Here is a 56857-nt window from a genome sequence, read left to right on the forward strand (position 1 = left end):
GCGTGAGCGCGAAGCCGAGGCCGCGGACGAGACAGACCGTCACGATCCACGCCATGCCGTCGGAGGCGGTCAGGACCAGCGCGGGAGCGCCGAGCAGGGTGAGCCCGGCGATCAGCGCGACCCGGTAGCCGTAGCGGGCGACCAGGCGGGGAGCGGCCAGTTCACCCAGGACCGTGGAGAGCATCAGGGCGCCGGTGGCCAGGCCCGCGCCCGACGCCGTGGCGTAGCGGGGCACGACCGACAGGAGCAGGAAGAAGCTCGTCGAGGCGCCGACCATGCTCACGAAACGGAGCAGCAGGGGGCGGGTGAGAAGAGGGGGCCTTGAAGCTGCCGCCGGGACGCGGGGCCTGGTCGTTGTCATGGGAACGACGGTAGGCAGCCGCCGGACCCCCGGTAAGCTCCAATTCCATGCCGTTGCAGTGGGCCGGTCTGTCACCCGAACTGCTCCTGTGCGTCGACCGGGAGAGCGGCGAGCAGCTGCGCGCCCAGCTGGAGCGGCAGCTGCGGGACGCGATCCGCACGGGCCGCCTCGGCGCCGGCGAGCGGCTGCCCTCCTCGCGTGAACTCGCCCGCGAGATGGGGCTGTCGAGGGGTCTCGTCCAGGACTGCTACGCCCAACTCCAGTCCGAGGGCTACCTCGTGACGCGCGTCGGCTCGGCCACCCGGGTCGCGGCGTGCGCCCACGTACCGCCCGCGCCCGCGCCGGACCGGAGCGCGCCCGAGCGGCTGATCGCCGACTTCCGGCACGGCGTGCCGGACCTGACCGGCTTCCCGCTCTCCGACTGGCTCTGGGCGCTGCGCGAGGCGGGCCGCGCCCTGCCGACCGCGGACCTCGACTACGGGGATCCGCGCGGGAGTCGCGTGCTGCGCGAGGTCGTCGCCGGATATCTGCGCCGGGTGCGTGCCGCCGCGGCCGACCCGGAGCGGATCGTCGTCTGCTCCGGCTACGCGCAGGGCCTGGGCCTCGCCCTGGAGAGCCTGGCCGGGGCGGGGGTGCGAGTCGTGGCGTACGAGGACCCGGGCGCCCCCGGCACGGTGACGGCGGCCGCGGCCGCGGCGGGTCTGACGGCGGTGCCCGTCCCGGTCGACGAGCAGGGCATCGACGTACGGGCCCTGGAGGCGACCGGGGCACGGGCCGTCGTCGTCACCCCCGCCCACCAGTGGCCCACCGGCGTCGTCCTCGCGCCCGAACGCCGGCTCGCGCTGATCGAGTGGGCGACGCGGCGGGACGCGTACGTCGTCGAGGACGACTACGACGCGGAGTTCCGCTACGACCGTGAACCCGTCGGAGCCCTGCACGGACTGGCCGCCGACCGGGTCGTCTCCATCGGCACCGTCAGCAAGTCCCTCGCCCCGGCGCTGCGCATCGGCTGGCTGCTCTGTCCGCCCGCGCTCGCCGCCCCGATCACGGCGACCAAGCTGCGCACCGACCGCGGCTCCCCGACCCTCGACCAGCTCGCCCTCGCCCGCCTCGTCGAGTCCGGCCGCTACGACCGCCATCTGCGGCGCATGCGCACGACCTACGCGGCCCGGCGTACGGCCCTGGTCACGGCCCTCGCCGCACACGCCCCGGAGGTCCGGCTGACGGGTCTCGCGGCCGGGTTCCACGCCGTCGCGCACCTGCCCGGCACGGACGCGGCCGCCGAACGGGCCGTCGTCGACGGGGCGCGCGCACGGTCCGTCGGCCTGTACGGGATGAGCGCCTGCCGCTCGAACCGGGCGACGGCGCCGCCCCAACTCGTCCTGGGCTTCGGTGACGTGGGGGAACGCGCGATCCCGGAGGGCATCGCGACGATCGGCGACCTGCTCTCCGGCGCTTGTCGGCCCGGACGGCTCGTGGCCGGCCCGGACCGGTCCTAGCACCGAGGACCTGGACCGAGGACCTGGACCGAGGATCTGTCCTAGGACCGGCGCAGGGCCGCGCGCCAGGGTTCGGGTACCGTCTCGCCGTACTCGACGTCGGTGGCCCCCACGAGGGTTGCCAGGTCGGCGAGTTGCCCGGTGACGGCCTTGCGCAGAGCCACCGTCGGTCTGATATCGGGCTCCAGGTAGAGGCCCTCGACCAGCAGGGTGCCCCGGTTCCGGTCGCGACGGGGCGAGATACGGCCGACCAGGCGGTCCTCGTGCAGGATCGGCAGCAGGTAGTAGCCGTACTCCCGTTTGGCCTTGGGCACGTACATCTCGTTGCGGAAGGCGAAGCCCCACAAACGTTCGGTCAGGCGCCGGTCGCCCACGAGGTTGTCGAAGGGGGAGAGCAGCGCGGTGCGCCCGTGCCAGTCACCGGCGCGGATCGCCTCCAGCTCGGCCATCGCGTCGACGTGCACGTACCACGTCTCGGTGGCCGAGGTCGCCCCCTCCACCCGTACGGGTATGACGCGACCCTCCCTCGTGAGAGTACGCAGCACCTCGGCCAGGCCGTCGTACTTGCCCCGCAGGAAGTACTGCTTGATGTCCAGGGGACGGGCGACGCCGAGGGCGCGCAGGGTGTGCTCGGCGGCCGTGGTCACCATCTCCCGCGCCGACACCGCGACCCGGTCGGCGCCGGGCGGCAGACAGGCGTCCGGGAGGCCCCACAACCGCCGGCCCGCCTCGCGCCCCGCGACCATGATCCGGCCCTGAAGCCACAGGAACGTCAGCATCCGCTCGACGTTGCGGCCCGCGGTCCAGCCGCTGGAGGGCCACTCCATGACCGAGCGGTCCTCGAAGGCGTCGGTGGGCAGCGGGGTGCCTTCGGCGAGCCGGGTGAGGATGTGCGCCAGGAGCCCTTCGTTGGCCTCCATCCAGACCTTGGTCAACGACAGGTTCTTCGGGGGATAGCCGTCCATCGACACCCGGTGGATCGGGTAGTCCTCGGTGAGCACCAGGGCCGCTGCGTGCGCCCAGTACTCGAACAGCCACCGCTCCTCCCACCACAACGCCCCGAGGTGCGAACCGGCCCCCGCCCCGAGGCGGCTCCACACCACGAGCTCATGACTCGGCGCCACGACGCTGATGGGGTCCAACTGCAGATAGCGCAACGACCGCAGAACGGCCCGCAGCCCCTCCCCGTCACCCGACGGACGCACCCCGCCGAGCCACTGCCGCGACAGCGCGAGCCGCCGCGCCTCCACCTGACTGATGATCAACTTCTGCTGAGACGTGAGCATTCCCGGCTCCCCCTACTCCCTGCGCGGCGCACCGTCGCCCGAGTCCGTGGCGAGCGTTTCGACGGCACACCCTAGGGCCGATCACCGCGCGCGGGCATCACAGTCGCGCCCCCTTCAACGCCATGTGCAGCAGCAGGCGGTCCTCGCCGTCGTCCAGGTCGAGGCCGGTCAGCTGCTCGACGCGGGACAGGCGGTAGTAGAGGGTCTGCCGGTGGATGCCCAACTCGGCCGCCGTACGCCCCGCCTGGCCCGCGCAGTCGAGGAACACCTCGGCGGTGCGGGCGAGTTCGCGGTGCGCGGGGGAGAGGAGGGTGCGGACGGCGGGGTCGTGGGCCGCCTCCGGGGGCAGAGCCGTCAGGAGGCGGAACGGGCCGATGGAGGCCCACTCGGCGACCGGACCGAGGCGGGGCTCCGCGAGGACCGCGCGGGCGGCGGCGGACGCCTCCTGCCAGGCCGCCCCCAGCTCGGCGAGACCCACCCGGGCCCCGGCGACTCCGGCGGCCACGGCCGTCCCGGCGCCCTTCGCCGTTCCCTGCCCGCCCCCGCGCTCCCCGTCCGCCTCCCGTACGAAGCGTGTCGCGGCCGTGAGTGCCGGGGTCAGTACGTCCGCCGAGCGCAGCCGTACGAGAAGGGCAAGGCTCTGGCCGGTGGCCCCCCACGGCACCGTGCACAGCGCGGTCGCGCCCGGCACCGTACGGACCGAAGGGGCGTCGTCCGGGTCGGCGGAGGGCCAGGGGGCGACGCACACCACCGCGTGCAGGCCGTCGCCGCGCGGGCCGAGGGCGGTGCGCAGCTCGGCCACCGCCATCTCCCGCTGCCAGCCGCGCTCGGCGGTGAGGACCGCCCGCAGCTCGCGGGTGAGGTCCGCGCCCGCCTGTGCCTCGTCCGCGAGCAGGTCGCCGATGCGGGCGGCGACCTCCATCGCCGCGGAGAGCTGCGCCTCGGACGGGCCGGGGTCGTCCTCCAGCAGCCAGACATAGCCGAGGACGACACCCCGATGGCGTACCGGCAGACAGATCCGGCCCCGGTACACGCCCGCCTCCGGGGTGGGCGGGATGTGCACGGGGGCCGTCGCGCGCGTGATGCCGAAGCCCTCGAACCAGGTGCGGACCGCCGCCGTGGAGCGACGGGTGAGGATCGAGCGGGTCCGTACGGGGTCCAGGGCCGACGGGTCGAGCTCGCCCTCGCTGTCGTAGGCGCCGAAGGCGATCAGCTCGAAGTCCCGGTTCTCCAGCGTCGCGGGCACGCCGAGGAGCGCCGAGATCTCGTCGACCAGCTCCTGATAGCCGCCGTGGTCGCCACGGTGATCTCGGTGCTCCCGGTGTTCCCGGGGCTCTTTGTGATCCCTGTGTTCGTCGCTCACCCGGGCATTCTCCCGCAATTCCGCAGCCCTTCATACATCTGTCTGAGATCCAGGGCACGGATGCGTGACAGCTGTCGATGGCTCAGGATCGGAGGGATCCTTAGGTTTCACGGTGGTTCTCCGTGCCGTACCCGAATGGTCGGGATACGGCCTTCTGCTCGCCTTGTTGTGGAGGTGCCCCGTGCTGGGTCCCGTGATTCTCGCCGCGTCGCGCAGCGACCGCATGCGCCGCTTCGTGTCGGCGGCCCCCGGCACCAAGCAGGTGGTCGCCCGCTTCATCGCCGGTGAGAGCGTCGACCAGGTCGTTCCGGTCGTCCAGGACGCCGTCGCCAAGGGCCTGGAAGTCACCCTCGACGTCGTCGGCGAGGACATCACCACCCGCGAGCAGGCCTTCGCCGCCCGGGACGCGTACCTGGAGCTCATCGAGCACCTGAAGGAGCTGGACCTCGGCACCAAGGCCGAGATGTCGATCAAGCTGTCGATGTTCGGGCAAGCCCTGGAGGGCGGCCACGAACTGGCCCTCGCCAACGTGCGCCCCGTCGTCGAGGCCGCCGCCGCCATCGGCACCACCGTCACTCTGGACGCCGAGGACCACACCACCCTCGACTCGATGTTCGCCATCCACGAGGAGCTGCGGACGGACTTCCCCCAGACCGGCTGCGTCATCCAGGCCTACCTGTACCGCACCGAGGCCGACGCCCGCCGCCTCGCCGCGAGCGGCAGCCGCGTCCGCCTGGTGAAGGGCGCCTACAAGGAGCCCGCCGAGGTCGCGTACCAGGACAAGGCCGAGACCGACAAGGCGTACGTCCGCGTCCTGCGCGTCCTGATGGAGGGCGACGGGTACCCGATGATCGGGTCCCACGACCCGCGCCTCATCTCCATCGCGCAGGAGCTGGCGCGCAAGGCCGGGCGCAAGCTGGACGAGTACGAGTTCCAGATGCTGTACGGCATCCGCGGCGAGGAGCACCTGCGGCTCGCCGCCGAGGGCCACCGCATGCGGGTGTACACCGCGTACGGCACCGACTGGTACGGCTACTTCATGCGCCGCCTCGCCGAGAAGCCGGCCAACCTGCTGTTTTTCGCCCGCTCGATCCTCACCAAGGGCTGAGTCCGAACCACCGCTCACTAAGGAGTTACGGAACCCATGGACGCTGTGACCCAGGTCCCCACCCCCGTCAACGAGCCGGTGCACGGCTACGCCCCCGGTTCGCCCGAGCGCGCCCGTCTGGAGGTCAAGCTCAAGGAACTGGCCGAGAACCCGATCGAGCTGTCGATGACCATCGGCGGCGAGAAGCGGCTCGGCGGCGGTGAGCGCTTCGAGGTCGTGCAGCCGCACAACCACAAGGCCGTCATCGGCACCGGCGCGCACGCCACCCAGCAGGACGCGCAGGACGCCATCGACGCGGCCCTCGCCGCCGCGCCCGCCTGGCGCGCGATGTCCTTCGACGACCGCGCCGCGATCATCCTGCGCGCCGCCGAGCTGCTGGCCGGCCCCTGGCGCGAGACGCTGGCCGCCTCCACCATGCTCGGCCAGTCGAAGACCGCCCAGCAGGCCGAGATCGACTGCCCCTGCGAGCTCGTCGACTTCTGGCGCTTCAACGTCGCCTACGCCCGTCAGATCCTCGCCGAGCAGCCCCCGGCCAACTCGCCGGGCGTCTGGAACCGCCTCGACCACCGCCCGCTCGAAGGCTTCGTCTACGCGATCACGCCGTTCAACTTCACGGCGATCGCGGGCAACCTGCCGACCGCGCCCGCGCTGATGGGCAACGTCGTGGTCTGGAAGCCGTCCCCGACGCAGACCCACGCCGCCGTGCTGCTCATGCGGCTCCTGGAGGAGGCCGGTCTCCCCAAGGGCGTCATCAACCTCGTCACGGGAGACGGCATCGAGGTCTCCAAGGTCGCTCTGGAGCACCGCGACCTCGCGGGCATCCACTTCACCGGGTCGACCAAGACCTTCCAGTACCTGTGGAAGACGGTCGGCAACAACATCGAGAAGTACCGCTCGTACCCGCGTCTGGTCGGCGAGACCGGCGGCAAGGACTTCCTGGTCGCGCACCCCAGCGCCGACCGCGCGGTCCTGAAGACCGCCCTGACCCGTGGCGCCTTCGAGTACCAGGGCCAGAAGTGCTCGGCCACCTCCCGCGCGTACATCCCGGCGTCCATCTGGAACTCCGGGTTCAAGGAGGAGTTCGCGGCCGAGGTCGACTACCTGACCATGGGTGACGTCACCGACCTCGCGAACTTCGTCGGCGCGGTCATCGACGAGCGCGCGTTCGCCAAGAACAAGGCGGCGATCGACCGGGCGAAGACCGACCCGGCCTGCACGATCGTCGCGGGCGGTTCGTACGACGACTCGGTCGGCTACTTCGTGCGCCCGACGGTCGTGGAGTGCTCGGACCCGGAGAACGAGGTCTTCAAGACGGAGTACTTCGGCCCGTTCCTCGCCGTGCACGTCTATGAGGACGAGACCGATGAGGGCTACGAGGCGATGCTGACCCAGATGGAGTCGGCGTCCGACTACGCGCTGACCGGCTCGGTCGTCTCCGGCGACCGTGCGGCCGCCGCGTACACGATGGAGAAGCTCCGCTACGCCGCGGGCAACTTCTACATCAACGACAAGTCGACCGGCGCCGTCGTCGGCCAGCAGCCCTTCGGCGGCGGCCGTGCCTCCGGCACCAACGACAAGGCGGGCGCCCCGCAGAACCTGATGCGCTGGACGCTGACCCGCGCCATCAAGGAGACCCTGGTCCCGCCGACCGACTACACGTACCCGCACATGGGCTGATCAGCCCTTTTGAACCCGGGCCGGGAAGCCCGACCTCCGAGCAGGCTTCCCGGCCCGTCTCCATGTCCGGGCTGTCTCCATGTCCGGCCTGTCTCCATGTCCGGGCGTTCGCGGGCAGAATTTCCCCATGGCCCGGACGCGCAGTGAGACGGTCGAGACCGACGACGGAGTACGTCTGTGGGCGCAGCGGTCGGGTGAAGGCCCCCCACTCGTGCTGTGCCACGGCGGCCCCGGTCTGTGGGACATGTTCGAGGACGTGGCCGGATCACTGACGGACCGGGCCGCCGTGCACCGCTGGGACCAGCGAGGTTGCGGACGGTCGGGGCCGTGCGCCGGGCCCTGGACGAGCGAGCGGTTCGTCGCCGACCTGGAGGCCCTACGGCGGCACTTCGGGCTGGAGCGGATGACACTGCTCGGCCATTCGTGGGGCGCGCAGCTGGCGCTGAGCTATGCGCTGGCCCATCCCGAGCGGGTGAACGCGCTGGTCTATGTGAGCGGTACGGGGATCGGACCCGACTCCGACTGGTTCGACGGCTACACGGCGAACCTCGTCGCCCGGCTCGGCGAGCGCCCCGAACGCCTGGCCCGCTGGCGCGAGTTGACGGACCGTCCGGTGCGCTCCGAGGCGGCGGAACGGGAGCGTGCGGTGCTGCAGTGGTCCGCCGAGTTCGTGGACCGCGAGCGGGACCTGGAGCAGGCCGGGCGGATGGCCGAGCGCTGGTTCGACATCAACACCGAGTGCAACAAGGCCTTCAACGCCGAGCGGAGAAGGACCTGGGGCACCCCGGAGCTGTACGCCGCCTGCCAGCAGCTCGACCTGCCCGTGGTCGTCGTCGACGGGGCGCTCGACATCCGGCCGCGCTCGGCGGTCGACTCACTGGAGAGGGCGCTGCCCCGGGTGCGCCGGGTGATCCTGCCCGCGGCCGGGCACCTGCCGTGGGCCGAGGACCCGAGGGGCTTTCGGGAGGCGGTGACGGCGGCGTTGCGGTGATCCGCCGTCCCTCGCCGCGGCGGAGGTGGCGTTACCCGGCGAACTCCGTCCGCTCCCACCACTCGTACACGGGCAGTCTGCCCTCCGGCGTGTCCGCCTGCCGTGGGGTCGCCCTGAAGTGTTCGTATCCACCGCGCAACTCGATCTTCACGTCCGTTCCAGGAGGCGGGACCGGGACGATCCGCTCGGGCAGATCGTCCGGGCCGCCCTCGAGCAGTGCTTTGGTCGTGTCGCTCATGACGTCACCGTTCCCCCTGCCGGAGCCCGATGTCGCATGCCGCGCGGAGGATCAGTCGTGTGGGCGATCCGCTGCTCGGCCGTCGGCGGTCGCCGTGCACGGACGGCTCCCCCGACCCCGTTCGGGGCCAGGGGAGCGGCGGGTCGCTTCGGTGGGTCAGTTCTCGCAGGTCGTACGGCCTTCGCGCGCGTGACAGGCGAGCGCCGCGAAGCCGCCGTCCGCCACGACCGGCAGGGCCAGCGTGCCGCCGCCCCGGACGACGTGCGTCTCGCGCACCAGGCCCGACGGCCCGTCCGTCAGGGTCTCCACCAGCCAGCGGCCCGCGCCCAGCCGCAGCGGCACGTCGACCGTGCGGGCCGCGCCCGTGAACGTGCCGCCGATGAACCACCGGCCGTCGGCGGCGCGCCGGGCGAGGACCGCCGAGCGGCCCGGATCGCCGGTCAGCAGCCGGGTCTCCTCCCAGCGGGCGGGAAGCTGCTCCAGATAGCGGCGGGCCTCGGGCCGCGCGTCGTACGACTCCGGGGTGCCGGAGAGGTTCTGGATCCCGGACTCGTACAGGACGCTCAGGCCCAGCTCACCCGCGTCCGAGGCGACGTTCGGGCGGTACGGGCGATGGAAGGCGCCCGGGGTGAAGTCCATGGAGCCGATGACATTGCGGGTGAAGGGGAGCGAGGCCAGCTGCTCCGCCGTGTTGTTGCGCTTCTCCTCGCCGCCGACGCCCTCCATCGACATGACCTGCGGCCAGGTGCGCTGGATGCCCTTGGGGATCGTCGAGCCGTGGAAGTTCACCATGAGGTGGTGGCGGGCCGTGGACTCCAGCACGTCGTCGTACCAGCGCATCCGCTCCTGGGACTCCGAGTCCATGAAGTCGATCTTCACGCCCTTGACGCCCCAACGCGCCAGCGTGGAGAGCCACTTCTCGCGCTCGACGGGATCGGTCAGCAGGCTGTAGTGCAGCCAGACGTGGATGCCCACGCCCTTGGCCGCCGCGTGGCGCACCAGCTCCGGCATCCAGCTGTCCGTCTGCCACTGCGGATCGATCACCTCCCACTCGCCGGTCTTGTAGTACCAGCCCGCGTCCACCACTTCGTACGGCCAACCGCGCTCGGCCGCGTAGTCCACGTACTTCTCCTGCGCGGCCAGGCTCTGCCCCGCCTCCTTGCCGCCCGCCAGCCAGGTCCACAGCGCCGGGCCCGGCTTGATCCAGGAGGTGTCGCGGACCCGGGACGCCGGGGCGAGATCGTCGACGAAGGTCGACTCGGTGACGGTCGCGAGATCACCGGCGACGATCGTGCGCCAGGGGGTGGTGAGCGGGCCGGTCGTCAGGACCGGCTCGTCGTTCCAGAGGCTCAGCCCGTACGTCGACGAGTCCGCGGTGTGTGTCAGGTGGGCCCCCGCGTAGGTGCCGTTGACGTCCGACTCGGCGATCAGGGCGTAGTCGCCGTCACCGGCGGCGCCGCTGCCCCCGCCCGTCCTGAACAGGCCCTGCATCATGTACGCGCCCGCCGGCGCCGCCGCCGCGGAGTCGTAGCGGGTGAAGCGGAGCTCGTTGTCGGCGCGGTAGCCGCCGAGGAGGGCGTTCGCACCGGTGGGGAGGGTGAAGGCGGAGGCCTCGCGCAGTACGTTGCCGTGGTTTCGCGGCAGGACGTAGCGGTAGGCGACGCCGTCACGGGCGACCCGTGTCACCAGGTCGAGCCGGGCGCCGTCGGCGGTGCGGAAGCGGAAGCGGGCCTCGGTCATGCGGGCCACGCGGTCGCGGGACTTGCCGGTCGGGCTCGTGTAGTGCTCGGTGACCGTGCGCTCGGAGCGTCCGGTGAGGGTCAACCCCCGGGAGAAGTCGGTCTGTTCGGTGACCAGTCCGAGGGGAGAGGGCTCCAGGACCGTTCTGCCCTCGCGTCTCACGGCGAGCGTGGGATGTCCGTCGGTCCGATCGAGTGCGACGACCGCCGTCGGGGAGCCGTGCGGACCCTTCACCTCCCAGGCGGCCCGCGCCGTCCCCTCGGCGCGGGCGGGGAGCGCCGCCACCGCCGTGGCGAGCAGGGCGGAACAGAGCGTCAACACGATGGTGCGGGCCCGTAACTGGACCGACATCAGGAACCCTCCTTCTCGCAGTCATCACCTGTAGTCATCCGATGATTGTGAGAGTGAAGGGGCGCAATGGGCCTGTCAAGGCGTCCGACCGCATCAGAGATAGGATCAATTCTCGTCGGCGCCCCTGACCTCTTCCGCCACCCGCGCCAGCGCCCCCCGCAGCCACCGGTGCGCCGGATCCGTGTCCAGCCGTACGTGCCATGCCTGGCCCGACGAGAACCTAGGGAGGTCCAGCGGAACCTCCAGCACCGCCAGCGGCATCCAGCGCGCCGCCTCCCCCGCGACCTCGGCCGGGACGAGCGCCAGGGCGTCGGTGCGCAGGACGAAGAAGCAGGCCGCGCCGAAGGTGGGGGCCGTCGCCAGGACGTCGCGGCGCAGGCCGAGCCCGGCGAGGTGTTCGTCCACCACACTGTGCGCCCGGCCGCGCCGGGTCACCGTGATGTGCGGCAGCGCGGCGAACCGCTCCGGCGTCAGCGGCTCGCGCGTGAACTCCGCGCCGGCCCGCGCCACCGCCACCATCCGGTGTTCCCGCAGCGTCGAGGCGCGCACGTCGTGCGGCAGCGGATCCGGCAACTCGCCGACGTCCAGGTCGACATGGGTGCGCAGATCCGCCGGGTCCTCCTCGCCCTCGGGCAGCAGCCGCAGCCGTACGCCGGGTGCCTCCCGGGCCACCAGTTCCAGCAGCGGGGCGCCGAGGGACAGGGCGGCCCCGTCGTTGGCGCGGATTCTGAACTCCCTTCGCAGGGAGGAGAGTTCGACATCGGCCGGTGGTCGCAGCGCCGCCACCGCGCCCGCCAGCGCGGCCTGCACCCGAGGCTGCATCTCCCGCGCGCGGGGTGTCAGGGTCAGCCCCCGCCCCGACGGGACGAGGAGCGGGTCGCCGACCACCCGGCGCAGCCGGCCCAGGGTGCGGCTCATCGCCGAGGGGGAGACGTTCAGTTCGGCCGCCGCGCCCGCCACGCTGCCCGCGCGCAGCAGGGCGTCGAGGGCGGGCAGGAGGTTCATGTCGGGGAGGGGAGCGGTCAGCCCGGACCCGGACGACGCATGCGCTGATTGCTGCATGAGGCGCAAGGCTACGTGAAGCAATCGGACCTTGTGTGCAGCAATGGGTGCCCCGAACCTGGACCCATGACGGATTCTCAGCCGCGCGGCACCGCGACCGCGCTCCTCGTCGCGGGCTGCTTCTTCATGGAGATGCTGGACGGCACGATCGTGTCGACCGCGGCTCCGCAGATAGCCCGGGACCTGCACACCGCCCCCACTTCCGTGGGCCTGGTCATCACCGCCTACCTCGTCACCCTCGCCGTCCTCATCCCCCTCTCCGGCTGGCTCACCGCGCGCTTCGGGCCGCGCCGGGTCTTCCTCGCCGCGATCACGGTCTTCACCCTCGCCTCCCTGGCCTGCGCGTTCGCCCCGAACCTCGGCGTGCTCGTCGGCACCCGTGTGCTGCAGGGTGTCGGCGGCGCCATGATGGTGCCGGTCGGACGGCTCGTCGTCCTGACCGGCACCGCCAAGCGGGAACTGCCGCGCATGGTCGCGTACATCGTGTGGCCCGGCCTCGTCGCCCCGGTGCTCGCGCCCCTGCTCGGGGGCCTGATCACCACGTACGCCTCCTGGCACTGGATCTTCCTGCTGAACGTGCCCCTCGGCGTGGTCGCCCTGCTCGTCGCGCGCCGCCTCATCGCACCGGCCCCGCGGGACGAGACACCCCCGCTGGACCTCGTCGGCACCCTGCTCACCTGTACCGGTCTCGCCGCCCTGACCTGGACCGCGCACCTGCTCTCCGCCCCGACCGGAGGTGCTCCGGCGCGGACGGTGGCGGCCGGCGCGATCGCCGCCGTGGCGCTCACCGCGGCCGTACGGCATCTGCTGCGCACCCCGCAACCGCTGGTCAACCTGCGCACCCTGGACGTCCAGTCCTTCCGCGCGTCGGCGCTCGACGGCTCGCTCTACATGGCGGTCGTCGCCGCCCTGCCCTTCCTCCTTCCGCTGCTCTTCCAGGAGGTGTTCGGCTGGAGCGCGGTGAAGTCGGGCGCGGTGGTGCTGTTCGTCTTCGTCGGGAACATCGGGGTCAAGCCCGCGACGACGTATCTGATCAACCGCTTCGGCTTCCGTCCGCTGCTGATCGTCTCCACGCTCGGGCTCGCGGTCACCACCGCGGCCTGCGCGCTGTTCACGCGGGGGACACCGGTCGCGGTGATCGCGGTCGTCGCGGTGCTCTCCGGTGTCGCCCGTTCGGTCGGCCTCAGTGGCTACGCGACCATCGCCTTCAGCGAGACCCCGCCGGAGCGGCTGCGCGACGCCAACGCCCTCTTCGCGACCTCTCACCAACTGGCCGCGGGACTCGGCGTGGCCGTCACCGCCGTCGCGCTGCGCGGGGGCGCGGCGCTGACGGACGGCACGCGCTCGGCGTATGCCGTCGCGTTCGTGGTTCTCGGCGTGCTGTGTCTCGTTCCGACGGCGGGCGCCCTGCGGCTGCACCCGGCGGCGGGCGATGCCGCGCGCACTGTTGTCCCAGCTCAGGGCCGTGTGACCCAATCGACCGTCTCAGATAGTAGGAAGTCCGACTAACTGTGGAGACAGATGCCCCTTCCTCGCTTAGTTTTGTAGGAGCCGAACGTCTCGCTAGACCAAGCGAATGGCGGTCGTGAGCCGGAGCCCCTGGCAGGCAACCCCTGCGGCACCGCTCCCCGGCCAAGGCCCCGCCCACGCCCTTAAGGCAGTGGGGGAGTCTCGTATCCCTCCCTCATCGCACTTCCGGTGGTCCGTTCCGGGCCGCTTTCCGGAGGCAAGGAGTCGATCCATCATGGCCGAGACGATTGTCCGCCGAGTCCGCCACGTGTCCCGCACCAGCGAGTCCGACCGCAAGAACGCGGCCGCCGCCCTCCAGCGCGCCCTCGACCGCAGGGACAACGGCGGCGAGACGGGTCACTGACCCGCCCGCACCACACCACCCTCGTACCGGGAGCCGCACCCGCACGGGGTGCGGCGCGGGGTCCACGCCCCGCGCCGCACCCCGGAGTGCTCGGCCGTCGCCGTGTGCTCAGCGACCGCGCCGCACCTCGAAGTGGTCGATGCGCCTGCCGCTCTCCGCGAGTGCCGACACCTTGAGCCGGGGCGCCGTGCCCGCCTCCGCCTCCACCGAGAGGAAGGAGAAGCCGGCGTACCGCACCCGGGACCACTCCACCGTCTCCCGCTGCTGGTCCTGCGACTTGGTCCAGTGGAAGCTGCTCACGGACTCGTGGCGGCCGACGTGCCCCTCGTAGCTGTCCTTCACGCCCGACGGGAAGCCGTACAGATCCTTGCCGCCGCCGCCCGCGGTGACGTAGACGATCCCGTCCCGCGTCGGATCCGTCGAGCCGCCCACCGGCACCGCACGGCCCACCGCACCCTTCTTGACGGCGTCCGTCCGCTCGTACACGTGGTTGTGCCCGTTGATCACCAGGTCCACCTGGTGCTTGGCGAACAGCGGCAGCCACGCCGCGCGCACCCCGCCGTCGGAGGCGTGCGCGGACGTCGAATAGGCGCAGTGGTGGAAGAAGACCACGATGAAGTCCACCGCCGCCGAGGAGCGCAGCTCGCCCAGCTTCCTGTCCAGCCACTTCGTCTGCTTCCCGCCCGTGTAGCCCTGGTTGGCGGGAATCTCGTACGACACGTCGTTCGCGTCCAGCGCCACGACGCCGACGTTGCCGTAGGTGAAGGAGTAGACGCCCGGTGCCGTCCGCGGGTCGAAGCCGCTGTCCGGGAGGGAGAAGCGGGCCGCCTGGCCGCCGTAGCCGTCCGGCGAGTACCAGGCCTCCATGTCGTGGTTGCCGGTCGTCACCATCCACGGCACCGACTTCGCCACCGGCTCGGTCTGCTTGAGGAACAGATCCCAGTACCCGGGGTCGAACCCGTCCGACTTCTTGCCGCGCCCGGTCCCGTCCGCGTAGCAGATGTCACCCGCGTGGAGGTGGAAGGCGGGCTTCTGGCGCAGCAGCACCTTGTCGTTGGCGAGCGCGGCCGAGCTGACGCCCTGGTCGCCGAAGGCGGTGAACACGAACTTCTCCGGGTTCGCGGGCGCCGTACGGAAGGAGCCGACGGTCGACCTGTGCGCCGGTGAGGCCGGGTCGAAGCCGTCGTGGCCGACGCCGTAGTAGTACGTCGTGCCGGGCCGCAGACCGTCCAGGGCCGCGTGTACGTAGTACTGGTCCAGGGCCAGCCGCACGCCCGTGACCCCCGGCGTGTGCAGGGCGCGGACCTCGGCCGCGATCTTCCGGCTCAGCTGTCCGGGATGTGTGCCCACCCGCAGATACGGCCTCCGGACCGCGAGCGGCACCTGCCAGGAGACCCGCATCTGGGTCTTCGGGTCGGCGCCGAAGGCGAGGTGGCGGCCGAACGGGGTGACGACGGAACCGTGCACCCGCCCGGTGACGCCCGCGCTCGGGGCGGAGCCGGGCGTCACCGTCCCCGACGAGGACGAGCAGCCGGCCAGCAGCGCGCCGCCCGCGAACGCGCCCGCCGACACCAGGGCGCGGCGCCGTGTGAGCTTCGTACGCAGGTACTCGTACTGCTCCGCCATGCTCATCCGGCTCGCGAGCTGCTGCGGAATGCCGAAGTCGGGAAGGTCCATGCTGGTGAACTTCCCAGGAAGTCCCAACGCCCGCCGTACGTAGGGGTGAACGTACGTCGAAGAAACGTTCCGCTACACCTCGAACGCGTCCGTATGGCGGACAGCTCGTGTCATTCCATGGGACACGGAGTACGGTGCCTTCATGTCTCGCAGCATCAATCTCGCAGTGATCCCCGGTGACGGCATCGGCCAGGAGGTCGTGGCCCAGGGGCTGAAGGTGCTCTCCGCCGTCCTTCCGCAGGATGTGAAGCTGGAGACCAAGGAGTTCGACTTCGGGGCCAAGCGCTACCACGCCACCGGTGAGACCCTCACCGAGGCCGACCTCGACGCCCTCAAGCAGCACGACGCGATCCTGCTCGGCGCGATCGGCGACCCCTCGGTCCCGTCCGGCGTCCTGGAGCGCGGCTTCCTGCTCAAGCTCCGCTTCGCCTTCGACCACCACGTCAACCTGCGTCCGTCGAAGCTCCTTCCGGGTGTCGCCACCCCGCTGGCCGGCCAGCCGGAGATCGACTTCGTCGTGGTCCGCGAGGGCACCGAGGGCCCGTACACGGGCAACGGCGGCACGATCCGCAAGGGCACCGAGCACGAGGTCGCCACCGAGGTCTCCGTCAACACGGCCTTCGGTGTCGAGCGTGTCGTCCGTGACGCCTTCGCCCGCGCCCAGGCCCGCCCGCGCAAGAAGCTGACGCTGGTTCACAAGAACAACGTGCTGACCTTCGCCGGTCACCTCTGGACGAACGTCTTCAACAAGGTGGCCGAGGAGTTCCCCGAGGTCACCACGGACTACATCCACGTGGACGCCGCGACGATCTACCTCGTCACGGACCCCGCGCGCTTCGACGTGATCGTCACCGACAACCTCTTCGGCGACATCATCACCGACCTCGCCGCGGCCGTCTCCGGCGGCATCGGCGTCGCCGCGAGCGGGAACATCAACCCCTCCGGCGAGTTCCCCTCGATGTTCGAGCCCGTGCACGGCTCGGCGCCCGACATCGCGGGCCAGGGCAAGGCCGACCCCAGCGCCACCGTCCTGTCCGTCGCCCTCCTGCTGCGCCACCTCGGCTACGAGGCCGAGGCCGCCCGCATCGAGGACGCCGTCTCGGCCGACCTCGCCGAGCGCGTGGGCAAGCCCGCCCGCAGCACCGAGGAAATCGGCGACGCGCTCGCCGTACGAGTAGCCGGCTGACCCGCCGGGTTACTTACGTCTCGTAGGAGCCGCCGGGTCGCATCCGCACCCGGCGGCTTTTCCTATGCCCTCGCCGGGTGCCACCATCAACAACCCCTGGGTAACCCCTGGGCCGTCTTCACCCCGTTTCGTCCACGGCTTCGCGCGCGCGATAATCGAACGCGGAGCCGCGGGAATGAGGGAATGCTCGGACGTCCTAGTACTGGCCACTGGCAGTACGGGCGTGAGCGCGGCCCGTCACACACAACCGGTGAAGGACAACCACATGACGACGCCCACGATCGAGCTCAAGCCCTCTTCGCAGCCCCGCTCCGCGGCGGAGCGCGAGGCGATCCTCGCCAACCCCGGGTTCGGCCGCCACTTCACCGATCACATGGTGACGATCAAGTGGACCGAGGGCCGCGGCTGGCACGACGGCCAGCTCGTCCCGTACGGCCCGCTCTCCCTCGATCCCGCGAACATGACCCTGCACTACGCGCAGGAGATCTTCGAGGGCCTCAAGGCCTACCGCCAGCCCGACGGCTCCGCCGCCACCTTCCGCCCGGACAAGAACGCCCGGCGCTTCCAGGCCTCCGCCCGTCGGCTCGGCATGCCGGAGCTGCCCGTGGAGACGTTCATCGAGGCCTGTGACGTGCTGGTCCAGCAGGACACCGCCTGGGTCCCCACCCACGGTGGCGAGGAGTCCCTGTACCTGCGCCCGTTCATGATCGCGACCGAGGTCGGCCTGGGTGTGAAGCCCGCCAACGAGTACCTCTTCCTGGTCATCGCCTCCCCGGCCGGCGCCTACTTCCCCGGCGGCGTCAAGCCCGTCTCCATCTGGGTCTCCGAGGACCACGTCCGCGCCGTCCCCGGCGGCATGGGCGACGCCAAGACCGGCGGCAACTACGCGGCCTCCCTCCTCGCCCAGGCCGAGGCCGCCGAGCAGGGCTGCGCCCAGGTCTGCTACCTCGACGCGGTCGAGCACAAGTGGATCGAGGAGCTCGGCGGCATGAACCTGTACTTCGTGTACGGGGACAGGATCATCACCCCCTCCCTCACCGGCTCCATCCTGGAGGGCGTCACCCGCGACTCCCTCCTCACCGTCGCCCGCGACCTCGGCTACACCTCCGAGGAGGGCCGCGTCTCCATCGACCAGTGGCAGCGCGACGCGGAGAACGGCACCCTGACGGAGGTCTTCGCCTGCGGCACGGCCGCGGTCATCACCCCCGTCGGCACGGTCAAGCGCACCGGCACCGAGTGGCGGCAGTCCGGCGACGAGCCCGGCGAGGTCACCCTGAAGCTGCGCGAGGCGCTCCTCGACATCCAGCGCGGCATCAACGCGGACAAGCACGGCTGGATGCACCCGCTGGGCTAGGGCGTCCCGCGCGCCTCGCGCGCCCGTCGGGCCACGGCGACCCACGCCTCCCGCCGGTCCCTCTCTCCCCAACGGGAGTGCGGGGACCGGCGGTTCGTTCGACGCGTAGCGGCTCCGCGACACGGGTATCCACAGATTCCACGGGGGGAGCGTGCCGCCCTCCCGTGTGCCCGCACGGCCACGGAGGGAGCGCAGGTGAGCGCAGGGTCGCCGATACCACGACTGCGCTGGCTGCTGCGCACCTTACGCACCCCACGCCGCCCCCAGAGCCTCACGGTCCTCGTCCTGCTCGCCGCCGTCGCGGCCCTCCTCCTCTGGAGCAGCTCGCGGATGGACAACTACGAGGAGAACCTCACCCTCAACCTCGGCACCGACATCGTCGGCGTCGTCGTCACCGTCTTCGTGATCGGCCCGTTGATCAGCCGCGCCCAGGAGGGCCGGGTCCGCGAACACACCCGGCTGGACTACGAGTGGTTCAGCGCCCAGGTCTACGGCTCGACCTCGAACGTGAAGGTCCTCGACACCTTCTCCAGCGTCTTCGGCCCGCAGTTCTCCGAGCGCCTCTTCCGCGGCATCAAGGCGGCCACCGGGCACGGCGCCCGCGTACAGATCCTCCTCCTCGACCCCGACTCCCTCGCGGTCATCCTGCGTGGCCGTGAACTGGGCGAGCAGAGCGCCGACATCCGCCGGGACATCATGCGCAACCTGCGCACGCTGGACCGGTTCGCGCTCCGGCTCGACGAGAACTCCCGTCAGCTCCTCGAAGTACGCCTCTGCTCCACGTCCCCCGGCGTGACCCTCTACCGCTGGGACGAGCGCTCCCTGGTCTCCTTCCTGACCGTCGGGCGTCTCTCCGGTGAGGGAGTCCAGCTGGAGGTCGCCGTCCGCTCCCCGCTCGGCACCTTCGTCGAACAACGCTTCGATGAACTGTGGCAGCAGAGCAAGCGGATGGAGCGGTTCACCCATCTGCCGGTGACCCTGGTCGACGCGACCGACGGCCGCCGGGAGTTCAGCTGTCGCTTCGTCTATGTGGACGACTGTGTGTACGTCGCCGGGCACGACCTCGTGTCGTACATGGCCCGCCATCGCCTCGATCAACTCTCCGCGTACAGCGAGGCCTTGGGCGTGCGGGGCGCGCACGAACTGATCGTCGTCGACGACGAAAGTGAGCTTCACCGGCTGCTCATGCAGCACTTCGCGGAGAAGTACGATGCGTCGGCGGCCGCCTTCGTCGAGTTGCGGCCGCCGGTTCTGGTCACGGAATAGAGGCACCGGCACCTATGAGTTCAGCGCTCCACCCCGCTCAGCCCGCGAGACCCGGCTCCGCGCACCTGAGCCTCCGGTCTCCGGACACCAGCTCCCGGTCTTCGCACCCGAGCCCCCGCTTTCGCGCCTTCACGCCCCGTGACCTGGACGGCCTGCTGCGGCGTGTGTCCCTGCCGCCCGCCGAGCGACTCGCCCTGCGGGCCGTGGCGGCCGTCCTGCCGTTCCGTACGAACGCCTACGTGGTCGACGAGTTGATCGACTGGTCGGCCGTGCCCGACGATCCGATCTTCCGGCTGACGTTCCCGCAGGCCGAGATGCTGCCCGAGCCCGACCTCAAGCAGATGGCGGAGCTGCTGGCGCGGGACGCCCCGAAGGCCGACGTGCTGCGCGCGGCCCACGAGATCCGGATGAAGCTCAACCCGCATCCCTCCGGCCAGCTCGACGCCAACGTTCCCGTGCACGAGGGGCAGCGCCTCACCGGCCTCCAGCACAAGTACCCGGAGACGGTGCTGATCTTCCCGCGCCAGGGCCAGACCTGCCACGCCTACTGCACGTACTGCTTCCGCTGGCCCCAGTTCGTCGGCGAGTCCGACCTGCGCATCGCCACCGACGACATCGCCACCACATCCGCCTATCTGCGCGCTCACCCGGAGGTCACCAGCGCGCTCATCACGGGCGGCGACCCGATGGTGATGAGCACCGAGGTGCTGCGCCGCTACGTCGAACCGCTCCTGGAGATCGAGTCGGTCCAGTCGATCCGCATCGGCACCAAGTCGCTCGCCTTCTGGCCATACCGTTTCCTCACCGACCGCGACGCCGACGACGTGCTGCGCCTGTTCGAGAAGGTCGTCGCGAGCGGCCGCCACCTCGCGCTGATGGCCCACTTCACCCATCCCCAGGAGCTGCGGCCCCCGGTGGTGCGGGAGGCGATGCGCCGGGTGCGTGACACGGGTGCCGTGATCCGCTGTCAGGGGCCGCTGGTCAGGGGCATCAACGACAGCGCCGAGGCGTGGGCCGGGCTGTGGAACGAGACGACCGCGCTGGGGGCGGTGCCGTACTACCAGTTCGTGGAGCGGGACACCGGCCCGCAGGGCTACTTCGGGGTGCCGCTCGCCCGCGGTCACCAGATCTTCCGTGACGCCTACGCCCAGGTGTCCGGACTCGCGCGGACCGTGCGCGGCCCGGTCATGTCGGCGATGCCGGGCAAGGTGTGCGTGGACGGGATCACGGAGGTGGCCGGTGAGAAGGTCTTCGTGCTCCACCTCATCCAGGCCCGCGACCCGGAGCTGGTGGGCCGCCCGTTCTTCGCCGCGTACGACGAGAACGCCACCTGGTTCAGCGACCTAAAGCCCGCTTTCGGCGCGAGCCAGTTCCTGCCCGGCCTCGACCCGGTGTGACGCCCGCTTCGGCGAGAGGGCCACGTAGACGAGGCCGCCGACCAGGCCCGACAGGACGAAGCTGCAGTCCACTCCACCGGTGAGGGACAGCAGCGGTCCCTGGTACGACGGGAGGGAGACGGCGAGGAGGCCGGCGAACGCGCCCAGTGCCCAGGCCACCGTCGCCTGGACGTTCCAGCCGGCGCGGTACCAGTAGATCCCGCCCCGGGAGCGGCGGTTGAAGACCTGGAGGGCGTCCGGGTCGTAGATTCCGCGGCAGCGGGCGAAGCCGATGAGGGTGATGACCGCCCACGGGGTGCCGATGGCGGTCAGGAGAAGGACGAAGGACGTCATCGCGGACTGCGCGTTCCAGGCGTAGTGGCCGACGAAGACACAGACGGTGGCGACGACGGCGACCGTGAGCGTGGCCCGGGCGCGCGAGGCCTTCGGCAGGATCGCGTCCAGGTCCAGGCCCATGGAGTACAGCATCAGGCCCGCGTTGCCGACCGACCCCGCGGAGGCGGCGAGCAGCAGCGGGACCAGGTACCAGGTGGGGGAGGCGGAGACCAGCGGCCCCGCGTAGTCGAGGGCCGCGCGGGCCGCGTACGCCGTGAAGGTGCCGAAGAGCTGCGGGACCAGCAGCCCGGCGATCAGGCCCAGCCAGGTGGCGTGCAGGACCGTACGGGAGGAGTGCCGGGACGGGGAGATGTAGCGCGTGTAGTCGCCGAGCAGGGTGATGAACGCGATCGGTCCGGACAGGCCCGCGGCGACCGCCGCCAGCAGCCAGGTCGGCCAGAACGAGCCCAGCAGATAGCCGCCGGTCTCCGGGAGCGCGGCGGTGGTGAAGTGCGGCGCGTAGGCGAGCACACCGAGCGCGAGGAGCGCGGTCATGCCGACCGCGAGGACCCGGGACATCGCGAGCAGCACGCGGTAGCCGTACACCGCGCCCGCGACGGTGGCGGCGGCGAGGACGGCGTACACGACGGCGTACGACAGTCCGTTCGCCGGCAGCCCGAACAGGCGGCCGAGCACGCTCACCATCACATCGCCGCCGATCCAGACGGTCAGCGCGGTGTAGCCGAGGGCCAGCAGCAGCCCGACGACCGAGCCGACCAGCCGTCCGCGTACGCCGAACTGGGCGCCGGAGGAGGTGGAGAGGTTCGTCGCCGTGCGCAGCGACACCAGCGCGAGCGGTGCGGTGAGCGCCGTGCCGATCACCGTGCCCGCCACGATCGCGCTCACCGACGACCACCAGTCGAGCCCGAAGGAGGGTGGCAGCCAGCCGAAGATGATCACGCCCAGACAGAGGTTCGACCCCAGCAGGATCGAGACGAGGTCCCCCGGCCCGCTGGTCCGTTCCTCGTCGGGGATGGTGTCGACTCCGCGCTGTTCGATCGGCATGGCTGGTCTCCTTCGACGGCCGCCTGAGAGTTAGAGCGACGTTCAATGTCTGTGACCATATTCTGGATGTCAATGTTTCCGTTCCATGAATCTCGCGTTTAGAGTGGTGCTCTAAATCGAGGAAGGCAAGGAGGTGCCCGGACATGAGACTGACCCCCACGGAACGTGACCGGCTGCTGCTCTTCGGGGCCGCCGAGCTGGCCCGTGCCCGCCGGGCCCGGGGCCTCAGGCTGAACGTTCCCGAGGCGACCGCCCTCATCGCGGACACCGTGTGCGAGGCGGCCCGGGACGGGCGCCGGCTCGCCGAGGCGATCGCGGCGGCCCGGGCGGTGCTCGGCCCGGACGACGTCCTGCCGGGCGTCGCCGACGTCGTCACCGAGGTGCACGTCGAGGCCGTCTTCGACGACGGGTCCCGGCTCGCGGTCGTCAGCGACCCCCTCGGGGGCGGGCTGGGGGAGCGGGCGCCGGGCGCGCTGCTGCCGGGACCGGCGCACGCCGAGCCCGCCGCGGTCGTCCGGCTGACGGTCACCAACACCGCGACCGTGCCCGTCTCCGTCACCTCGCACTTCCACTTCTTCGAGACCAACCCGCGGCTCGACTTCCCGCGGGCGGCGGCCTACGGGATGCGGCTCGCGGTCCCCGCCGGGTCCTCCGTGCGCTTCGGACCGGGGGAGAGCATCGAGGTCGGGCTGCTGCCCATCGGCGGTGAGCGGATCGCCATCGGCTTCGCGGGACTGGTCGACGGGCCCCTGGACGCGCCCGGGGCCAGGGAAGAGGCCCTGCGCAGGGCCGCCGCCTGCGGATACCTCGGGGCCGGGGGCGTCGGGAGTGCCGGAGACGGCGGGGACACCGGGGAAATCCAGGGAGCTGAGCCGCGATGAATCCTTACGAGTACGCGGCCACCCACGGCCCCCGCGCCGGCGACCGCGTCCGCCTCGGTGACTCGGGGCTGACCATCCGCGTCGAGTCCGACGCCCAGCGCTACGGCGACGAGTTCCTCGCCGGCTTCGGCAAGACCGCCCGTGACGGACTGCACCTCAAGGCCGCCGCCGTCCGCGAGACCTGCGACGTCGTCATCAGCAACGTAGTGGTGATCGACGCGGCCCAGGGGATCCGCAAGGTCTCCATCGGCATCCGCGAGGGGCGGATCTGCTCGATAGGGCGGGCCGGGAACCCCGACACCCTCGACGGGGTCGACGTGGTGGTCGGTACGGGGACGTCGATCGTCTCGGGCGAGGGACTGATCGCCACCGCCGGAGCCGTCGACACCCACGTGCACCTGCTGTCGCCGCGCATCATGGAGGCCTCGCTCGCCTCCGGCGTCACCACGATCATCGGCCAGGAGTTCGGGCCGGTGTGGGGCGTCGGCGTCAACTCGCCCTGGGCGCTGCGCCACGCCTTCAACGCCTTCGACGCCTGGCCGGTCAACATCGGCTTCCTGGGCCGGGGTTCGTCCTCCGACGCCGCCCCCCTCGTCGAGGCCCTGGCCGAGGGCGGCGCGAGCGGCTTCAAGGTGCACGAGGACATGGGCGCCCACACCCGCGCCCTCGACACCGCGCTGCGCGTCGCCGAGGAGCACGACGTCCAGGTCGCCCTGCACAGCGACGGGCTGAACGAATGCCTGTCGGTCGAGGACACCCTGCGCGTCCTCGAAGGCCGGACCATCCACGCCTTCCACATCGAGGGCTGCGGCGGCGGTCACGTGCCGAACGTCCTGAAGATGGCGGGGGTCCCGAACGTCATCGGCTCCTCCACCAACCCCACCCTGCCCTTCGGCCGGGACGCGGTCGCCGAGCACTACGGCATGATCGTCTCCGTCCACGACCTGAAGACCGACCTGCCCGGCGACGCGGCCATGGCCCGCGACCGGATCCGCGCCGGGACCATGGGTGGCGAGGACGTGCTGCACGACCTGGGCGCGATCGGAATCACCTCCTCGGACGCACAGGGCATGGGGCGCGCGGGCGAGACCGTGCGCCGCACCTTCGCGATGGCCGGAAAGATGAAGGCCGAGCGCGGCGCCCCGGCGGACGTGGACCACGACAACGAACGCGTCCTGCGCTACATGGCCAAGCTCACCATCAACCCGGCCATCGCGCACGGGCTCGCCCACGAGGTCGGCTCGATCGAGGTCGGCAAGCTCGCCGACATCGTCCTGTGGCGCCCGGAGTTCTTCGGCGCCAAGCCGCAGCTCGTCCTCAAGTCCGGCTTCCCGGCGTACGGCGTCGTCGGCGATCCGAACGCCGCCACGGACACCTGCGAACCGCTCGTCCTGGGGCCGCAGTTCGGGGCGCACGGCGCGACGCCCGCCGAGATCTCGGTCGCCTTCGTCGCCCAGGCCGCGCTCGACCAGGGCAACGACCTCATGCCGACGCGCCGGCGCCGGGTCGCCGTGCGCGGCACCCGCGGGATCGGCCCCGCCGACCTGCGCCTCAACTCCCGTACGGGATCCGTCGACGTCGACCAGCGCACCGGCCTGGTCACCCTCGACGGTGACCCGCTGCGCTCCGAGCCCGCCGACTCGGTCTCCCTCAACCGCCTCTACTTCCTCTGATGAAGGTGCACGTCATGACCCCTGCCGCCGACGGTTTCCGGATGCCCGCCGAGTGGACCCCGCACGAGCGCACCTGGATGGCGTGGCCGGGCCCCAACCCCACCTTCGACAACCCCGACGACCTCGCCGAGGCGCGTGCGGCCTGGGCGGCGGTGGCGCGCGCGATCCGCCGGTTCGAACCGGTGACGGTGGTGTGCGGGCCGGGCCAGTCGCAGGCGGCCCGGGCGCTGCTCGGCCCGGACGTCGACACCGTCGAACGCGAACTCGACGACGCCTGGATGCGTGACATCGGCCCCACCTTCCTCACCAACGGGAAGGGCGAACTGGCCGCCGTGGACTGGACGTTCAACGGCTGGGGCGCGCAGGGCTGGGCCCGCTGGGAGCACGACGCCAAGATCGGCGCGGATGTCTCGGACCTCGCGGGGGCGAAGACGTACGCCTCGAAGCTGGTCAACGAGGGCGGTGCGATCCACGTCGACGGCGAGGGAACCGTGCTCCTGACCGAGACCGTGCAGCTGGGCGCCGAGCGCAACCCCGACTGGACGCGCGAGCAGGTGGAGGCGGAGATCCACGCCCACCTGGGCACCCGCAAGGCGATCTGGCTGCCGCGCGGGCTGACCGGCGACTACCCCCCGTACGGCTTCGGCACGCTCGGCCATGTCGACATCGTGGCCGCCTTCGCCCGCCCCGGAGTCGTGGTCGCGCACTCCCAGCCGGACCCGGCGCACCCCGACCACGAGGTGACCAAGGAGGTCATCGGCCTGCTCCAGGCCGCGACCGACGCCCGCGGGCGCCGCCTGGAGGTCGTCGAGGTCCAGGCCCCGACGATCCTGGAGGCCGACGGCCACTGGGCCGACTACTCCTACATCAACCACTACCTCTGCAACGGCGGCGTGGTCCTGTGCGGCTTCGACGACCCGCGCGACGAGCTCGCGGCCGGCATCTTCCGACGGCTCTTCCCCGAGCGGACGGTGACACTGGTGGACGCACGTACGATCTTTGCCGGAGGCGGTGGCATCCACTGCATCACCCAGCAGCAGCCGAGGATCTGAACCAGGAGTCGCACGTGGCAGGGGACAGCACGCCGCGGAGGAAGAACGCGCCTCCGCGCGAGGACGTGCTGGCAGCCGCCATGGACATGATCGCCGAGCGCGGTCTGGAGAAGCTCACCATGGCGGCGCTCGGCCGCGAGGTCGGCATGAGCAGCGGTCATCTCCTCTACTACTTCCACTCCAAGGACGAACTGCTGCTGCAGACCCTGGAGTGGAGCGAGGGGCGGCTCGGCGCCGAGCGCGGCCGGTTGCTCGCCGCCCGGGGCACCGCCCGTGAGCGGCTCGACGCGTATGTCGACCTGTACGTCCCCGACGGCCACCGCGACCCGCACTGGACGCTCTGGCTGGAGGTCTGGAACCGCTCGCAGAACGCCGACGACGCCGCCCGCGAGCGGCAGGTCGCCATCGAGGGCGCCTGGCACCGCGACCTGGTCGCGCTGCTCGCCGAGGGTGTCTCGCGCGGCGAGTTCCGGCCGGTCGACCCGGACCGCTGCGCCGCCCGGCTGCGGGCCCTCCTCGACGGCTTCTCCATCCATGTGGCGATCGGACTGCGCGGCACGGACAGAGAGCGGATCCTGCGCCACGTAAGGGAGTTTCTGGACGAATCCCTGAGCTGACCGTCACTCGGTCTGCTCGCGCTCACCGGCGCGGGCGAACCGTCCGACGCGGCGTCCGACGCGGGGCGAACGTGATGAACGCAATGAACAAGACGTGAGGCGCCCTTGTCGCGGCAGTGATCAGCGGGCACGTTACGGCTCAAGGCACTCACGCGACGAGAGCACTGGAAGAAGATCTGGGCCGGCTCGGCGGGCAACATGGCGGAGTGGTTCGACTGGTTCGTGTACGCGGCCGGCGCCACCTACCTCACCGAGGCCTCCGCCCTCGAGCGGCGCGGCTTCGTCTCCAGCTTCCAGTACGTGTCGATGGCCGCGGGCCAGATCCTCGGCCTCGGCCCGCAGATCATCCTCCAGCGCACCCTGTCCGACGCCGCGCCGCACAGCTGGGGCCGGCGCGCGTCCCCTTCATCGTGGGCGCGCTCGCGGGACGCCTCTCCGACCGCGTCGGCCGCCGGCCCGAGCCCACCGCGAAGGTGAAGAGCGGCGGGATCTCGACCGGGTCGGCACCGGCCAGGAACCCTCCTCGGAGCCCAGGGCGCGGCTCGCATCCTGAGACAACCCGTGAGCACGGGGGCGGTATGTGCCAGACTGCCCCCGTGCTCTCGTTCGCCATGATTATTGGCAGCAGGCGCGCCGGTCCGCAGTGACCGCCACGTACCACCACGTACGGGCGGACATCGTCGTCCTCGACCCGCGCGCAGACCTCTCGCACCCGCGAGAGGTTTTTCGTTTTCCTGGCCCACCTCAAGCCGGGAAGGGAGCGCGAGGGATCATTGGAGGACGGTGGAGCCGGTCATTCCGGTACAGACCGAGATCCAACATCAGGAGCCGAACACCATGACCGAAACCAGCGAGCTCGACGATTCGTTCCACGTCTTCGACACGACCCTGCGCGACGGCGCGCAGCGTGAGGGCATCAACCTCACCGTGGCGGACAAGCTGGCCATCGCACGGCACCTGGACGACTTCGGGGTGGGCTTCATCGAGGGCGGCTGGCCCGGCGCCAACCCGCGCGACACCGAGTTCTTCGCCCGCGCCCAGCAGGAGATCGACTTCAAGCACGCCGAGCTGGTCGCGTTCGGCGCCACCCGCCGCGCGGGCGGCAAGGCGAGCGAGGACCCGCAGGTCAAGGCCCTTCTCGACTCCGGCGCCCAGGTGATCACCCTGGTCGCCAAGTCGCACGACCGCCACGTCGAACTCGCACTGCGCACCACCCTCGACGAAAACCTGGAGATGGTCCGCGACACGGTCTCCCACCTGTGCGCGCAAGGCCGCCGGGTCTTCGTCGACTGCGAGCACTTCTTCGACGGCTACCGCGCGAACCCCGAGTACGCGAAGGCGGTCGTCCGCGCGGCCTGGGAGGCGGGCGCCGACGTCGTCATCCTCTGTGACACCAACGGCGGCATGCTCCCCGCCCAGGTCCAGGCGGTCGTCGCCACGGTCCTCGCCGACACCGGCGCCCGGCTCGGCATGCACGCCCAGGACGACACGGGGTGCGCGGTCGCCAACACCCTGGCCGCCGTCGACGCGGGCGCGACCCACGTCCAGTGCACCGCGAACGGCTACGGCGAACGGGTCGGCAACTCGAACCTCTTCCCGGTCGTGGCCGCCCTGGAACTGAAGTACGGCAAGAAGGTCCTCCCCGACGGCGCCCTGCGCGAGATGACCCGCATCTCGCACGCGATCGCCGAGGTCGTCAACCTCACCCCCTCCACGCACCAGCCGTACGTCGGCGTCTCGGCCTTCGCCCACAAGGCGGGCCTGCACGCTTCCGCGATCAAGGTCGACCCGGACCTCTACCAGCACATCGACCCCGAGCAGGTCGGCAACACCATGCGGATGCTGGTCTCCGACATGGCCGGCCGCGCGTCGATCGAGCTCAAGGGCAAGGAACTCGGCATCGACCTCGGCGGCGACCGCGAGTTGGTGGGCCGCGTCGTGGAACGCGTCAAGGAACGCGAGCTCAAGGGCTACACGTACGAGGCGGCGGACGCCTCCTTCGAACTCCTGCTCCGCGAGGAGGCGGAGGGACGGGCCCGCACGTACTTCCAGGTCGAGTCCTGGCGCGCGATCGTCGAGGACCGCCCCGACGGCACCCACGCCAACGAAGCCACCGTCAAACTCTTCGCCAAGGGCGAGCGCATCGTCGCCACCGCGGAGGGCAACGGTCCGGTGAACGCCCTCGACCGTGCCCTGCGGGTCGCCCTCGAAAAGATCTACCCCCAGCTCGCCAAGCTGGAGCTCGTGGACTACAAGGTCCGCATCCTGGAAGGCAAGCACGGCACCCAGTCCACCACCCGCGTCCTGATCTCCACCTCCGACGGCGCGGGGGAGTGGTCCACGGTGGGCGTCGCGGAGAACGTGATCGCGGCGTCCTGGCAGGCGCTGGAGGACGCGTACACGTACGGCCTGCTGCGGGCCGGGGTCGAGCCCGCCGAGTAGATCCGCACCGGCAGCGGCCGGGGCGGCCGCCGGGTCACAAGGCGGTCTCGCGCGACCTCTGCACGGGGTCACCGCCCCGGTCGCGCACGGGCGGGCGATCCAACCGGAGAAGTCCGGCGGACCCCGGCCGCTGCGCCGAGGGGTGGGCCGTGGAACGGGTCAGCTCCTCGACCCCTTCCGCGAGATAGCCCACCCAGTTCGCACTCTCGTCCTCCATGACGCGCTGGGCATCCAGCCGAAGACGCTCGATCACCCCCAGCAGCGCGGCCTGGTCCTTGTCGCTGGGGGAATCGGTGACCCTGAGGAAAATCTGGGTCCATTCGCTCTGGGCCCTCTTGAGAATGTGCTGCAACGCCAATTCGGTCCTGATGTAACGCGTCCAGGAAGCGGAGAAGCCGAAAATCCGGTCGAAGAGCACGCAGCCGGCGCCGGCGGCGAGGAAGACGAATCCCCATTCGGCCTGCACGGTCTCCGGACTCACCGTGTGGACCAAGGGTGTGAGGGTCCCGGCGATGCCCAGCAACGCGGTGAGGGCACGCAGTGAGCGCGACCAGCGGGCCGGGACGCGGCGACGCGCCAGGTACCAGCCGATCGCCTCGATCACCTCGCTCTCGGCGTGCCGGAACAGTTCCCACAGCACGTCCGCACGCGTCCGTGACCGGTCCAGGTCGGCGAGTTGGGACACCCGTATGTCCGCGGCTCGCTGTCTTTCGAGCATGCCCCCTGCCCTTCAGCCGTGACCAGTCGGCCCGTGTTGCCGACGTCAGCAAAGAGGCATCGTATGCGCAAGCGGCGGTGCATGGTGGCATCGGCTCAAGTCGCCCCGCGGAGCGGGCGGTTGGTGTCGACGTCGCCCACCGTCGAAGGCGGCCGCGCGTAAACTGTGCGCACGCGTCGTCGGGGTACGGGGGTGTTTCGTGCGGATCGTCCATATCAGCGACTTGCATGCCAGAACGCGATGGGAAGCCGACCAGGAAAAGCTGCTGAGGGCGTTTCTGCGGGACGTGACGGAGTTCCATCGGCAGACCCCGGTCGATCTGGTGGTCTTCAGCGGCGACCTGGCGTTCGCCGCGCAGCCGGACGAATTCGGCTTCGCGCGCCGGGCGCTTCTCGATCCGCTCCAGGACGCTCTCGGGCTCGACAGGGAACGGCTGATCCTGGCCCCGGGAAACCACGACGTCGACATCAGTAAAATCGAAAAGTACCAGGAAAAGGGTCTGCTGGCGGGGTTGACCAGCCGGGACGCGGTCAACCGACTCCTCGACGGGGACGGCCCGTCGAACTACCTGGAGCGCATGGAGCCCTGGCTCGCCTTCCACGCCGACTACTACGACGGGACCGCGGTACGGCGGCACTCCCCGCTGGTCACCGAGCACCGGATCACCGTGGACGGGGTCGAGGTCGCCGTGGCCTGTCTGACCTCCGCCTGGCGGGCCACGGGCGAAGGGGACGACGCGGACCGGGCGCACCTCATCGTGGGCGACCGGCAGGCCGCCGCGGCCGCGGACGGAGTAGGCGACGCGGGTTTCAAGATCGCCGTGATGCATCATCCGCTCGACTGGCTCTCCGACTTCGACCGGCGCGACGTGAGCAGGGAACTGGGCCGATTCGACGTGCTGTGTACCGGACATGTGCACCGGGCCGACCCGCTCGGCGTCACCGGTGCGGCCGGCTCACTCCTGCACAGCGCGGCCGGCTCGCTCTACCAGTCCCGCGACCATCCGAACGCGTACAGCGTCATCGACACCGATCCGGCGCACGCCCCGAAGTCCTTCACCGTGCACGTGCGCAGCTATTTCGACGGCAGGGACGCCTTCGCCGAGGGCGTCGACGTGGTCTCGGGCGGGAAGCAGCACATCACCCTCGGGGAGCCCGTCCGCCCGGGGTCCGTGACCGCTCCTGGTGCGACCACGCCCGGTGAGCCGGCCGCCACCCGGACATCGGCGGATCTCGCCGCCGAGTGGCTCCTCGACGCAGTGCGGGAGAGAAGCCTGCTTCTCGGACCGGACCGATGGCAGCAGGACATGGACGAACTCCTGGTGCCCCCCGTCCTGCTGCCCGTGCCGCTCGACCAGTATCTGGCCCTGGCGGAGGCCGAGGAGGGCGGCAAGCTCAAGCCCGACGACCTCATGACGAGCCTGCCCGAATTCCGGCACTTCGTCATCGTGGGGGACGAATACAGCGGCCTCACGAGCGCCCTGCAGTGGCTGTCCTACGCGGCCTACCGGCGAGAGGCCCAGTGCGCCCCCGTCGTCATCGACTTCAACGCGGTGGAGCAGGGGCCCAACGGCGTCGAACGCGAAGTGCGCAAGCAGTTGGCGATGGCCGGCGTCGGGGTCGGCAAGCGGGACCCCCTGCCGCGGATGGCGCTGGCCGTCGACAATGTTGACCCGCGTGCCGACAAACGCTTCCGCCACTTGCTGAAGTTCATGGCGCAGCAGCCACAGAACACCTACTTCTTCGGCTCCAGGACGGCCGCAAGCCACCGGCTCTGCGAGGAGATCGGCAGGGAGGGCCCGGCCGTCCGGACCCGTTACATCGGGCTCTTCGGCAGGCGCGAACTGCGGGCCCTGGTGCGTATGGTGCGGCCGGAGGAGCCGGAGGCCGAGGTGACCGAGATGCTCGACCTCCTCAGCCGGGGCGGACTGCCCCGCACCCCGGCGATGCTGGCCGCGCTCGTCTCGCTCGCCGGGCAGGGCGACTGGACGGACGGCATCAACAACACCGCGATTCTCGAGTCCTACCTGGGCATGTTGCTGGGGCGCGGCGACACGAGCATCGACCGCCGTTTCGAGCTGGACTTCCGGGACCTGCAGGACATCCTGTCCTGCCTGACCGAGCACCTCATGCTGTCGGGCAAGGACGCTCTCACACGGATGGAGGCCGAGCGGTTCCTGCTGGAGTATTTCCAGGGACTGGGCTGGTCCGAGCCGTCGAGCGTCGTCCTCGACGCGCTCATAGCGAAGCGGATCCTGGGCCAGCGGGACGGAATGATCTACTTCTGCCAGCCCATGGTCCGGCCGCTGCTGGCCGCCTACCGCCTGGATTCCTCCGCCGAGCTCAGGGGCCTCGTACTGGCCGGCCCGCTGGACCACGGCCAGGTGATCCGCCACGCCGCCGCCCTGCGCCGCAACGACATGGCTCTGCTGCGGACCGTGAACGAGATGTTCCGGTCACTGCGCAGTCGTGTGGGGGACGGCAGCAGCGACCTCTTCGCCGCGAGGGCGGCGAAGGACGGGTGGCGGGGCTCCGAGGACGCGGAAGCGGTGCTGGAGGAGTTCTGGCCCGCCGACATGCCCTACGAGGCCCCCGAACCCTCGGCGCAGGTCCGCGAGGACTTCACGGTCATGCTCGACGAGCTGAAGGACCACGTCGACACGATACGGGCGATGGCCGAGGTCGAGCGCCACGGGGACGCGTTCAGCCGCTCCGACTTCGAAGCGTTCTCCGAGGGTCTGGACCTCCTCGCCGATGTGCTGCGCAGCAGCGAACTCGTGCGTGACCTGGACCTGAAGCGACAGACCTTGCAGCTGACCCTCAACGGCTACGGCGTCAGAGCCGCGCTGATGGCGACCGAGTGGAAGGTCCGGGGGATCCGGAAGGTCTTCGAAGAGGCGCTCGCGGGTTCCGTGGACCGGCTGGAGCTGACGGCGGACGACTTCGACGAGTTGCTGAGCCGGATCGAACTCTTCTCCCCGGTCATCTCCTCCTACACGGCCTTGTCCCAGGCCCTGGCCAGCGGCAAGTTGTCGAAGCTGACCGACGAGGCGCTCTCGGAACGGGACTTCGTCGAGCAACCCGGTCAGGCACTGATGGCGGTCCTGCTCGTACGCCGCATGGGCGACCGGGACTGGATCCGCCACGCATCGAGGGTCGTGAAACTGCACGGCGAGCGCAAGGTGGTGAGCGAGGTCCTCCGCTTCTTCGCGATGTCCAGCTACCTTCAGTCCGATCTCGGCCGGGAGGACGTGACGGCGTTGGAGTCGCTGCTCGCCGACATCGCCACTCAGCGCAAGGAACTCCCGAGCGGCCCGGCCCGGGGGCAGCACCGCACCCACATGCTTCAGGGGCTCAGGAACCGGCGGATGCGGGCGCTGCAACAGCAGGGCAGGCGGTGGATCGAGCCCGTCTAGAGGACCGGCGGCCGGTTCCTGCCCTTCCCACGCGGGGGCGGGAGGAACCGGCGCCGTCCGTGACCGCGGGAGGAACCGGCCACGACACGGTGTTTGTCGCTGGTCACTCGCCGCCTGCCCGAGCGACGTCACCCCGTCACTGCAGATGCCACTTCTGATTGGCCGCCCCGGTGCACGACCAGATCTGTGCCCGCGCCCCGTTCGCGGACGAGTTGTCGGTCACGTCGAGACACTTGTCGGCGGCCGATTGGACGAGGTCTCCGGTCGACGCGTTGTACGACCAGCGTTGGGCGCTCGTGCCGTTGCAGTCGTACAGCTGGGCCTTCGCTCCGTCGGCCGTGGAACCACCGGACACGTCCAGGCACTTGCCGAGCGCCTGGACGGTCCCGTCGGCCTGTACCGTCCAGCGCTGCGCCGTCGACCCGTTGCAGTCGTACAGCTGCACCGCCGTCCCGTTCGCCGTCGAACCCCCCGCCACATCGAGGCACTTGCCCGCGAGTCCCACGAAGGAACCCGACTGCGCACCTCCACCGGCCTGCGTCCCGGCCCAGGTGAACGTCGCGGACGTCTTCCCCGGCAGCGAGTACGTCGCGTGCTGCGAACCCCAGTTGATGGTCACGGTCTTCGCGGACGAGGAGTCGTTGTAGGCGATCAGCGCCTTGGAACCGTCAGGATTCCGCCACGCCACGTTCGGCACGGACGTACTCGCCGTAGAGGCCACCCGCTGCGCCCCCGGCCGCACGAACTTCGTCAACTGCCCCATCGTGTAGTACTCGATCGTGTAGTCGACCTGCCCACTCGCCCCGTCCCCGTTGTGGACGGTGATCAGCCCGGAGCACGTCCCGCACCCCCCGTTGTGCGGCCCCCGGTTCTGATCGACGGCCAGCGACCACTTCGTCACCGACTTCGCCCAGTTCCGCGTGTAGTCGACGATGTTGAGCATGTCCTCGCGCTGCTGGTTGGCGATCCAGGTGCCACCGGAGTGCTCGGTCCCGAAGGCGTCCACCCCCGGGTACTGGTTGTGCACGCTCGTCTGCTTGCCCACGTCCCCGCCGTACCCGTGCCAGGCGATCCCCCCGAAGTTCGGATGCGCGCGCACGGCCGCGTCGTCGACGGTCTGGGCGGCGTACGAGTCGTACACGTCCCAGTTCCAGTCGTGCGCCAGCACCTTCGTGGACAGCCCCGCGGCCTGCAGCTTCGGCAGCAGCTCACTCTTCGTGAAGTACGCCAGCCCCGACGCGTTCCAGCTCATCGACGGATACCCCGAGCAGCACGTCGGCTCGTTCTGCGCGGTGACGTAGGAGACCGGCACCCCCTGGTCCCGGTACGCCTGGAGGTACTTGACGAAGTACGAGGCGTACGCCCCGTAGTCCTCAGACTTCAGCCAGCCCCCGTTGAGCTGCCCGCTGTCCTTCATCCAGGCGGGCGCCGTCCACGGTGAGGCCATCACGGTGAGCGAGGGGTTCAACTGGAGCGCCTGCTTGGTCAGCGGCACCACGTCGGCCAGATCGTGCGCGATCGAGAACGACGAGAGCGACGGATCGCTCTGCCCGGCCGGCACGTCGTCGTATGTGTACCCGTACCGGGCGAGATCGGACGCGCCCATCGGATTGCGCAGGAACGAGAGCCCGATGCCCTCGGTCGGCGAGAACAGCTTGCGCATCGTCGCGTCCCGGGTGGCCGCCGACAGCGCCCCGCTGCTGTTCATCAGCCAGGCCGCGGTGTCGGTGAAGGACGCGCCGCCGCCCGTGAAGGTCTGGTAGCGGGTGTTCTCGTCGACGGTGATGTTCTCGCCGCTGCCACCGGTACCGGCCTGGAAGGCGAACGGCGTCTGGGCCTGCAGCCCGCGGACGACATGGCGTCCGCCGTCGTCGTCCGTCGTGGTCAGCCAGGCCGTGACGGGTTCGCCCGCGGCGTGCGCGGGCGCCGCCGTGACAGCGGTCAGTCCGGCGGTGGTGAGCAGTCCGGCGAGAAGAAAACGGACCGCCCGAGTGGATCTCCTCATGACGCGTCGCCCTTCTGGGTGTGGGGGAGGGGGCGTGCGAGCCGTGAGTAAATGACGGCTTCGGGTCCACGTCAAGGGGTCTCGCGTTCAGGGCGTGAAAGAACAACTGCCCTGATCCGGCCGCACATTGCCCGTGTACCGGTTCTGACGTGAAGTCTTGACGGCCTCCCGGGACGCCAGTTAACTCACGCCGTGATCTAAGTCGTAAGAGACCAACTGGAAGAGACGCCGTCAGGCATCCAGCCAGGCATCCAGTCAGGGATCACCAGGGATCACCAGGTACTACAGGGACTACGTAGAGTCGAGGGAAGGTCCATGCGAAGAACCGCCCTGCTCGCCTCCGCCGCTTTGCTCACGGGGCTGCTGCCGCTCCTTTCGGCCGGAGCGGCCACGGCCGACGAACCGGCCCCCGTTCCCGTCGACCGCTTCGAGGGCGAGGTCCCCTTCGCCAATCCCCCCGCCGGGGGCCTGTTCACCTGGGGCGGCGACGCGGACGACCCGCCCGCGCTCGCCCTGACCCCCCGCACCGACGCCCCCGAGGGCGCCGAGGTCCTCACCGGCACCTACGACATCAGCGGCTACGGCGGCTTCACCCACGACTTCGCCTTCGATCAGCCGGCCCACGACTGGTCGGCCCACAAGGGCATCCGCTTCTGGTGGGACGGTCAGAACAACGCCAAGAAGGTCGCCTTCGAGATCAAGGACGGCGGTGCCAACGGCGAGGCCTCCGAGCTGTGGACGACGTCCTTCACCGACGACTTCACCGGCTGGAAACAGATCGAGATCCCCTTCACCGACTTCACCTACCGCACGGACTACCAGCCCGTCGGCGGCATCGACCAGGTCCTCGGCCTCACCCAGATGTGGGGGTACGCCCTCACGCTCCCGGCCGGCGTCAAGGGCTGGTTCGCCATGGACGACGTCGAGTTGTACGGCAAGGCCGACCAGTCCCTGCGGGCCTCCGTCACCACCGACTCCGCCGTCCACCCGGTGAAGGAGGGAGCGACGGCGACGGTGAAGCTCTCCGTCGCCACCACCGGAGCCGCCCCGATCGACGAACCCGTGACCGTCGCCTACGAGAGCGCGGGCGGCACCGCCGAGCCCGGCAAGGACTACGCACCGGTCAAGGGCGAGATCACCTTCCCGGCGGGCACCACCTCCGGCACCACCCGCACCATCCAGGTCCCGACGCTGCGCGACAAGTCCGCCGAACCCGCCGAGACGATCCCCCTGAAGCTCACGGTCACCGGCGCGAAGGCTCCCGCCGAGACCCCGCAGATCGTCATCGACGCCCACGGCCTGCCGTACCTGGACCCGAAACTGCCCGTGAAGAAGCGGGTCGCCGACCTCGTGTCCCGCATGTCCCTGGAGGAGAAGGCCGGGCAGATGACCCAGGCCGAACGCGGCGCGATCGGCGCGGGCGGCGACATCGCCTCGTACGACCTCGGGTCGCTGCTCTCCGGCGGCGGCTCCACGCCGACGCCCAACACCCCCGCGGCCTGGGCGAAGATGATCGACGGCTACCAGCTCCGGGCGCAGGCCACGCGGTTCCAGATCCCGCTGATCTACGGCGTGGACGCGGTGCACGGCCACAACAACCTCACCGGCGCGACGATCATGCCGCACAACATCGGCATCGGCGCGACCCGTGACCCGGGCCTGGCGGAGAAGGCGGGCGCGGTGACGGCCGCCGAGGTCCGTGCCACCGGCATCCCGTGGGACTTCGCCCCCTGCCTGTGCGTGACCCGCGACGAACGGTGGGGCCGCTCGTACGAGTCCTTCGGTGAGGACCCGGCCCTCGTGAAGTCCATGGAGACGGTCATCCAGGGCCTCCAGGGCGCCCGCGACGGCAAGGACCTGAAGGACGACGACAAGGTGCTGGCGACCGCGAAGCACTTCGTGGGCGACGGCGGCACGGAGTACGGCTCCTCCACGACCGGCTCCTACACCATCGACCAAGGCGTCACGAAGGTCACCCGGCAGCAGCTGGAGGCCGTGCACCTGGCCCCGTACCAGACGGCGGTCGACCGCGGCATCGGCTCGGTCATGCCCTCGTACTCCTCGCTCGACATCCTGGGCGACGGCCAGGGCCCGGTGAAGATGCACGCACGCGCGGACATGATCAACGGCGTGCTCAAGGGCCGGATGGGCTTCGACGGCTTCGTGATCAGTGACTGGAACGCCATCGACCAGCTCCCCGGCGACTACGCCTCCCACGTCCGCACCTCGGTCAACGCGGGTGTCGACATGATGATGGTGCCGTACTCGTACAAGGACTTCCGTACGACGCTGATCGACGAGACCACCGCGGGCCGCGTCAGCGCGAAGCGGATCGACGACGCCGTGTCCCGCATCCTCACCCAGAAGTTCAAACTCGGCCTCTTCGAGAAGCCGTACGCGGACACGAGCGGCGCGGCACAGATCGGCTCCGCCGGTCACCGGGCGGTCGCCCGCGAGGCCGCGGCCAAGTCCCAGGTCCTCCTGAAGAACGCGGCCGGCGTACTGCCCCTGAAGAAGTCCCAGAAGGTGTACGTGGCCGGTTCGAACGCCGACGACCTCGGCAACCAGACCGGCGGCTGGACGATCACCTGGCAGGGCGCGTCCGGGAAGCACACGGACGGTACGACGATCCTGCAGGGCATGCGGAACGCCGGCGGTGACGTCACCTACTCGAAGGACGCCTCGGCGCCGACGTCCGGCTATGACGTGGGTGTGGTCGTCGTGGGCGAGACTCCCTACGCGGAGGGCGTCGGCGATGTGGGCAACGGCAACGACCTCGCTCTGACCCCCGCCGACCAGGCCGCCGTGGACAAGGTGTGCGCCGCCATGAAGTGCGCGGTCCTGATCGTCTCGGGCCGCCCGCAGCTCATCGGCGACCGTCTGGGTCAGATCGACGCCCTGGTGGCCTCGTGGCTGCCCGGCACGGAGGGCGACGGCGTGGCGGACGTCCTGTACGGCAAGCGCGCCTTCACCGGCCAGCTCCCCGTCACCTGGCCCAAGTCGGAGACCCAACTCCCGATCAACGTCGGCGACACGTCCTACGATCCCCAGTTCCCCTACGGCTGGGGCCTGACCACACAAACGAAGGTCCCCGGGGGCGGCGAGGCCACCCTCAAGGCCCTCACCCTCGCGGCCCGGGCGGCGGACCGGACCGGCTCGACGCAACTGGGCCGCGCCGCGGTCACCAAGGCCCGCCTCCTGGTCCAGCAGAGCGCAGGCTCCACCATCACCCCAGCCCTCGCCAAACCCTTCGCGGAAGCCGACCACCTACTCCTGACCGCCCACTACACCCAGGCACTGACAAAACTCCTGGAGGCCTACCGAGCCAGGTGACGACCAGAGGCTGATGTGCGCCGGGGGCGGGGGCAAGTCCCTCCCGCCCCCGCCGCCCCTTCAGGGGCTGGGGGAGGGCACGGCGGCGGGGCGAGAACCTCTCGGGTCCCCCCACCCCCACCAGCCCCAACGCCCAGTTTTGCGCACGTTCAGGTAGCTTCGGAGATATGAAGGCCGCACCGATCCGAGGACTCCCCGGACTGCTGATCGCGCTGGCACTCGCCGCCCTCACGGCACTCGCTCTCACCGCACCCGCCGCCCACGCGACCACAGACGTGGGAACAGTGGCGGCAGCCCTCCGCAAGAGCCCCGTCTACGTGGACCCAGCAGCCTCCGCGCAACTCTCCAAGGCGGACGCCGACACCCTGGCCAAGAAGATCAAGAACGCGAACAAGCCCGTCTTCGTGGCCGTCCTCCCCGCGGACTTCCCCACCCAGAACCTCTTCCAGAACCTCCGCACCGACACCGGCATCACAGGCCTGTACGCCATCAGACTGGGCACCCGCTTCGACGCCCGCGCCGACACCGCGGTCATGCCCCGCACCGCCGTCCAGAACCTCGTCACCAGCGTCCAGGGCGAACCCGCGAAGACCCAGCTGAACAACTTCACGGACCGCGCCCTGGCCAACATCAACGGCTCGGCCCCCAAGAGCTGGGGCTCGACCGACGGGAACGGCGTCTCCACCAGCGCCCTCATCGCGGTGGCCGCGGTAGCCGTGGCCGGCGGCGCGGGCGCCTACACCCTCGTTCGCCGCAACCGCCGCCGCAAAGAGCAGGAACAACAAGAAGCGCTGGACAAACTCCGCGTGGTCGTCGACGAGGACATCACCGCGTTCGGCGAGGAACTCGACCGGCTCGACTTCCACCCCGCCGAGGCCGGCGCCGACGACGCGATGCGCGCCGACTACGAACGCGCGCTCGATGCCTACGAACAGGCGAAATCGTCCATGGCAGCGGCCCGCCGCCCGGAGGACGTACGCGCCGTCACCCAGTCCCTGGAGGACGGCCGCTTCTCCCTCGCGCTCCTGTCCGCCCGTCGCGAGGGCAGGCCCCTGCCCGAGCGCCGCTCCCCCTGCTTCTTCGACCCGCGACACGGCCCGTCGGTCGCCGACGCGACCTGGACCCCGGCAGGCGGCGCTCCCCGCGAGGTCCCGGTCTGCGCGGCGGACCAGGCCCGTCTGGCGGACGGCCGCGCCCCGGCGGTCCGCGAGGTCGACACCGACTACGGCCGCCGCCCGTACTGGGACGCCGGCCCGGCCTACGGCCCCTGGGCGGGCGGCTACTTCGGCGGCGGCCTGCTCCCCGGCCTCCTCGTCGGCACCCTGCTCGGCAGCATGATGGCCACCCCCTCCTACGCGTCCGACTACGGCTCCGGCTACGGAGACTTCGGCGGTTACGGCGGCGGTGACGTCTCCGGCTCCGACTTCGACCCCGGCGACTTCAGCGGCGGTTTCGGGGACGGCGGTGGCGGCGACTTCGGCGGCGGCGGAGGAGGAGACTTCGGCGGCGGCTTCTGAAGCGAATGCTTGTGAAACACGGCGGTCGACACATCTGAAGCGCAGCGGTCCCCGACACATCTGAAGCGCAACCGTTCCGGACAAAGGGCCTCTACGGCGCAGCCGTCCCGGGCGAAGTCCCCCGAGGCTCGGTGTCCGCAAGGCGGTCCATCAGCGCCCCCGCCAGCCGCAACACCTCGCGCTCGGTCTCGTTCAACGTGCCGAGCGCCGCCGCCAGCCAGGCATCCCGCTCAGCCATGTCCCGCTCCAGCGCCCGCAGTCCCTCCGCGGTGAGCGTCAGCACGGACTGGCGCCGGTCCGCGCTGTCGGCCGTCCGCGCGATCAGCCCGTCCGACTCCAGCTCGGCGAAGACCCGGGTCAACGACTGCGGCCGCTGCCGCTCGGCCGCCGCGACCTCGCCGGGCGTCGCCGCCCCGTGCCGACGCAAGTGCCCCAGCACCCCCAGCTGATTCGGACTGAGGCTGCCCTCGCCCCGCTCCTGCCGCAGCCGCCGGTTGAGCCTGACGACACCACGCCGGACCTGGGCCGCGCAGAAGAGATGATCCATCCACATATCATAAGCGAAAACTTACTAACCCCCATCCCGATTACCCCTATAATCGGCACCATGCCCGTCAAACACGTACGCAATGCTTACGAAGCAGCGCTGACCATGACGGCCGTGCTGCTCTCCTACTCCCTCGCCCTCTGGCTGGAGGACGCCGCCGCACTGCACACGGACGTCCTCGTCCTCGCGGTCGCGCTGACCCTCCCCCTGGCCCGCGCCCAACGGACCGCCGACGCCCGCGGTCGCCTCATCGCCTGCGTCCTGCTGCCCGCCCTGGCCGGTGCGGCGACCCTGCTCGGCCACCTGATCGCCGACCACTACGCACTCGGCGCCGCGGTGTTCACCCTCGCCATCTCCCTGCCGGTCTGGATCCGCCGCTTCGGCCCGGCCGCGGCGAAGGCGGGCACGCTGATGACGTTGCCGCTGGTCGCCCTGCTCGTCGTCCCCGGCCCCGCGCTGCCGCCCGGGGCCCAGAGCGCGCTGGTGAACTGGGGCTGGTCGGCGGTGATCGGGCTGCTGGCATGCGGCTGTGTCTGGCTGGTCCAGATGTCCGCCGACCGCCTCGGCCCCTGGCAGCCCGACCCGGAACCGGACCGCCCCCGACGGGCCTCACGGCTGCGCCCCGTCCCCAGCACCCGCATGGCGTGGCAGATGGCCGCCGCCGTCGCCGCTGCCTTCACCCTCGGACGGCTCCTCTTCGACCACCACTGGCCGTGGATGGTCCTGACCGTGTACGTGGTCGCGAGTGGCAACCGCGGCCGCGCCGACGTCATACGCAAGGGAGTCGAGCGCCTGGGCGGCGCCTGCGCCGGCACACTGCTCGCCACCGCGGTGGCCGCCGCCGGTATCACCGGCCGGACCTCCGTCGTCCTGATCTTCGCCGTACTGGCCGTCGCCCTGTGGCTACGTCCGCTGAACCACGCCTACTGGGCCGCCGGCATGACCACCGCCCTCTCCCTCCTCCTCGGCTACTTCGGCCAGGACGCGCAGGACCTGCTGCCCACTCGTCTTGAGGCGATCGCGGTCGGCGCGCTCCTGGCGATCGCGTCGGCCTGCTGCGTTCTGCCGATCCCACGCCGCCGCACAGCGGCCCCCAGCCCCGCCTGACTAACCCCGCGACCCCTGCCCACGCAGTCCCTCCCCGCTCGGTCTCATCCCGCGCCCGCCCTCCCCCCGCGGATCCTGCCGCCCGAACGCCTCCGGAGCCGCCGCACGCGGCACGACCAGCCCCGTCTCGTACGCCGTCACGACCGCCTGCGTACGGTCGCGCAGCCCCAGCTTGGACAGCACCCGGCTGACATGGGTCTTCACCGTCTCCTCGCCCACCTGGAGCCGCGCGGCGATCTCCGGGTTGGACAGCCCTTCAGCCAGCAGCCGCAGCACCTCCGTCTCGCGCGGGGTGAGCACGCCGAGCGCCGTCCCCGTCGGCGCCCTGGGTTTGAGCCGGGCGAACTCGGCGATCAGCCGCCGGGTGATGACGGGCGCGAGCAGCGCCTCCCCGGCGGCCACGACCCGTACCGCCTCGAACAGCCGCTCCGCCGTCACGTCCTTCAGCAGGAACCCGCTCGCCCCGGCCGCGAGCGCGTCATACACATGCTCGTCCAGATCGAAGGTGGTGAGGATGAGTACCCGCGGCGCGGTCCCGGCCTCCGGCCCCATCAGCTCGGCGGTGGCCTGGATCCCGTCCATCACCGGCATCCGTACGTCCATGAGGACCACGTCGGGACGCCGCTCCCGGCAGACCCGCACCGCCTCGGCGCCGTCGCGCGCCGTGCCGACGACGGTGAAGTCCGCCTGGGTGGCGAGAAGTCCGGCGTACCCGGCGCGCACCACCTCGTGGTCGTCGGCCACCACGATCCGCACGGCAGGGACCCGTCCTTCGGCCTCCGAGGTCTCTACGGCGGTCGTCATACGAGAGCCTCCGCCCGCACCGGCAGCCGCGCCTCGACCAGGAAGCCACCGCCATGCGCCGGACCGGTGCGCAGGGTGCCGCCGACCGTGGCGGCCCGCTCGCGCATACCGAGCAGGCCGTGCCCGGCGGTCGGGGACGCGGGCCCCGGCCCGTTGTCGCGCACACGGATCGCCAAGTCGTCCTCCTCGTACCGAAGTTCGACATCGACGGCGGCACCCGGAGCATGCCGGCGGGCGTTGGTGAGGGCCTCCTGCACGATCCGGTACGCGGTGACCTCGATGCCCGGGTCGAGCGGGGCGACCGGCCCGCTGACGATCAGCCGCGTGCGGGAGCCGGAGGCGTCCCGGGACTCGTCGACGAGCTCCAGGAGCTGGCGCAGCCCCGGCTGCGGACGCCGGTTGACCCCCGTGTCGGCGTCCTCCCGCAGCACCCCCAGCAGGCGCCGCATCTCCGTCAGAGCGGTCCGCGCGGTGTCCCCGATGGCGAGCAGCCGGGTGGCGCCGTCGGCCGGGAGCCCTGCGGTGGTCAGCCGGGCCGTCTCGGCCTGCACGGCGATCATCGAGATGTGGTGCGCGACCACGTCGTGCAACTCCCTCGCGATACGCGCCCGTTCACCCCGTGCGGCGTGGGCGAGGAGCGTGTCCGCGAAGGCCCGCTCCGTCGCGCTGTGGGCCAGCGCGGCGCTGCGGACGTGATGCGTGATGCCCGTCGCGGCCGCCGCCGAGGCGAGCGTGGCCACCAGCACGGCCATCACCCGGGTGGTGAGGTCGTCCTGACTGACGAGGGCCAGCACGACGTACGGCACGACGAGTATTCCGCTGAGCCGGGGCGCCCCCGCCCGTCCCAGCCAGTACACCGAGGCCAGCTGGGCCGCCACCCCCGCCAGTGTGAGGGTGCGGAACGGCGCCAGCGCCAGCACGCCCGCCGAGGTCACGGCCACGGCGGCCCCGGCCCGCGCCGGCAGGACCCGGTCGGCGCCGAGCACGAAGGTGAGCGGAAGGGTGGTGCAGACCCCGAGCAGCAGCGCGAGCGACAGGTTCTCGCGCAGGCCCCCGAGTCGGATCAGAACCTCGGCGCAGGCGAGGAGCGCGAGGGCGACCGGGTAGGTCACGGAGGCGGGGAAGTGCCGCAGCAACTTCCGCACCCCCGCGATTCCTTCGCCGTGTCGCGCCGTGTCCTCGCCCATGCCGCCATTGTGCCGTCGGACGCGCCGCGGCGCGTCACCCTGGGGTTTCTCCCTCACACGGGGGACCCGGTCGACGATCCGTCCCTCGTGGCAGGGGCGCCGAAGACGGCTCCGTGGCGGGACGACGTCGAGGCCCGCCCGTCCCTAATCTCGCTGGCATGAGCGATGCAACGATCGAAGTCCAGGACCTGCGCAAGCGGTTCGGGCGGACCGTCGCGGTCGACGGACTCACCTTCACCGTCCGGCCGGGCCAGGTCACCGGTTTCGTGGGTCCGAACGGGGCGGGCAAGTCCACCACCATGCGGGCCGTGCTCGGCCTGGACACTCCCGACGAGGGGCGCGCGCTCATCGGCGGCCGTCCCTACCACACCCTGCGCTCACCGCTGTTGGAGGTCGGCGCGCTCCTCGACGCGGCCGCTCTGCACCCCAGCCGGCGCGGACGCGACCATCTGCGCTGGCTGGCGCACTCGCACGGGCTGTCCCTGCGCCGGGTCGACGAGGTGCTCGAGCAGGTGGGCATGGACCAGGCCGCCCGCCGCCGAGCGGGCGGCTACTCACTCGGTATGCGCCAACGCCTGGGCATAGCGGCCGCGTTGCTCGGAGACCCTCCGGTGCTCCTGCTCGACGAACCGGTCAACGGCCTTGATCCCGAGGGCATTCAGTGGATCCGCGGCCTGCTGCGCCGGCTGGCCGGGGAGGGCCGCGCCGTCCTGGTCTCCAGCCACCTCATGAGCGAGCTGGAGGACACCGCTCACCACCTGCTGGTCGTCGGCCGCGGCCGCCTCATCGCGGACACCTCCGTCGCCACCCTGCTCGCCGCCGCGTCCGGCGACCGCGTGGCCCTGCGCACGGGCGCCCGCACGGAGGCGATGGAACTGCTCAGCCGGGAGGGCGGCACGGTCGCGGTCACCGGCGCCGACACCCTCACGGTCACCGGTCTGCCCGCGGAGCGGATCGTCGCGCTGCTCGCCGCGGCCGGCGTCCCCTTCGCCGAGGTCGGCGCGCACCGGGCCTCGTTGGAGGAGGCGTACATGGAGCTCACCAGGGACGCGGCGGAGTTCACGTCGACTCCGAACCTGACGGACGGCGAGGTGACCCGATGACCTCGACCTTCACTCCCTACCGTTCCCCGCTCAAGCCCGCCCGCGAGGGATTCGGGCGCCTGTTGCGCGCGGAATGGAGCAAGTTCTGGACGGTACGCGTGTGGGTGCTGGCGCTTGCCGTGGCGGCGGCGGTCACGGTCGCCATCTCGCAGCTCGCCGCGAGCGGCTCCGTCGACGATTCCAACGAGCACCCGCTCACCGTCGGACCCGACGGCACCCGCGTCAACGACAGCTTCCACTACGTCCACCAGTCCCTCCCGGCGGAGAGCGCCGTGACGGTCCGCGTGTCCGACCTGAAGGGCGGCGGCGGCCGGGACCCGGAGCCGTGGGCGAAGGCCGGCGTGCTGGTCAAGGCGAGCACGAAGGCCGGCAGCCCGTACGCGGCCCTGATGCTCACCCCCGACCACGGAGTCCGCCTCCAGTGGAACTTCACGCATGACAAGGCGGGCAGTGCAGCCTCCGGCACGGCCGCGCACTGGCTGCGCATGACCCGCTCGGGCACCCGCCTGACCGGATACGAGTCCTCCGACGGCGCGCACTGGACGAAGGTCGGCTCGGTCACCCTGCCGGAGCTGCCGAACACGGCGCAGGCGGGCCTGTTCGTCGCCTCACCGCTGCACAACAATCTGCGCCGCTCGTTCGGCGGCACGTCGGAGACGGCCGGTAGCGCGACCGCCGGGGCGACCTTCGACCACCTGGCCGTGAGCGGCGCCACCGCGACGGGCTCGGCCGCCTGGACGAGCACGGACGTGGGCGCCCCCGATCCGAACGACCCGGACACACCGCAATCCGGCCCCGCCCGCGTCGAGCCGGGCACCACCACCGTGTCCGCGACCGGTGTCTACACGCTCACCGGCCAGGGCGACATCGCCCCCGACGAGACCGGCGCTGACATCGTCCAGATGAGCTTCCAGGGCGTCTTCGTGGCCGTCCTCTTCATGGTCGCCCTGGGGACCTTGTTCATCACTACCGAGTACAAGCGCGGCATGATCCGTACGACGTTCACGGCGACCCCGCGCCGGGTGCGGGTCCTCATCGCGAAGGCCCTGGTGATCGGGGGCGTCACGTTCGCCGTCAGCCTGCCGGCCACGGCGATCACCTTCCTCCTGGCCCAACGCACGATGCGTTCCAACGGCTTCGCGCCACCCGCCTACCCCGACCTGTCACTCCTCGACTCACCCGCCCTGCGGGCGGTGGTGGGCAGCGCGGCACTGCTGTCCCTGGTGGCGGTCCTCGCCCTCGCCCTGGGAGCGATACTCCGCAACAGCGCGGGCGCGATCACGGCCGTCGTGGTCCTCGTGATCCTGCCGCAGATCCTTGCCTTCGCCCTCCCGCTCCCGGTCGGGCACTGGCTACTGAGTGCGACCCCGGCGGCGGCCTTCGCGGTCCAGCAGGGCAGGACGTACTACCCCCAGGTGCAGCACAGCTGCCTCCCGGAGAGCGGCTGTTACCCCATGGCCCCGTGGAACGGCTTCGCCGTGCTGTGTGCCTACGCGGCCGTGGCGCTCGCCCTCGCGGCCTGGCGCCTGCGCAGGAGGGACGTATGAGGCGCGCGAGGCCGGCGCTCCGCGCCCACCCCGCGGGGCCCGCACCCCACCCCGCAGGGCCCTCACCCCGAGCCCACCCCGCACTGCGCACACAGCCCGCACTTCGCGCACTCCATGCCGAGTGGACCAAACTCCGCACGCTGCCCAGCAGTTGGCTGCTGCTGGCCGCGACGGTGGTCCTGACCTTCGCGGTGGGCACGGCCGCGGTGTCCTCGGTCAGCACCCGGGAGTGCGTGAGCGCCGCGGCCTGCCACGAGGACACGGTGAAGCTCGCCCTGACGGGTGTGTGGCTCGGGCAGGCGACCGTCCTCGTCCTGGGCGCCCTGTCGATGGGGGCGGAGTACGGCACGGGCACGGTACGGACGACGCTGACGGCGATTCCGCGCCGGGCGACGGTTCTGGCGTCGAAGGCGGCGGTGCTGGCCGCGGCGACGGGCATCGCGGCCGGCACGGCGGTCCTCGTCTCCCTCGCCACGGCCCGCTGGATCCTCCCGGGCAACGGCTTCACCCCCGAGGCGGGCTACCCCCTCCTCTCCCTCACCGACGCCCCCACCCTCCGGGCCGCCTTCGGCTCCACCCTCTGTCTGATCCTCATAGCCTTCCTGGGCCTGGGGCTGGCGGTCCTGCTCCGCGACAGCGCGGCGGCGATCACCACGGGCCTGGGAGTCCTCTACGTGGTCCCGCTCATGTCCGACCTCCTGGGCTCACCCACCTGGAAGGACCGCCTCGAACGCTGGGCCCCCATACCGGCGGGCCTCGCCATCCGCGCGACGAAGGACCTCGCCCGCCTGCCGATCGGCCCCTGGCCGGGGCTGGGGGTGCTGGCGGCATACGCGCTGGGGGTGCTGCTGGTGGGCGGCGCGATATTCGCACGCCGGGACGCGTAGCCGGGAAATCCGTGGCCCGCACGGCGCCTTCACGCCTAGCCTCGATCCTCATGAGCACCCTGCAGACGATCCATGACGTGCCCGTGATGATGTGCGCCGCCGAGGGCGAGGTCATCGGAGGCGAGGGCGACGTCCTGGATCTCATCGGCAACGCCTCCTACCAGGGTGCCCAGTGGGTGGTCATTCCCGCCGAGCGGTTCGACGAGGCGTTCTTCCAGCTGCGTACCCGCGTGGCCGGTGGCATCGTCCAGAAGTTCGCGAACTACCGGATGGCACTCGTCGTCCTCGGCGACATCTCCCGTCACACGGAGGTCAGTTCGGCGCTGCGGGACTTCGTCCGTGAGTGCAACCGGGGGCGGCAGACCTGGTTCCTCACCGATATCGAGGAACTGCGGGAACGCCTGAAGGGCTGAAGGGCTGAAGGGCTGACGGGCTGACGGGCTGAAGGGTCAATGGCTGGGGGTCACTGGCCGAAGGGCTGGGCGTGTTGGGCCGTGGCGTTGTCGGCATCCGAGCTCATGACCGTTCCGGCTTTCGGGCGAGGAACGTGGCGACCGTCCTCTTGGCTCCCTCGCCCGGCTCCTGCACCAGCCGCGCCGTGACGACGAGCCCGGCCCGCTCCAACAGCTCGGCGACCCGGTCCGGCGGCAACAGGTAGGACTCGAAGGACACCGGATGGCCGCCGTACGCCTGCGTCGGACGCAGACGTTCCCCGGATCCCACGTAACCGGCGATCATCAGACGGCCGCCGGGCGCGAGCGTGCGACGGAACTCGGCGAACACGACGGGCAACAACTCCGGTGGCGTGTGGTGGACGGAGTAGTAGGCGAGGATGCCGCCGAGCTCGTCGTCATCGAGGGGCAGCTCGGTCATCGACCCGACGGTGAAACGCAGACCCGGGTGGGCCCGACGGGCCAGCTCGACCATCGCGGGCGAGAGGTCGATGCCGAAGGCGGACACCCCCAGGCCGGCGAGATGAGCCGTCACCCGGCCGGGCCCGCATCCCAGGTCCGCGAGGGCGCCGACGTCGGCCGTCCGCACCGTCTCGGCGAACGCGACGAGCATCGCGCGCGACAGCGGATCCAGCTGCGCCGGGGTCTTGACCTGTTCGGCGTAGTCGGCGGCGACCCTGTCGTACGACTCCCGGACGGCGGCGAGGTAGGCGAGATCAGTCACGCGGGCGACTGTAGGGGAGGGCCCTCGACCTCCGTAACCACCAGCGCGTATGCGGGAGGTGATGTCATCCCCCAAGCACGGCCCAGTGGTACCTCGGTACTACGGGCCGCACCTCATTGAGCTCCCGGGTACCACGGGTCCCGGTCCGTGGGCCCCTAGCGTGGCGAGTGAGCAGTCTGGCGGGGTCACGGCCCCCCGAGCGTGAGGGAAGAGCGATGATCGAGGCACATCAGCTGACGAAGCGGTACGGGGAGAAGACGGCGGTCGACCGGCTCGACTTCGTCGTCAGGCCCGGCACGGTCACCGGCTTCCTGGGCCCGAACGGCGCGGGCAAGTCCACCACCATGCGCATGATCGTCGGACTGGACGCGCCGTCCGGCGGCAGCGTGACGGTCAACGGCAAGCACTACGCCGAGCACACCGCGCCGCTCCAGGAGGTCGGCGCGCTGCTGGAGGCCAAGTCGATCCACCCCGGCCGCTCCGCGTTCGACCACCTGATGGCGCAGGCCTACACCCACGGCATTCCGCGCCGCCGGGTGGAGGAGGTCATCGAGCTGACCGGTCTGCAGTCGGTGGCCAAGAAGCGCGCGGGCGCCTTCTCCCTCGGCATGGGCCAGCGGCTGGGTATCGCCGCGGCGCTCCTCGGCGACCCGGCCACCATCATGCTCGACGAGCCGGTCAACGGACTGGACCCCGAGGGCGTGCTGTGGATCCGCAACCTGCTGACCGGACTCGCGGCGGACGGACGTACGGTCTTCGTCTCCTCGCACCTGATGAGCGAGATGGCGCTGGTCGCCGACCACCTGATCGTCGTCGGCCGTGGTCGCCTGCTCGCCGACACCACCGTGCAGGAGCTGGTCCAGCAGGCCGGCGGCGACACCGTGACCGTGGCCTCCGACCGGTCGGCCCGCCTGCGCGAGGTGCTGGCCGGCCCCGGCGTCGAGATCACCGGCGAGGTCGGCTCCGAGGAACTGCATGTGACGGGCCTGTCCGCGCGGGCCATCGGTCTCAAGGCCGCCGAGCACGGCATCCCCCTGTTCGAGCTCAGCTCCCGGACCGTCTCGCTGGAACAGGCGTTCATGGACCTGACCCGTGACGCCGTCGAGTACCACGCCACCGCCACCGTCGAGGCCCCCGGGAGGGCGGCATGAGCACCATCACTGTCACCGACAGCGCCGCGCCCGCACCGGCGCGGACCGCACGTCCCGAGTACAAGGTCACCGGCCGGCGCGTGCTGCGCTCGGAGTGGGCCAAGCTGTGGTCCCTGCGCTCCACCTGGATCACCCTCGGTCTGGGCCTGCTGTTCCTGGTCGCGTTCGGCGTGATCGCCGCCGCGCACTACAAGTCCCAGATCAACTCCGGTGAGCGGCTGCGCCCGGACGACGCCACGGCCACCGCGCTCAGCCTCTCCGTGTTCGGCACGAACTTCGCCCAGCTGGCGCTCGGTGTCCTGGGCGTGCTGGTCACCGCCGGTGAGTACTCCACCGGAATGATCCGCTCCACGCTGGCCGCCGTCCCGCGCCGCCTGCCGGTGCTGTGGTCCAAGGCGGCGGTGTTCGGCCTGGTCGCCCTCGTCGTCTCGACCATCGGCGTCTTCATCGCGTTCATGATCACCAGTGGGATCGTCTCCGGTACCCCGGCGGCCCTCACGATCTCCCACTCCGGTGTCGTGCGCAGCCTGCTGGGCGCGGGCCTCTACCTCGGCCTGGTCGGCGTGATCGGCACCGCTCTGGGCGCCCTGCTGCGCTCGGTCGCCGGCGGCATATCGGTCCTGGTCGCCTCGCTGATGCTGATCCCCGGCCTGATCTCGCTGCTGCCGACCTCGTGGCAGGACAACATCAGCCCGTACCTGCCCAGCAACGCGGGTGAGGCGATGTTCGCGCTCACCCACGACTCGACGACCCTCGCGCCCACGGCCGGGCTCCTGGTCTTCCTCAGCTGGACCGTGCTCGCCCTGGCGGGCGCCGCCTACCGCCTCCTGCGCACCGACGCCTGACGCCTGATGGAGAGACACCCCAAGAGACACACGGACGGGGAGGCGGCCGGACACACAATGGACAGGTGACACCCATGAACGCGGACCAGTGACCCCCATGAGCAACGACGACACCGCCCACCCGGGGGCACCCTCCGACCTGCCCCTGGCGGAGGCGGAGCTCCCCTGGAACCACCCCCTGGCCCGTGGACTGTCCCGGCTCGGCCGACGGCTCAAGCAGGGCGACCGGAACCATCCGTGGGTCCTGGACACGGGCGTGATCGTGATCGTGGCGCTGATGTTCTGCGTGCCGGACCTGGTGCACGACGACGACGGCCGGCGACACGCCTTCGACGCCCAGGTCACCCACCTCCCCTGGCCGGTGACCGTCGCCCTGCAGGCCGGACTGGTCCTGCCGCTGCTGTGGCGGCGCCGAAGGCCGTCACTCGCCTTCGCCGTGATCGCCGCGGTACTCCTCCTCCAGGTGGCGCTGGGAGTCTGGCTGCGCGCCGACGTCGCCCTGCTGATCGCCCTCTACAGCCTGGTGCTGCACGGACAGCTCCGGCGGCTGCCCGTGGCCTGCGCGGTCACCGCGGCCGCCCTGGGACTGGTCGCCCTGCGGCTGCCGTCCGCGGTGTCCGTCCTGGACGCGCTGTTCGTCCTGTTCAGCACGATCACCGCGGCGGTCGCGCTCGGTCTGGCCGTACGGATCCGGCGCGCCCAGCTCGCCGTCCTGCGCGACCGTGCGACCCGCCTGGAGATCGAACGCGACCAGCGCAGCAAGCTCGCCGCCGCCGCCGAACGCACCCGGGTGGCCCGCGAGATGCACGACATCGTCGGCCACAACCTCTCCGTCATCATCACGCTCGCCGACGGTGGCGCGTACGCGACCGACATCGCACCGGAACGCGGCAAGCAGGCCCTGCTGCTCATCGGTGACACCGGGCGTCAGGCGCTGGGCGAACTGCGCCGCATGCTCGGCGTGCTGCGCGAGCAGACCCAGACCCCGGCCGCGCCCCAGCTCAGCCCCCAGCCGGGCATCGCGGACATCGACGCCCTGTGCGCCCGGATCCGCGCCGCCGGTCCCCAGGTCGTCTACCGCACGGGCGGCGAGCTGGACACCCTGGACCGCGGGGTCCAGCTGACGGTGTACCGCATAGTGCAGGAAGCACTCACCAACGCCCTCAAGCACGCGGGCCACGACTCCCGCGTCGAGCTCGCGGTCGGCGTCAAGGACACGCGGCTGCACATCGACGTCCACGACAGCGGCCGGGGCGACGGTACGGTCCGTCCGGGGCCGTCCCAGGAGGAAGGACACGGACTCGCCGGCATGAGAGAACGCGCAGCCCTCTATGGCGGGACAGTCAGCGCGGGACCCGCCCCCGGCGGAGGATGGACGGTGCGGGCCACCCTCGACCTCACCCCCGTGGCCGAGACCCCGGCCGAGACCCCGGCCGAGACCTCGACCGAGACCCTGGCCGAGACCGATGTCACCCCGCCGGCCGCCACAGGCGGTGCGGTGTGACCACCGTGCTCATCGTGGACGACCAGCCACTGCAACGCCTCGGCTTCCGGATGCTCCTGGAGAGCACCCCCGACACCGAAGTCGTCGGCGAGGCGGCCCACGGCGCCGACGCCGTGCGCAGGGCCGCCGAACTGCGCCCGGACGTGATCCTCATGGACGTACGGATGCCCGGCATGGACGGCATCGAGGCCACCCGTCGCGTGGTCGCCTCCGGTGACCGCTCCCGTGTCCTCATCCTGACCACGTTCGACCTGGACGAATACGCCCACGCGGCGCTGCGCGCGGGAGCCAGCGGATTCCTCCTCAAGGACGCCCACCCCGAGGAACTGCTGGCCGGCATCCGCGCGGTCGCGGCGGGCGACGCGGTCATCGCCCCCGCACTGACCCGCCGCCTGCTCGACGCCTACGCCAAGCACCTGCCCCGGGATGCGTCCGGCGGGCAGGGTGCGTCGGGTCCAAGGACGGCGGACGACCCCCGGGTGCGCGCTCTCACCGAACGGGAGTACGAGATCTTCGTCGCCATCGGCCAGGGCTGGAGCAACAGCGAGATCGCCGAGCGTCTGGTCGTCGCGGAATCCACCGTGAAGACCCATGTCGGCCGGGTCCTGGCGAAGGTGGGAGCCCGCGACCGCGTCCAGGCGGTCATCCTCGCCTACGACCTCGGCCTCGCCCATCCGAACCCACCCGACTAGCCAGGATCTGTCCGGACCCACCCGACTAGCCAGGATCTGTCCGGCGGCGGGGCGGCGTACGCGGGCATGCCGAGCGCCCGCCCTCCCGCTGGGGGAGTCAGAGGGCGGGCGCGCTCAGGGCACCGGTGTGAGTCGAGGGCTCAGGCCTTCTTGATCGCCGAGATGTCGAAGGTCAGCTTGATCTTGTCGGAGACGAGGACGCCACCGGTCTCCAGGGCCGCGTTCCAGGTGAGGCCCCACTCGGAGCGCAGGATCTCCGCCTTGCCCTCGAAGCCGACGCGCTCGTTGCCGAAGGGGTCCTTCGCGGAGCCGTTGAACTCCAGGTCGATGGAGAGCGGCTTGGTGACGCCGAGGATCGACAGCTCGCCGGTGATCCGGTAGTCGTCGCCGCCGAGGGCCTCCGCCTTGGTGGAGCGGAAGGTCATCGTCGGGAACTCGTCGATCTTGAAGAAGTCGGAGCTCTTCAGGTGGCCGTCACGGTCCGCGGAGCCCGTCTCGATGCTTTCCATCTTGACGTCGATCGTGGCGGTGGACTTGGAGGGGTCGGTGCCGTCCAGGTGCAGGGTGCCGTCGAAGTCCTGGAAGTAGCCCTTGACGTTCGTCACCATGGCGTGACGGGCGACGAAACCGATCTCCGAGTGGGACGGGTCGATCGTGTATTCGCCGGTGAGCGCCGCGAGTTCGGGGCTCACAGCGGCGGGGGCCGTGGCGGCGGCGGGGGTGTCGGTGGTCTTGCGGCCGAAGATGCCCATGACGTGCTCCTAGGGGGACGGGTCGCGGTTTCGTCGGGAAGCCGAAAGCCGCGGCAGAGAGTTTGTTGAAGATTCAACGAGGCCAACAAGGGAGACAGTAGACCTATTCCGTTCAAGTTTCAACATCATCCGCCATGTGTTTACGACGTTACGTCGCGCTTCGGCGCCCCGCTTCCCGGCGGTCACTCCCCGCACTCCCGCGGTGACAGCCGCACCTGTTCGCGATCCCGAGCGGAGGCTCGTCGTCCGGACCGCCGAGCCGGGCACCCCCTCCCGCGGCAGCCTGCGTATCCTCGCTACACCTGGACGGGGGTCGGGCCGGCGGCGCGGTGTACGCCGAACGGGTCACGTCCAAGGCCCCGTGTCACTCTAGGGATGGCATGGGCTCCTCACGAATGTGAGCGGGCTCTCAGCCCGCGGCTTTGTGTGACCTCTACAAGCCAGATGCCCTCTGAGCAGTCAGATCGCCTGCATGCCGTCACGGTTCTGTTCAGGGGTACCAGGAAAACGGGCCGGAGACTGTACGGAGTCGACGGCCCGGTTTTCTTGTTCGACTTCGTATGGTCGCTACATGACCGTTTTGGATGAGGCCGCACCCTCAGGCGAACCCACGGACGCACGCGGGCGCGTGGCCGAACTGCACGCGATTCGTGCGGCGGCGCTGCGAGGACCCAGCGAGAAGGCGACCGAGGCGCAGCACGCCAAGGGCAAGCTGACCGCCCGGGAGCGCATCGAGCTGCTTCTCGACCCCGGGTCCTTCCAGGAGGTCGAGCAGCTGCGCCGGCACCGGGCGACCGGGTTCGGCCTGGAGGCCAAGAAGCCGTACACCGACGGTGTCGTCACCGGCTGGGGCACGGTGGAGGGCCGCACGGTCTTCGTCTACGCGCACGACTTCCGTATCTTCGGCGGCGCGCTGGGCGAGGCGCACGCCACGAAGATCCACAAGATCATGGACATGGCCATCGCGGCCGGCGCGCCGCTGGTCTCCCTCAACGACGGCGCGGGCGCCCGTATCCAGGAGGGTGTGAGCGCGCTCGCCGGCTACGGCGGCATCTTCCAGCGCAACACCAAGGCGTCCGGTGTCATCCCGCAGATCTCGGTGATGCTCGGCCCGTGCGCGGGCGGCGCCGCCTACAGCCCCGCGCTGACGGACTTCGTGTTCATGGTCCGTGAGACCTCGCAGATGTTCATCACCGGCCCCGACGTCGTCAAGGCGGTCACCGGCGAGGAGATCACCCAGAACGGGCTCGGCGGCGCCGACGTCCACGCGGAGACCTCCGGCGTCTGTCACTTCGCCTACGACGACGAGGAGACCTGCATCGCGGAGGTGCGCTACCTCCTGTCGATGCTCCCGCAGAACAACCGCGAGAACCCGCCGCACGCGACCTCGCAGGACCCCGCGGACCGCCGCTCGGACGTCCTCCTGGACCTGGTCCCGGCGGACGGCAACCGGCCGTACGACATGACGAAGGTCATCGAGGAACTCGTCGACGACGGCGACTACCTGGAGGTCCACGAGCGCTGGGCCCGCAACATCATCTGCGCGCTGGCCCGTCTGGACGGCCAGGTGGTGGGCATCGTCGCCAACCAGCCGCAGTCCCTCGCGGGCGTGCTGGACATCGAGGCCTCCGAAAAAGCTGCGCGCTTTGTCCAGATGTGTGACGCTTTTAATATTCCGATCGTCACCCTCCTGGACGTTCCCGGATTCCTGCCCGGGGTTGACCAGGAGCACGGCGGGATCATCCGGCACGGCGCCAAGCTGTTGTACGCGTACTGCAACGCGACGGTGCCGCGGATCTCGCTCATCCTGCGCAAGGCGTACGGAGGTGCCTACATCGTCATGGACAGCCAGTCCATCGGGGCCGACCTCACCTTCGCCTGGCCCACCAACGAGATCGCCGTGATGGGTGCGGAAGGTGCGGCCAACGTCATCTTTCGCCGGCAGATCGCCGAGGCCGCCGACCCCGAGGCCATGCGCGTACGCATGGTCAAGGAGTACAAGGCCGAACTCATGCACCCCTACTACGCGGCCGAGCGGGGCCTGGTCGACGACGTCATCGACCCGGCGGAGACCCGCGAGGTGCTGATCCGCTCCCTGGCCATGCTGCAGTCCAAGCACGCGGACCTGCCCTCCCGCAAGCACGGCAACCCCCCGCAGTAACCCTGCGGATCCTCCGCGGTACCGCCGCGGAAACCTCTCTCACGGAGACTGAAACCTATGGACACCCCTGACATCCGCGTCGAGAAGGGCCACGCCGAGCCCGAGGAAGTCGCCGCCATCACGGCCATCCTCCTGGCGCGCGCCGCCGCCCAGCCGGACACCACCCCCACCCACCGTGGCCGTGCGAAGGCCGGCTGGCGCCGTCTGGAGCGCGAGCCCGGCTTCCGCGCCCCGCACAGCTGGCACGGCTAGCCTCCAGCGCCTCAGCAAAGGGGAAGGGCCCGCTCTGTGAAGAGCGGGCCCTTCCCCTTTTCGTTTTTGTCCTTGTCCCGGGGGCTGTCTTTGTCCTAGGGCAAAAGCAGGGGGCAAAAGTAGGGGCCCTCTCCACCGAGTGGAGAGGGCCCCTACTTGCTGCTTCGCCGCGCGGAAGCGCTACCGCAGACGCGCCATCAGGGCGTGCTCGACCAGCGTGATCAGCGCCGACTTCGCGTCGGCGCGGTGCCGGGCGTCCGTCGTGATGATCGGCGTGTCGGGGCCGATCTGAAGGGCTTCACGGACCTCGTCCGGGTTGTACGGCTGGTTGCCGTCGAAGCCGTTGAGGGCGATGACGAACGGCAGGCCGCTGTTCTCGAAGTAGTCGACCGCAGGGAAGCAGTCGGCGAGACGGCGGGTGTCCACCAGGACGATCGCGCCGATGGCGCCGCGGACCAGGTCGTCCCACATGAACCAGAAGCGGTCCTGACCGGGGGTGCCGAACAGGTACAGGATCAGGTCCTGGTCCAGGGTGATGCGGCCGAAGTCCATGGCGACGGTCGTCGTCGTCTTGTCTCCGGTGTGCGTGAGGTCGTCGATGCCCGCGGACGCGGACGTCATGACGGCCTCGGTACGCAGCGGGTTGATCTCCGAGACGGCCCCGACGAACGTGGTCTTGCCCACGCCGAAGCCGCCCGCCACCACGATCTTCGCGGACGTGGTGGAGCGGGAAGGCCCTCCGCTAGAGCTTGCGAAGTCCACTGAGCACCCTTTCGAGCAATGTCACGGCTGGCTGGCCGCCGGCGCTCTCGTCGCCGCCGGGCTGATGAATGGCGACCAGGCCCGCCTCCGCCAAGTCGGCGACGAGAATCCTGGCCACGCCGAGAGGGATCGTCAGCAGCGCCGAGATTTCGGCCACCGACTTGATCTCCCGGCAGAGGTTGCAGATCCGCTGATGTTCGGGCAACTGGCCCTGCATCTGGTGCGGTTGTGCGGTGGTGTGCACCAGTGCCTCGATGGCGAGCTGGTAGCGGGGCCTGGTGCGGCCGCCCGTCATCGCGTACGGGCGCACCAGAGGGTTGTTCGACGATCCCGCGGGCGCTGCCTCGGGAGTGCGTCGCTGCGGCTGCACAGGCTGGATGCGCGGCGCCGGCGGCTGGTCGTAGGGCGAAGGGCCGGGGCCCTGCGGTGCGTACGGCTGCTGGCGCCGGTGGCTCGGCGCGGAGGGGAAGTTGAATCGGTTCGGGTTCTGAGAACCGTCGCCCTGGCCCTGCCCCTGGCCGGGGCCGTACGACCAGTTGCCCGAAGACGAACCGCCTGGGGGTGTTGCCACTTTCTCCTCCTCCGACTGTGCCGGGCACCCATCACTGTGGGACCGCGTCCCGAAACCTTACGGCCCCGGGACGCCAAAACGCACGGTCTGTCTGTTAGTTGAGAAGGCTCCCTTGGAGCTCCGCTCGAAGATCCGGGGTCAGAACCGTACCGGCACGGTCCACCAGAAGGGCCATCTCATACCCGATGAGACCGATGTCCGCTTCGGGATGTGCAAGGACCGCGAGCGAGGAACCATCAGAAATGGACATGAGGAAGAGGAATCCTCGCTCCATCTCCACAACTGTCTGGTTCACGCTGCCGCCCTCGAAGATGCGGGACGCGCCCGCGGTCAACGAGGTCAGCCCG

Annotated in this window: 47 protein-coding genes and 1 pseudogene (2 of these 48 only partly in view); 30 read left to right on the forward strand and 18 right to left on the reverse strand. The window is 70.8% G+C overall.

The window, feature by feature from the left end; genetic code table 11:
- Window positions 1–361, reverse strand: partial view of an MFS transporter gene (locus tag AQJ27_RS20765; protein WP_067370917.1) — the 5' end (the start) only. It extends 836 nt beyond the left edge of the window; the window shows 361 of its 1197 coding nt (coding positions 1–361); the start codon lies at window positions 359–361; its stop codon lies off the left edge, out of view.
- Window positions 362–408: 47 nt separating this feature from the next.
- Here AQJ27_RS20765 and pdxR point away from each other — a divergent pair, with 47 nt between their 5' ends.
- Window positions 409–1860: a MocR-like pyridoxine biosynthesis transcription factor PdxR gene (pdxR, locus tag AQJ27_RS20770; protein WP_067370918.1), complete on the forward strand. Its 1452-nt coding sequence runs from the start codon at window positions 409–411 to the stop codon at window positions 1858–1860.
- 41 nt (window positions 1861–1901) lie between these two features.
- On the opposite strand, the gene AQJ27_RS20775 is transcribed toward pdxR, so the two are convergent.
- Both AQJ27_RS20775 and AQJ27_RS20780 read right to left on the reverse strand, forming a co-directional pair.
- Window positions 1902–3146, reverse strand: a complete 1245-nt coding sequence (locus tag AQJ27_RS20775; protein ID WP_067370920.1) for a winged helix-turn-helix domain-containing protein — start codon at window positions 3144–3146, stop codon at window positions 1902–1904.
- A gap of 97 nt (window positions 3147–3243) precedes the next feature.
- Entirely contained in the window at window positions 3244–4527 is a 1284-nt protein-coding gene (locus tag AQJ27_RS20780) for a PucR family transcriptional regulator (protein ID WP_425275216.1), read from the reverse strand.
- A 163-nt stretch (window positions 4528–4690) separates the two neighbouring features.
- Here AQJ27_RS20780 and AQJ27_RS20785 point away from each other — a divergent pair, with 163 nt between their 5' ends.
- The 3 genes from AQJ27_RS20785 to AQJ27_RS20795 all read left to right on the forward strand — a co-directional run bounded on the left by AQJ27_RS20785 (window position 4691) and on the right by AQJ27_RS20795 (window position 8285).
- Window positions 4691–5617 (forward strand): proline dehydrogenase family protein, encoded by a 927-nt coding sequence (locus AQJ27_RS20785; RefSeq protein ID WP_067370923.1) that lies wholly within the window; start codon window positions 4691–4693, stop codon window positions 5615–5617.
- Window positions 5618–5653: 36 nt separating this feature from the next.
- Window positions 5654–7294, forward strand: a complete 1641-nt coding sequence (gene pruA, locus AQJ27_RS20790) for an L-glutamate gamma-semialdehyde dehydrogenase (RefSeq protein ID WP_067370925.1) — start codon at window positions 5654–5656, stop codon at window positions 7292–7294.
- Between the two features lie 127 nt (window positions 7295–7421).
- Window positions 7422–8285, forward strand: a complete 864-nt coding sequence (locus AQJ27_RS20795) for an alpha/beta fold hydrolase (protein ID WP_067370928.1) — start codon at window positions 7422–7424, stop codon at window positions 8283–8285.
- A gap of 31 nt (window positions 8286–8316) precedes the next feature.
- On the opposite strand, the gene AQJ27_RS20800 is transcribed toward AQJ27_RS20795, so the two are convergent.
- The 3 genes from AQJ27_RS20800 to AQJ27_RS20810 all read right to left on the reverse strand — a co-directional run bounded on the left by AQJ27_RS20800 (window position 8317) and on the right by AQJ27_RS20810 (window position 11676).
- Window positions 8317–8523 (reverse strand): DUF5988 family protein, encoded by a 207-nt coding sequence (locus AQJ27_RS20800; RefSeq protein ID WP_054234564.1) that lies wholly within the window; start codon window positions 8521–8523, stop codon window positions 8317–8319.
- Between the two features lie 156 nt (window positions 8524–8679).
- On the reverse strand, window positions 8680–10614 hold the full coding sequence (locus AQJ27_RS20805) for a glycoside hydrolase family 97 protein (RefSeq protein WP_067370930.1): 1935 nt from the start codon (window positions 10612–10614) through the stop codon (window positions 8680–8682).
- 105 nt (window positions 10615–10719) lie between these two features.
- Window positions 10720–11676 carry a LysR family transcriptional regulator gene (locus tag AQJ27_RS20810; protein ID WP_067370932.1) on the reverse strand — a complete coding sequence of 319 codons (957 nt, stop codon included), beginning with the start codon at window positions 11674–11676 and terminating at the stop codon, window positions 10720–10722.
- A gap of 66 nt (window positions 11677–11742) precedes the next feature.
- On the opposite strand from AQJ27_RS20810, the gene AQJ27_RS20815 reads away from it, so the two are divergent.
- A complete protein-coding gene (locus AQJ27_RS20815) occupies window positions 11743–13185 on the forward strand; it encodes a DHA2 family efflux MFS transporter permease subunit (RefSeq protein WP_067370934.1) in 1443 nt (480 codons plus the stop codon).
- 235 nt (window positions 13186–13420) lie between these two features.
- The gene (locus AQJ27_RS60170; RefSeq protein WP_096239899.1) at window positions 13421–13549 is read left to right on the forward strand and encodes a hypothetical protein; all 129 of its coding nucleotides are present in this window, start codon (window positions 13421–13423) and stop codon (window positions 13547–13549) included.
- Between the two features lie 108 nt (window positions 13550–13657).
- On the opposite strand, the gene AQJ27_RS20820 is transcribed toward AQJ27_RS60170, so the two are convergent.
- On the reverse strand, window positions 13658–15226 hold the full coding sequence (locus tag AQJ27_RS20820; protein WP_067370936.1) for a purple acid phosphatase family protein: 1569 nt from the start codon (window positions 15224–15226) through the stop codon (window positions 13658–13660).
- 142 nt (window positions 15227–15368) lie between these two features.
- Between AQJ27_RS20820 and AQJ27_RS20825 the strand changes: the two genes are divergently transcribed.
- From AQJ27_RS20825 to AQJ27_RS20840, 4 genes are all read left to right on the forward strand, one after another.
- Window positions 15369–16412, forward strand: coding sequence for a 3-isopropylmalate dehydrogenase (locus AQJ27_RS20825; RefSeq protein ID WP_054234560.1), 1044 nt, complete (start codon window positions 15369–15371; stop codon window positions 16410–16412).
- 265 nt (window positions 16413–16677) lie between these two features.
- On the forward strand, window positions 16678–17766 hold the full coding sequence (locus AQJ27_RS20830; RefSeq protein WP_067370938.1) for a branched-chain amino acid aminotransferase: 1089 nt from the start codon (window positions 16678–16680) through the stop codon (window positions 17764–17766).
- 195 nt (window positions 17767–17961) lie between these two features.
- Window positions 17962–19032, forward strand: a complete 1071-nt coding sequence (locus AQJ27_RS20835; RefSeq protein ID WP_067370940.1) for a hypothetical protein — start codon at window positions 17962–17964, stop codon at window positions 19030–19032.
- 164 nt (window positions 19033–19196) lie between these two features.
- Window positions 19197–20429: a KamA family radical SAM protein gene (locus tag AQJ27_RS20840; RefSeq protein ID WP_235613546.1), complete on the forward strand. Its 1233-nt coding sequence runs from the start codon at window positions 19197–19199 to the stop codon at window positions 20427–20429.
- Here AQJ27_RS20840 and AQJ27_RS20845 read toward each other — a convergent pair.
- On the reverse strand, window positions 20376–21809 hold the full coding sequence (locus AQJ27_RS20845; RefSeq protein ID WP_067370942.1) for a cytosine permease: 1434 nt from the start codon (window positions 21807–21809) through the stop codon (window positions 20376–20378). The genes AQJ27_RS20840 and AQJ27_RS20845 overlap by 54 nt on opposite strands.
- A gap of 143 nt (window positions 21810–21952) precedes the next feature.
- Between AQJ27_RS20845 and ureA the strand changes: the two genes are divergently transcribed.
- The 6 genes and pseudogenes from ureA (at window position 21953) to cimA (ending at window position 28474) form a co-directional block, all read left to right on the forward strand.
- A complete protein-coding gene (gene ureA, locus AQJ27_RS20850; RefSeq protein ID WP_235613545.1) occupies window positions 21953–22690 on the forward strand; it encodes an urease subunit gamma in 738 nt (245 codons plus the stop codon).
- The gene (locus tag AQJ27_RS20855; RefSeq protein WP_067370944.1) at window positions 22687–24363 is read left to right on the forward strand and encodes an urease subunit alpha; all 1677 of its coding nucleotides are present in this window, start codon (window positions 22687–22689) and stop codon (window positions 24361–24363) included. Before ureA ends, AQJ27_RS20855 begins: the two co-directional genes overlap by 4 nt.
- Window positions 24364–24377: 14 nt before the next feature.
- Entirely contained in the window at window positions 24378–25415 is a 1038-nt protein-coding gene (locus tag AQJ27_RS20860; RefSeq protein ID WP_201264316.1) for an agmatine deiminase family protein, read from the forward strand.
- An 80-nt stretch (window positions 25416–25495) separates the two neighbouring features.
- On the forward strand, window positions 25496–26032 hold the full coding sequence (locus AQJ27_RS20865) for a TetR/AcrR family transcriptional regulator (protein ID WP_079065152.1): 537 nt from the start codon (window positions 25496–25498) through the stop codon (window positions 26030–26032).
- 198 nt (window positions 26033–26230) lie between these two features.
- Window positions 26231–26454 (forward strand): annotated as a pseudogene (locus AQJ27_RS20870) (hypothetical protein); the annotation flags it as partial.
- A gap of 415 nt (window positions 26455–26869) precedes the next feature.
- Window positions 26870–28474: a citramalate synthase gene (cimA, locus tag AQJ27_RS20875; RefSeq protein WP_067371367.1), complete on the forward strand. Its 1605-nt coding sequence runs from the start codon at window positions 26870–26872 to the stop codon at window positions 28472–28474.
- A gap of 34 nt (window positions 28475–28508) precedes the next feature.
- On the opposite strand, the gene AQJ27_RS20880 is transcribed toward cimA, so the two are convergent.
- Entirely contained in the window at window positions 28509–29192 is a 684-nt protein-coding gene (locus tag AQJ27_RS20880; protein WP_067370950.1) for an SLATT domain-containing protein, read from the reverse strand.
- Between the two features lie 199 nt (window positions 29193–29391).
- Between AQJ27_RS20880 and AQJ27_RS20885 the strand changes: the two genes are divergently transcribed.
- Entirely contained in the window at window positions 29392–32607 is a 3216-nt protein-coding gene (locus tag AQJ27_RS20885) for a metallophosphoesterase (RefSeq protein WP_235613544.1), read from the forward strand.
- A gap of 136 nt (window positions 32608–32743) precedes the next feature.
- Here AQJ27_RS20885 and AQJ27_RS20890 read toward each other — a convergent pair whose 3' ends face one another.
- The gene (locus AQJ27_RS20890) at window positions 32744–34612 is read right to left on the reverse strand and encodes a ricin-type beta-trefoil lectin domain protein (protein ID WP_067370955.1); all 1869 of its coding nucleotides are present in this window, start codon (window positions 34610–34612) and stop codon (window positions 32744–32746) included.
- A gap of 315 nt (window positions 34613–34927) precedes the next feature.
- Here AQJ27_RS20890 and AQJ27_RS20895 point away from each other — a divergent pair, with 315 nt between their 5' ends.
- Both AQJ27_RS20895 and AQJ27_RS20900 read left to right on the forward strand, forming a co-directional pair.
- The gene (locus AQJ27_RS20895; RefSeq protein WP_067370957.1) at window positions 34928–37945 is read left to right on the forward strand and encodes a glycoside hydrolase family 3 protein; all 3018 of its coding nucleotides are present in this window, start codon (window positions 34928–34930) and stop codon (window positions 37943–37945) included.
- A gap of 167 nt (window positions 37946–38112) precedes the next feature.
- A complete protein-coding gene (locus tag AQJ27_RS20900; protein ID WP_067370959.1) occupies window positions 38113–39462 on the forward strand; it encodes a hypothetical protein in 1350 nt (449 codons plus the stop codon).
- Between the two features lie 91 nt (window positions 39463–39553).
- Here the strand turns inward: AQJ27_RS20900 and AQJ27_RS20905 are convergent, their stop codons facing one another.
- Complete coding sequence (locus AQJ27_RS20905) at window positions 39554–40009, reverse strand: MarR family winged helix-turn-helix transcriptional regulator (RefSeq protein ID WP_067371369.1); 456 nt, start codon at window positions 40007–40009, stop codon at window positions 39554–39556.
- A 60-nt stretch (window positions 40010–40069) separates the two neighbouring features.
- Between AQJ27_RS20905 and AQJ27_RS20910 the strand changes: the two genes are divergently transcribed.
- Window positions 40070–41116, forward strand: coding sequence for an FUSC family protein (locus AQJ27_RS20910; protein WP_159064374.1), 1047 nt, complete (start codon window positions 40070–40072; stop codon window positions 41114–41116).
- On the opposite strand, the gene AQJ27_RS20915 is transcribed toward AQJ27_RS20910, so the two are convergent.
- Window positions 41117–41920 (reverse strand): response regulator, encoded by an 804-nt coding sequence (locus AQJ27_RS20915; RefSeq protein WP_079065124.1) that lies wholly within the window; start codon window positions 41918–41920, stop codon window positions 41117–41119.
- On the reverse strand, window positions 41917–43107 hold the full coding sequence (locus tag AQJ27_RS20920; protein WP_067370964.1) for a sensor histidine kinase: 1191 nt from the start codon (window positions 43105–43107) through the stop codon (window positions 41917–41919). Before AQJ27_RS20920 ends, AQJ27_RS20915 begins: the two co-directional genes overlap by 4 nt.
- A 158-nt stretch (window positions 43108–43265) precedes the next feature.
- Between AQJ27_RS20920 and AQJ27_RS20925 the strand changes: the two genes are divergently transcribed.
- The 4 genes from AQJ27_RS20925 to AQJ27_RS20940 are packed head-to-tail and all read left to right on the forward strand — an operon-like array spanning window position 43266 to window position 47057.
- Window positions 43266–44210, forward strand: coding sequence for an ABC transporter ATP-binding protein (locus AQJ27_RS20925; protein WP_067370966.1), 945 nt, complete (start codon window positions 43266–43268; stop codon window positions 44208–44210).
- Window positions 44207–45757, forward strand: coding sequence for a DUF1349 domain-containing protein (locus tag AQJ27_RS20930; RefSeq protein ID WP_067370968.1), 1551 nt, complete (start codon window positions 44207–44209; stop codon window positions 45755–45757). The genes AQJ27_RS20925 and AQJ27_RS20930 overlap by 4 nt, the downstream gene beginning before the upstream one ends.
- Window positions 45754–46644 carry an ABC transporter permease gene (locus tag AQJ27_RS20935; RefSeq protein WP_067370970.1) on the forward strand — a complete coding sequence of 297 codons (891 nt, stop codon included), beginning with the start codon at window positions 45754–45756 and terminating at the stop codon, window positions 46642–46644. The genes AQJ27_RS20930 and AQJ27_RS20935 overlap by 4 nt, the downstream gene beginning before the upstream one ends.
- 50 nt (window positions 46645–46694) lie before the next feature.
- The gene (locus AQJ27_RS20940; protein WP_067370972.1) at window positions 46695–47057 is read left to right on the forward strand and encodes a DUF4180 domain-containing protein; all 363 of its coding nucleotides are present in this window, start codon (window positions 46695–46697) and stop codon (window positions 47055–47057) included.
- A 103-nt stretch (window positions 47058–47160) separates the two neighbouring features.
- Here AQJ27_RS20940 and AQJ27_RS20945 read toward each other — a convergent pair whose 3' ends face one another.
- Window positions 47161–47820, reverse strand: a complete 660-nt coding sequence (locus tag AQJ27_RS20945) for a class I SAM-dependent methyltransferase (RefSeq protein WP_067370974.1) — start codon at window positions 47818–47820, stop codon at window positions 47161–47163.
- A 215-nt stretch (window positions 47821–48035) separates the two neighbouring features.
- Between AQJ27_RS20945 and AQJ27_RS20950 the strand changes: the two genes are divergently transcribed.
- The 4 genes from AQJ27_RS20950 to AQJ27_RS20965 all read left to right on the forward strand — a co-directional run bounded on the left by AQJ27_RS20950 (window position 48036) and on the right by AQJ27_RS20965 (window position 52012).
- Window positions 48036–48971: an ABC transporter ATP-binding protein gene (locus tag AQJ27_RS20950; RefSeq protein ID WP_067370976.1), complete on the forward strand. Its 936-nt coding sequence runs from the start codon at window positions 48036–48038 to the stop codon at window positions 48969–48971.
- On the forward strand, window positions 48968–49816 hold the full coding sequence (locus AQJ27_RS20955) for an ABC transporter permease (protein WP_067370978.1): 849 nt from the start codon (window positions 48968–48970) through the stop codon (window positions 49814–49816). Before AQJ27_RS20950 ends, AQJ27_RS20955 begins: the two co-directional genes overlap by 4 nt.
- 97 nt (window positions 49817–49913) lie before the next feature.
- Window positions 49914–51320 carry a sensor histidine kinase gene (locus AQJ27_RS20960; protein ID WP_079065125.1) on the forward strand — a complete coding sequence of 469 codons (1407 nt, stop codon included), beginning with the start codon at window positions 49914–49916 and terminating at the stop codon, window positions 51318–51320.
- Window positions 51317–52012, forward strand: a complete 696-nt coding sequence (locus AQJ27_RS20965) for a response regulator (protein ID WP_067370980.1) — start codon at window positions 51317–51319, stop codon at window positions 52010–52012. Before AQJ27_RS20960 ends, AQJ27_RS20965 begins: the two co-directional genes overlap by 4 nt.
- A 140-nt stretch (window positions 52013–52152) precedes the next feature.
- Here the strand turns inward: AQJ27_RS20965 and AQJ27_RS20970 are convergent, their stop codons facing one another.
- Window positions 52153–52764: a YceI family protein gene (locus tag AQJ27_RS20970; protein WP_067370982.1), complete on the reverse strand. Its 612-nt coding sequence runs from the start codon at window positions 52762–52764 to the stop codon at window positions 52153–52155.
- A 571-nt stretch (window positions 52765–53335) separates the two neighbouring features.
- Between AQJ27_RS20970 and AQJ27_RS20975 the strand changes: the two genes are divergently transcribed.
- The gene (locus AQJ27_RS20975) at window positions 53336–54925 is read left to right on the forward strand and encodes an acyl-CoA carboxylase subunit beta (RefSeq protein ID WP_067370984.1); all 1590 of its coding nucleotides are present in this window, start codon (window positions 53336–53338) and stop codon (window positions 54923–54925) included.
- 57 nt (window positions 54926–54982) lie between these two features.
- Window positions 54983–55177, forward strand: a complete 195-nt coding sequence (locus tag AQJ27_RS20980; RefSeq protein WP_067370986.1) for an acyl-CoA carboxylase subunit epsilon — start codon at window positions 54983–54985, stop codon at window positions 55175–55177.
- Between the two features lie 180 nt (window positions 55178–55357).
- Here AQJ27_RS20980 and AQJ27_RS20985 read toward each other — a convergent pair whose 3' ends face one another.
- The 3 genes from AQJ27_RS20985 to AQJ27_RS20995 form a co-directional block, all read right to left on the reverse strand.
- Entirely contained in the window at window positions 55358–55939 is a 582-nt protein-coding gene (locus AQJ27_RS20985) for a GTP-binding protein (RefSeq protein ID WP_026248371.1), read from the reverse strand.
- Entirely contained in the window at window positions 55920–56510 is a 591-nt protein-coding gene (locus AQJ27_RS20990; RefSeq protein ID WP_067370988.1) for a DUF742 domain-containing protein, read from the reverse strand. Before AQJ27_RS20990 ends, AQJ27_RS20985 begins: the two co-directional genes overlap by 20 nt.
- Window positions 56511–56604: 94 nt before the next feature.
- On the reverse strand, window positions 56605–56857 hold the 3' portion of the coding sequence (locus tag AQJ27_RS20995) for a roadblock/LC7 domain-containing protein (protein ID WP_030948713.1). It continues 161 nt past the right edge of the window; only the last 253 of its 414 coding nucleotides appear in the window; the start codon falls outside the window, past its right edge; it ends in the stop codon at window positions 56605–56607.

The sequence above is a fragment of the Streptomyces olivochromogenes genome (assembly GCF_001514115.1).
GTDB classification, from domain to species: Bacteria; Actinomycetota; Actinomycetes; order Streptomycetales; family Streptomycetaceae; genus Streptomyces; species Streptomyces olivochromogenes.

What these genes read in the sequence shown, in the direction of transcription:
- AQJ27_RS20935 (WP_067370970.1), top strand. Translation starts at nt 45,754, where the DNA reads ATGAGGCGCGCGAGGCCGGCGCTCCGCGCCCACCCCGCGGGGCCCGCA.
- AQJ27_RS20895 (WP_067370957.1), top strand. Translation starts at nt 34,928, where the DNA reads ATGCGAAGAACCGCCCTGCTCGCCTCCGCCGCTTTGCTCACGGGGCTG.
- AQJ27_RS20880 (WP_067370950.1), bottom strand. Translation starts at nt 29,192, where the DNA reads ATGCTCGAAAGACAGCGAGCCGCGGACATACGGGTGTCCCAACTCGCC.
- AQJ27_RS20810 (WP_067370932.1), bottom strand. Translation starts at nt 11,676, where the DNA reads ATGCAGCAATCAGCGCATGCGTCGTCCGGGTCCGGGCTGACCGCTCCC.
- AQJ27_RS20805 (WP_067370930.1), bottom strand. Translation starts at nt 10,614, where the DNA reads ATGTCGGTCCAGTTACGGGCCCGCACCATCGTGTTGACGCTCTGTTCC.
- AQJ27_RS20865 (WP_079065152.1), top strand. Translation starts at nt 25,496, where the DNA reads ATGGACATGATCGCCGAGCGCGGTCTGGAGAAGCTCACCATGGCGGCG.
- cimA (WP_067371367.1), top strand. Translation starts at nt 26,870, where the DNA reads ATGACCGAAACCAGCGAGCTCGACGATTCGTTCCACGTCTTCGACACG.
- AQJ27_RS20905 (WP_067371369.1), bottom strand. Translation starts at nt 40,009, where the DNA reads ATGGATCATCTCTTCTGCGCGGCCCAGGTCCGGCGTGGTGTCGTCAGG.
- AQJ27_RS20960 (WP_079065125.1), top strand. Translation starts at nt 49,914, where the DNA reads ATGAGCAACGACGACACCGCCCACCCGGGGGCACCCTCCGACCTGCCC.
- AQJ27_RS20830 (WP_067370938.1), top strand. Translation starts at nt 16,678, where the DNA reads ATGACGACGCCCACGATCGAGCTCAAGCCCTCTTCGCAGCCCCGCTCC.
- AQJ27_RS20900 (WP_067370959.1), top strand. Translation starts at nt 38,113, where the DNA reads ATGAAGGCCGCACCGATCCGAGGACTCCCCGGACTGCTGATCGCGCTG.
- AQJ27_RS20855 (WP_067370944.1), top strand. Translation starts at nt 22,687, where the DNA reads ATGAATCCTTACGAGTACGCGGCCACCCACGGCCCCCGCGCCGGCGAC.
- ureA (WP_235613545.1), top strand. Translation starts at nt 21,953, where the DNA reads ATGAGACTGACCCCCACGGAACGTGACCGGCTGCTGCTCTTCGGGGCC.
- pdxR (WP_067370918.1), top strand. Translation starts at nt 409, where the DNA reads ATGCCGTTGCAGTGGGCCGGTCTGTCACCCGAACTGCTCCTGTGCGTC.
- AQJ27_RS20775 (WP_067370920.1), bottom strand. Translation starts at nt 3,146, where the DNA reads ATGCTCACGTCTCAGCAGAAGTTGATCATCAGTCAGGTGGAGGCGCGG.
- AQJ27_RS60170 (WP_096239899.1), top strand. Translation starts at nt 13,421, where the DNA reads ATGGCCGAGACGATTGTCCGCCGAGTCCGCCACGTGTCCCGCACCAGC.
- AQJ27_RS20950 (WP_067370976.1), top strand. Translation starts at nt 48,036, where the DNA reads ATGATCGAGGCACATCAGCTGACGAAGCGGTACGGGGAGAAGACGGCG.
- pruA (WP_067370925.1), top strand. Translation starts at nt 5,654, where the DNA reads ATGGACGCTGTGACCCAGGTCCCCACCCCCGTCAACGAGCCGGTGCAC.
- AQJ27_RS20820 (WP_067370936.1), bottom strand. Translation starts at nt 15,226, where the DNA reads ATGGACCTTCCCGACTTCGGCATTCCGCAGCAGCTCGCGAGCCGGATG.
- AQJ27_RS20915 (WP_079065124.1), bottom strand. Translation starts at nt 41,920, where the DNA reads ATGACGACCGCCGTAGAGACCTCGGAGGCCGAAGGACGGGTCCCTGCC.
- AQJ27_RS20890 (WP_067370955.1), bottom strand. Translation starts at nt 34,612, where the DNA reads ATGAGGAGATCCACTCGGGCGGTCCGTTTTCTTCTCGCCGGACTGCTC.
- AQJ27_RS20930 (WP_067370968.1), top strand. Translation starts at nt 44,207, where the DNA reads ATGACCTCGACCTTCACTCCCTACCGTTCCCCGCTCAAGCCCGCCCGC.
- AQJ27_RS20975 (WP_067370984.1), top strand. Translation starts at nt 53,336, where the DNA reads ATGACCGTTTTGGATGAGGCCGCACCCTCAGGCGAACCCACGGACGCA.
- AQJ27_RS20795 (WP_067370928.1), top strand. Translation starts at nt 7,422, where the DNA reads ATGGCCCGGACGCGCAGTGAGACGGTCGAGACCGACGACGGAGTACGT.
- AQJ27_RS20970 (WP_067370982.1), bottom strand. Translation starts at nt 52,764, where the DNA reads ATGGGCATCTTCGGCCGCAAGACCACCGACACCCCCGCCGCCGCCACG.
- AQJ27_RS20925 (WP_067370966.1), top strand. Translation starts at nt 43,266, where the DNA reads ATGAGCGATGCAACGATCGAAGTCCAGGACCTGCGCAAGCGGTTCGGG.
- AQJ27_RS20980 (WP_067370986.1), top strand. Translation starts at nt 54,983, where the DNA reads ATGGACACCCCTGACATCCGCGTCGAGAAGGGCCACGCCGAGCCCGAG.
- AQJ27_RS20940 (WP_067370972.1), top strand. Translation starts at nt 46,695, where the DNA reads ATGAGCACCCTGCAGACGATCCATGACGTGCCCGTGATGATGTGCGCC.
- AQJ27_RS20815 (WP_067370934.1), top strand. Translation starts at nt 11,743, where the DNA reads ATGACGGATTCTCAGCCGCGCGGCACCGCGACCGCGCTCCTCGTCGCG.
- AQJ27_RS20800 (WP_054234564.1), bottom strand. Translation starts at nt 8,523, where the DNA reads ATGAGCGACACGACCAAAGCACTGCTCGAGGGCGGCCCGGACGATCTG.
- AQJ27_RS20920 (WP_067370964.1), bottom strand. Translation starts at nt 43,107, where the DNA reads ATGGGCGAGGACACGGCGCGACACGGCGAAGGAATCGCGGGGGTGCGG.
- AQJ27_RS20910 (WP_159064374.1), top strand. Translation starts at nt 40,070, where the DNA reads ATGCCCGTCAAACACGTACGCAATGCTTACGAAGCAGCGCTGACCATG.
- AQJ27_RS20955 (WP_067370978.1), top strand. Translation starts at nt 48,968, where the DNA reads ATGAGCACCATCACTGTCACCGACAGCGCCGCGCCCGCACCGGCGCGG.
- AQJ27_RS20845 (WP_067370942.1), bottom strand. Translation starts at nt 21,809, where the DNA reads ATGCCGATCGAACAGCGCGGAGTCGACACCATCCCCGACGAGGAACGG.
- AQJ27_RS20860 (WP_201264316.1), top strand. Translation starts at nt 24,378, where the DNA reads ATGACCCCTGCCGCCGACGGTTTCCGGATGCCCGCCGAGTGGACCCCG.
- AQJ27_RS20825 (WP_054234560.1), top strand. Translation starts at nt 15,369, where the DNA reads ATGTCTCGCAGCATCAATCTCGCAGTGATCCCCGGTGACGGCATCGGC.